The organism is Pseudoalteromonas sp. T1lg75 (assembly GCF_002964705.1).
Lineage (GTDB): Bacteria > Pseudomonadota > Gammaproteobacteria > Enterobacterales > Alteromonadaceae > Pseudoalteromonas.
Window position 1 is genome coordinate 191 of the sequence record NZ_PQCD01000053.1, and the last position, 57671, is coordinate 57861.

Here is a 57671-nt window from a genome sequence, read left to right on the forward strand (position 1 = left end):
GATTTACAAATATATTGATATTTTCTAGATAAACTCTTTTCAGTCTGCAGTCGGATACTTTTAGGGATAACAAGGCGAATTTACGCGTCAATAGCTGGCCTATTGCAAGTGAATTCAACGCAGTTAGCTTTGAAAGTAGCCACTGGAGATAGATTTATTAGCCAGAGTTCAGGTTATTTATGTTTTGTGGCTTTCTATGATAGTCAATTAGATTACCTTTTTTATCTAATTCAAAGTCACAACAGCGGTCAAATAACACTTTTAAATCAGCACGACTCTTTTGCATTCTGGATTTAAAGGTGGAGTAACTTACCCCAAGCTGTTCAGCTTGTTGTTTTTGCGAGTAGCCTTCTAAGTCAATTTTTCTTATTAAATCAGCTTCATCCTCGGGCATGGCCTGCAGAAATGGCTCTATGCATTTAATTAAATCAGCACGAATATTTGCGTCTTGTTTTTCAATCACTTCTATTAAATCAGTGTGCTGGTGTTTATTGTGTTTTCGATAAAAATCTATAATGGCGTGATTGGCAATTTGGAAAAGCCAAGGCTTGATACTGGCCCGATCTTTTAGCTGGTGGATCTGCAAATGTGTTTTTAACAAGATGTCTTGTAATAATTCTTCGGCATCAGCTGGGTTAGACACTTTCGAAAGTAAAAAAGCGTGCAGGCTATGTTTGTACTCGGCCCAAATTTGCTCAATAGACATAACGCAGAAGCTGTTGGTTTAAAACACTTGTATCTTAAACCACAACTTGGGTAACTGAAAGTTTAACGTATAGGCATAGCCGCTAAGCGAAGAGCTTCAACCCTTAATTCAGAGTTAGGGGGTTGGGCCCTAGTGGATGTTCCCACACCCTCTTCTGTCCTCACAGCTTAACTCAGGTGTATTTGTTTGATTTCCCGCTTTAAAGCACCGCTGTCAGCGGCCTGACTCCAAAAGCTTCTCACAAACCCCCTTAACACAGCGTTCAGTAACTGACGCTAGTTAACCTCTTCATTATGTTCACTAAAATACCGGCCGCGCTGTAGCCGCCATTGGCCGTCCAGGCTCTGGCACATGGCATAGCGAAAATAGGGCTGGATGCCGGGCCAGTGATAGCGCAGGTCGCTGAACCACACGCAGCTTTGCTCTGCCGATGTCTTTTTTGCTAACACCACCGGGTACTCGGCAAAGTCTCTAAAGGCCTTGAAGTCTGGGTGTTGCCACGCCTGGTGAATAACTGGGTCGGAGTGCGCCGGCAGTGTGTAGCTGCGCCATTGTAAAGTGCCCGCCTCGGTATAGGCCTCGGCAAAGCCCTTTACCCCAGCGGCGTGTGACAGGCTATCCGCCAGCGGGTCTGTTGTGAACTTACTATATGCCTGATAAATGTGTTCCTCGTCTTCGCTCAGCACCTGCCAATAAAGGGGTGAAAAAGGCTGTGGCAGCAAGCGACTACCTGCCGCGGGAGCAGGTAGTTGCTGCTGTATTTGCGCCATTAAAGTGAGTTTTATGCCGAGCACAGTCGCAAGATAGAGCAAGGGCGGGCTCAAGGCCGCCAGGCGAAAGCGCTTTTTACGCCACATTTTTTTTCGGCAAATATAAAAAAGCAACCCGGCCAGTATCACGCTCAGGGTGAAGTAGGGATCGATGATAAACAAGAGGTCCCAGCTGATCTTGTCGTCGGACAAAGGCGCAAACCAGCGGGTGCCGAACACGGTTAAGGTATCTGCAACTAGGTGCGAGAGAATAGCCAGCCAACAGATGGTAAAGACCAGTGCGGCGTTTGCCAGACGCAGCAATTTACACAAGAGGTAACTTATCAGCGCAGCCCATACGGGGGAGAGCAGCAAGGAATGGGTTTCAGCCCTATGCCAATAGGCCAGAAAGTCTAACGGGTTGAGCCAAAAGAGCAGGTAGTCAATGTCCGGAAAAAGGGCCACCGCAGCGCCGATCGCGGCCCTGAGTTTCCAGTCAGTCTTTGTGCAGGTGTCTGCGCCGGCATCTTCCGATAACGGCTTAGCTGCGGGCAACTGGGCGACAAGAGCGCCAATTAATACATGGGTGAGGGGATCCAAGGCTAGGTTGCTCGGCCCGGGTGGGAGAAAAAGCGATGGCCGGTATGGAGTCCCTTTAGCAAGCCTGCCAACAGGGATCTGGTTTTAGCATTATCGGCACTGTTATCGCTTAAAAAGAAATAAAAGCTGCTCAGGTAGGCGCTGGTGAGCGCAATCTCATCGGCCACCTTGGCCAACCCTTGTTGTCGGCGTGCCGCGGCTTCTCTGAACCACTGCACGGTGCGGCTGACGCGGGTCACACCATGAGCCTGCAGGTGAAAGTGCCCAGGCTCTAGTTTATAGCGCATAATATCGCGCACCACGGCTTTGTAAGGAGCCAGATAATGAAACCAGCTCATGATGCAATTGAGGGTGCGCTCTTGCTCTGAGCCCCGTCTACCGGCCTCGGTATCGGCGTATTCGAGCATGGCTTGGTCGGCGCGGTCGAATAAGGCTTCGGCGAGATCGTCCTTGGAACGAAAGTGCCTGTGTATATCGCCTAAGCCACAGTTGAGGGAGGCGGCTAACTCATGCAGCGAGAAGCTATCCCAGCTCGATTGCAATGCTAATACAATGGCACGATCAAGGATGGTCTGGGGTGAAAGCGTATAGGCAGCCATTGAAAGAACGCCTTGGGTAAAAGCCGGTTGATGTTGTTTTTAGTATAGGTAGCAGCGGGCGCAGCAGCAACTGGGTCCCTAGCGTGCCTTATCCTGCAGCGCTCTCAGTTACAGGGAGAAGCAGACAAACTGAACAGGTTTTTAGGCGCCGTGGCCAGGCTTTTCTTTTGCTGTAGTAGAGCAGAACCTGTGTATTCAAAAGAGGGAGAAGGTGACTGGTTCGGCAGGGGGGCCCGCCCGGTTGTGCCAAGCGAGGGGCTGGGCTCTTCTTATCTGAAACAGCAAAGTAGATTGCTGCGACAATATTGCGCTATGTGTATCTAAAACCTATGCTTTTTATATCTGCCTGGCTCGAAATTTGATAAGCAAATGGAAAACCTGACGATTGCAATGGCCGGTTTAACCGCCATTATTCTTTTTATTTTTGGGCTTCAGAATTTTTCTCGGGAAATTGAAAGCATCTCTGGCGAGCGCTTTCGTAAGTCGCTTAGCCGAGCGACGCGCATACCCATACTCGGCGTCTTTATTGGCGCCATCGTTACCGCTTTAATTCAGTCCAGCTCTGCCACCTCGGTGATCACCATTAGTTTAGTTAACGCCGGCGTTTTAACCTTTAAGAACAGTGTGGGCATTATTTTCGGCTCCAACGTGGGCACCACAATAACGGCGCAGTTGGTGGCCTTTAAGCTTACCGTATTTGCACCCGTGTTTATCATGATCGGATTCTTTTTATCCCTTACCCGCAATCGTTTTTCTATCTTTGGCAAGACCATTTTCTATTTTGGTTTTGTGTTTTTCAGCCTCAATCTGATCTCTTCTTCTTTGGCGCCATTGCAAAATAATCCGGCATTAATCGAAATTTTAACGCATCCGCAAAACCCTCTGATTGCGATTTTGGTCGGCTGTATTTTTACGGCCTTGGTGCAATCCAGCTCGGTCACAACGGGTCTGGCTATTATCTTCACGCAACAGGGTGTTTTGGGTCTTGAGAATGCGGTGCCCATCATCATGGGGGCAAATATTGGCACCACGGCAACGGCCATGATCGCTGTGTTTGGAATGGATATCGCCGCTAAAAAAGCAGCCTTGAGTCACTTTTTGTTTAATGTGGGTGGGGTGTTGTTGTTTTTGCCCGCCATTTTACTGTTTGGCCACAGGTTAAGTGACGTGACCATGGACCCAGCCATTGCCTTGGCTAACATTCACTTCATATTCAACGTGGTTGCCAGCCTCATATTTATTATTTTTCTGACGCCTTTTACCCGCTTTGTCGACTTTTTGCTGGGTGAAGGGAAAATGGATTTTGAGCGCCTTGAGCTGCCAACCTATCAAGAAGATGAAGAGTTTCAGCTTATCGTGGACAGGCTTGAAGCGGGTAACCAACAGTTGCTCAACTTTTTAAAGGAGAACTACAACCTCGTCACCCTAAGCTTAGAAACAAACTACATGAGTATTCAGGACACGGCGCAAAAACGCATTGAATACGTCAACTTCATTGAAAAAGAGTACATGACTTACTTCACCTCGTTGTTAAGCAAGATGAAGGATGAAGAGCAGTCGAGAGAGCTGATAATACAAATTAATCGCTATGATTATCTGTTCCAGATCCATGACTCAATTACCGATCTGTTTGAGAGTAAGCGCATCATGAGCAAACAATTTATCGAGTTAAAAAGTGATATTTTGATTCTGGTGAGAGAGCTATCGAGCGATACATTGAATCTTTTTACCCAAACCAGTGAGCATTTAGAAGAGCCAAAAAATGAGGAAATTGAGAAGTCGGCCAAGTTGTTGCAGCTGCATTTAAATCAGGCCCACCGCAAGCTGTTATTGTTACTTGCCGATACCAATAGAAAAGATGCAGGGGCGCTCACCAACTTTGTTACTTACTCGCAACGCCTCAAAGATAAATTAATAAATTTCCACAAGGTGTCTTCACACATAACCGCCGAATTATGACGCGCTGGCAAGGGAAGATAACGGGAGTTCTTGGTCGCCTCGCCACTGCCATTATAGTCTTTGCCCCGATACTCCTTTTACCGCCTTTGGATGAACCAAAACGCCGGTGGTGTAGTATCTTTGCTTATGATCATAACCAGCTGAGCGCTTGCAGTAGCGCATCAAACAGGAGCACGCATGTTAAATATGGATTTTGCCGAGAAGTTAGCGATTAAAACGGCAGAGCAACCCTGGCTGGCAAGCCCAGCCAAAGGGGTGTGGCGCAAGCCATTGGAGCGCGAAGGCAAAGAGTCGGGGCACACCACAAGCATAGTTAAATACGAGGCGGGCTCGCGTTTTAATCCGCATCCTCATCCTCTGGGCGAGGAGATCTTTGTGCTTGAGGGGGTGTTTTCAGACGAGCACGGCGATTACCCGGCAGGCACCTACATTCGTAATCCGCCTAAGAGTGTGCATGCGCCCTTTAGTAAAGAAGGCTGCGTGCTCTTTGTGAAGCTCAATCAGTTTGATGAAAAGGATACGCAAACGGTGCGCATCAACACCCGGGCAACACAGTGGCAACCGGGGCAGGGCGGCCTTGAAGTGATGCCACTGCACACCTTTGAGCATGAACATACGGCCCTGGTCAAATGGCCCAAGGGCGAGCGCTTTGTGCCTCATAAGCACTTTGGCGGCGAAGAGGTTTTAGTGCTTAGCGGCGAGTTTTGCGATGAGTTTGGTCGTTATCCGCAGGGCACCTGGCTGCGCAGCCCGCATATGAGTGAGCACACGCCGTACGTAAACGAAGAAACGGTGATCTTGGTGAAGGTAGGGCATGTGCCTTTTCGCTATTAGCCTTGGCGCAATACCTGCGGCCCGGCTAGGTGGTTCAATTAAGGAACCGGCGCTGGTTTTGCACCCGTTTTTATTATCATGCTCCTTTTAACACCGGGATATATCTGGTTAGATAGGGCTGCAAACGCATTGCAATAAAGACAATAAGTAACAACGCAATGTGATAAATTTCGAATGAAACGTCGGCAGATTTGCAGGTGCTGCAGGCCTGGTGTATCAGTTGTCTGCCTATCGGCGTGATCTTATAAATAAAAAATAATCGAGGTAACAATGAAATCATTAATTCACTTTCTTGCGGCAATCACGCTTGCGTTTAGCTCTGCGGTCTTTGCCCATGTCGATTTGAAAACCAGCGTGCCCGCTGATAAGGCCACGCTAGCGCAAACACCCGAGCTTTTATCACTCACTTTTACCAAAGAAGTGCGCTTGGTGAAGGTATCACTAAAAAATGCGCAGGGTGAGGCCATTAAATTTGGCTTTAAGCCCACTAAGGAAGCGAGTCTTGAGCATTCCTGGGCACTTCCTGAACTTGCGCCCTCAAACTATCAGGTTGATATGATTTTTCTTGGCCAAGACGGCCATAAAATGAAAAGCAGCGTTAGCTTTGTTGTGAACTAAGCAAGGCTAATACCCAGTGATGGACGTGTTTATCTGGAATACCATCATTGTGCTATCGAAAATGGCCTTTTATGCAGGCTTTGCCGGTGTTGCCGGTTATGCCTTCTTGGGTCAGGTGTTTGCCCATGAAAAGGACCCCGCACGGCTAGGCGTATTGAGCGGCATTTGCCTGCCATTATCCCTGGTTATGCTTGCCTTTGCCGGCAATGCTGTTTGGTTTTTTGCCAATACCGGTGCCATGGCAGAAGACGGCATTGGCGGCGCGTTCGATGGCTTTATCCTGGAAATTATGTGGGATTCATCCATAGGTGAAGCGACCCAGGTGAGAGTCCTGGGCTGCCTGGCTGCCTTAGGGGCGGTGATGCTATTGGCGTGCTCTGCCAAAGCCACACTAGTTAAATGGGCGCGCCATGGCCTGTTTGCTGCCAGCTTATTAATGCTTGCCTACTCCTTTACCTTGGTCGGGCATGTTTCTGAGTTAACGGCGCTAGAAAAAGCGCTTTTAATGGTGCATGTCGTGGTGATGGCCTGGTGGTTTGGGGCCCTGTATCCGCTTAATCATGCCGTTGAGGTGCTCAATGATGATGGGCTAATAGCCCTGATGAACCGCTTTTCACGGCAGGCTAGTGTATTGGTTGGTGTTTTACTCTTGGCTGGCACCTATTTGGCGTTTCAATTGCTCAGCAGCCCTCAGGCACTGTTTGCGTCGAGTTACGGACAAACCTTACTGATTAAGCTAGTGTTAGTGCTGTGTATATTGGCGCTGGCCGCCAGGCACAAGTTTATACTCGTTCCTCGGCTTAACAACCCGGATGGGCGGGCGGTGTTAGCTAACTCCATCACTCTAGAGATGGTCATCGCAGGGGCCATTTTGGCCGTAACCGCTTGCTTGACCAGTGTGGTAGGCCCTACTAACTAAAACAATAAAAAGAGAAGCATAATGAAATTACTATCCGCATTTTTATTCCTGCTGGCAACGACCAGCGTTGCCGTGCAAGCCCAGGGTGGCGATGAAAAAGACGCGAAACTGTTCAAAGGGTTGGACACGACCGCGGCCAAGGCGGTGCTAACCTTTAAACAGGCCCTTAAAAGCGGTGATAAGGCGCTCGCCAAGGCACAGCTTGCCGATGATATTATTATTTTCGAGGGCGGGCGCGTAGAGCGCAGTGCCGACGAATATGCGCATCATCATATGTTATCCGATATGAAATACCTGAAAATGATGGAATCAAAAACACTGGAACATCAGGTTGAGGTTTTCGGTAACACGGCGGTTTCTGTTTCACGCAGCCATACCAAAGGCACCTATAAGGATAAGCAATACGATTATGAGGGCATGGAAACCATAGTGCTGGAGCAACAAGACGGACAGTGGAAAATCAAGCATATTCACTGGTCTAACTAAGCCCTGGCGCCACTGTAGCCCTGGTTCTGGCTGCCAGGCCAGACGCACTCGCAAGTGATTGCATTCAAGTGATTACCTTGATGCATAACGCTCACAAAAAAAGCGCCCTAAGGCGCTTTTTTATTGCTCTTGCTCGCCATTGGCGCAGGCAAGCGCTAAATGGCCGTGAGACTGTGCTCCAGCATGGCCTTAATCTGGGCCACAATTTTTGCTTCCACTTCAGGTTCAAACTGGGCAATACGCGGGGTGTGAAGATGCCCGGTGGGAATGTCGGAATCGAGCTCGTTGCGCAGGCGAATACTGCGATAGGAGATCTCGTTCGATAAATAGCCGCCACCGCCGCCGTTAACCGCAATGGCGTTTTTAAGCTCTTCCAAGGTCTTGGGCTCAAAGGTTTTCTCCAACGTGGTGACCTTGTGGTTGTCGATGATTTTATATGGACCCTTGGCCTGTTGCATTTGCGTTACCGGCAGGCTGAACTGCACAAACTCATCGCCGGGTAAGGGGCGGCCATTGAGGCTGGAAATTTTCGGCGCGGTTTGCGTGCCGCCATAAACGATATTGGCGTTATCCGGAGCGGTAACACTGCGGCGCTTACCGGGAAAGCGCTCAAGGTCGAAGTCTTTGCGGCCCATGCTCACGGTGACCACCATATCAACGCTATTCAGGGCGTAGTAGGGGGCGAGAATTTCTTCAATTAATCCCTGGTCAAAGTCTTCATAACGCACCGGGATCATCACGGTGTTGATTTCCGCCTGTACGCCCTTAAAACTGATCACCTGGCCATCGAGTAACAGCGCGGCTACGCCGGAGGGGTTGCTTTGGTTAATGTTCCTGTCGAGCAAGAAGGGATCAAAGCCGGTGAGAAGGATTTTTTTGGCCGTGCCTTTAGTGTATTCCAGGTCGTTACGGCCGCGGCTGCCGTGCTCTAACAGACTTAGCAAGGCGGCTTGCTCGGCCTCACTGAGCGCAAATGCGGGTTTAACCGAGCGCATCACCTTGCTAGATTGCAGGCGAGCCCAATAGAGTTCGCGATCATCATAACTATTTGTGCTGGTCAGGCGTTGTTTGGCGCTTTGCCATAGTTCGCTGGCATGGGCGTGAACCCGAACTTTGGCTTCGGCATAGCTTTTGGCCGTTTGCCACTGCTGCTCAAATTGACTGATATCAGTGCTAAAGGCGCTTAATACCTGGGGCATGGCGCTGGTGGCTTTTTCAATGCGCAGTTCTTCAACGGTGAGGTTGGCCGCAAACGCTGGGAAGGTGGATAAAATAACGCCAGAGGCTAGTAGTGCTTTGATCATAGTGGTCCTGTACAGTGTCAATGCCTAGTTGGATGCTTGCGTTACTATCCTATGTCTCATTGCCCTGCGCAAATAAATCGGTCGGGTGTTTTGGCGTGGTGGTGATTGAGCATTGCTGCGGTATTACCTACAATAGCGGCCACATTCATAATTTAAGAAAAATCACCATGACAGATACAAGTGCAAAGCCCGCTATCCCAGATATGCTTTCTATCAACCCGCGTAGCAAGTTCTACAACGAAGAAATTCTAAAGCATGAGATTGGCGTGCGTTTTAACGGCAAAGAGCGTTTCGACGTAGAAGAATACTGCATCAGCGAAGGTTGGATTAAGGTAGCCTCACCGAAAGCGCTAGACCGTCGCGGCCAACCACTACTGCTTAAAAGCAAAGGCACGGTAGAAGTTTTCTATCGTTAAGCCGTAGGGTTATCCCAGAATTTTAAAAGCAGGCTGCAATTGGCCTGCTTTTTTGGTTTAGTGAGTACTTGGTCGAATAAATCAATTCTGTTTCTTTACTAATCACATTTACCTTTAACATTCGGTCAACTTACTCTGTCCTTAAATTCAGACCCATGCCAAAATAGGCCTGTTGTAGTTATGTAATTAAAGGGATTTATGAGTAACTTACTCCTTTCTATCACGCCTGCTCTTTTGATGGCCAGCGGCATCTTTCTTGTTATAGGAATGTTGTATTTTACGTTGCGCCGCCATCAACGAAGAAAAAAGTTACCGCTAGACGGTGGCAAGTTAATTCGAATGCCCGCACAACGAATAAATGAAGAATTAATAGATGTAGGCGCGGACATTTTAAGTCTTGCTGGCATCTTAACAGCGACTATTTTACTACCTTTTGTAATTGTAGGAATTCAACAGATAGAGCTTTCTTCTCCCCTGTTTATAGGCGCAATGTTTGGTTCGGTTATTGGTGTATTTTATGGCTTAGCCAAAGTTCGGCGCGCAGTTAAAAAACAAATAAAACTTAGACTTGGTCGTGATGCAGAGTTAGCATCAGCCAGTGAGTTAATGAAGCTGCAAGCAAATGGGTATCAGGTATTTCATGATGTTCAAGCCGACGGTTTTAATATTGATCACCTTGCAGTTGGACCTCAGGGGATTTTTGCCGTTGAAACAAAAGGGCGGCACAAGCGGGTTGCCGATGAAGAGAATGGTAAAAAAGCCTATGTCATGTTTTATAAAGATGGCTTATTACAGTTTCCCTCTTGGCAGGAGCGAGAACCACTAGAACAAGCCCAACGCCAAGCTAAATGGGTCAATGATTGGCTAATTAAAGCCACTGGGGTGGCTCATTTACAGACGACCCCTGTCCTTGCTTTTCCTGGCTGGTGGGTTGAAGCTAAAACTAAACCACCATTCCCGATTGTGAATCATAAACAACTTCATAAAACGATATTGAGTATGCGTATTTGCCCCTTGAGTGACGCAGAAATCTCGCAAATAAGCTATCAAATAGTGCAGCGTTGCACCCAAGGTGATTAAAATTATGCATGTTGATCCAGCCTTACTTGAGCGAGTCGAGGATAAGCTTAATAACCAAAATGCCGTGAAGGCAGGGCTCGCGGGGGCGCTCTGGAGTATGCCTTTACTGGTGATTTGGTATGCCGTGTATTACTTCGCGCCCGCTTTTTCACCCATGATGCTGTTTATTAGCGGGGCTCTTATTGGTGTTATGGTGCGCTATCATGGCCAAGGCTATGGACGCCGTTTTGCTGTAATTGGCTTTCTTACCCACCTGATCCTGGTGGTGGTGGCCATCAATATCGGCATTGTGATCACCAGCACCATCTGGGGCGTCATTCTGCTTGGCTTGTATCTCTCGGGCGCCTGGGCGGCGGCGTTTTTTGCGCGTAAAGGTATTCCCTTAACCCAAAACAAGGCCTTTTATGTCTTAACCGAGCAACAGGCCCATTCCAGCGACACCCTGCTGAAAAACCGCTGGTATGTGGCTGTGCCGCTGTTGCTGCTGGTGGCTTCGCTGACCAATGTGGCGACGGCATTTGGAATTCACATCTTCCACGGCATTTATCAGCAGGTGGCAGCCGCCGAGGGCTATCAGCAAGAGCTGGAGCGTCATCGCGCTAAGGCCATCGATGTGACACCTAACAGTCTGGATAAGCTCACCACCCAAGAAGCCTTGTTCTACGCCTATAGCTACTATACTGGCCGCCATGTTAATGCCCGAGGCCAGTATAAAGGTGAGTACCCACTTTCAACCTTTAAGGCAAAAACCATACTCAATTACCTGGTTAAGTATCGCCAGGAGCCCAGGGCCGCCTTTATTTTAGCGCGGGTAGATGAGGGGGCGCGGCGGGCCGATATGCTGCAAACGGCCATCTCACAAGGCGACCAATATGCAAAATTTTACTCCGTGGTTGCCTATGGCTGCACCAGCGAAGAAAAACGGGCCAAGCAACTTTTGGCGGGCATGCAAAGGTTGGTGAAAGAGGAGCCCATCGCCTCAGACATCAACACCCTGATGCATTATGGCTTTGGCTATATGTGCGACGAACTCGGTGATGCAGACTTTGAACTGCGCTTTCTTCGCGATTATTCGCCTAAGTCATAGCTTGCTTTATTTATCGGCTTGTCCAGAACTGCTACTCTACACCTATAAGAGTTTAAGTGAGTAATGACCATGATCAATGACAACGACATTATTGAAACCCTCGAAGAGCTTGAAGCGTTTTTGCGTTTAGTTGAAAACGGCGGTTTGGGGCTAGATAAGGCCACAGGGATTGCTTTGGCCACCAATAATGCCGATGGCCGCCCCTTTGTGGCCGTGCTGGATGACAATCACCAGCTTCTGTATGGCCGTTGGGTGAGCGCCTATGTGTATGAAAATGGCAAAGAAATGATCCAAAACGCACCGCAAAGAAGACACTAAGTTTGTTCTGCTCGGCGACCGACAATATGTGTTAGGCCGCGGGCGCACAAGCAAGTTATGCAATATAAGCCTGTGTGATTAAAACTTCACACCGGCTTTTTATTGGCGGTGAGTTTGCTAACGCTGTCGGCAGTTGCTTCATCTATAAAGCATTTACTTTACACAAAAAGTAGCTTAGTCTTTTTAGGCTATTTTAATTGAGAGTGTTATGTTTAGACTGGTTTCACAGGTATTGGTTATTGCAGCCGTGCTGATTGCTCTGCTTGGGCAGGCATTCGCGTATTCTGCGATGACGTGTGAAACGACTATGGACGCTCATCAATCTCATGTAGCCATGAATATGGCCACCGAGCACACTCAGATGCAGCATCATCAAGGCATGGATCACGGCGATACAGCCATGAGCTCAGCTATGATGGATGACTGTTGTGAGGTGCAGTGTGTTTGCCCGGCAAGCGCCTGTGCATCGGTGACCCTTGTCAATTCCTCTACCGCCATGGCCGACGTGATTGCCGTCAGTGAAGCTGTTATTAGCGCCACCCCCACGCAGCCACGCGCGATTCAAACGTCTCTTTTTCGCCCCCCCATTTTTGCCTAACACAGGATTAATGCGTCAAAAATCTGCTCTAAGATGATGAGCACTTTTGTGATAATACACGCTTAGGCGTGGTGAAAAGCCAGCGTTTGCTGGGGGCTAAAATGATTAAAAAGTTTTTAAAAGTAGCAGTGTTCGTACTGCTTTTACCGAGTGTTGTTCATGCCAATGAGCACAGCAACAAGCATGATGTTGTAGAGCTGTTGGTGTACAAAACACCGACCTGTGGTTGCTGTAAAAAATGGATCTCCCATATCGAGAGTGAGGGATTCATTACCTATGCAAAAGACTATCTGGATATCAGTCCGGTCAAAGCCAAACTTGGCATCGCTGCCAATTATCGCTCCTGCCACAGTGCCATTTCACGCGATGGTTTTGCCTTTGAGGGCCATGTTCCCGCGAAGTTTATCCGGCAATTTCTAAAAGAAGATCACACCGATGCCATTGGCCTGTCGGTTCCTGCTATGCCCCTGGGGTCGCCGGGGATGGAAGTGGGAGACAGGTTTACGCCCTATCAGGTGCTTATCCTCTACAAAGATGGCAGCAGCAAAGTCTATGCCGAGGTTAAAACCTATGAGGAGCAGTTCTAATGACTAGCCACCCTTTTAGCGCTTCCTCCTGGCTGTTAGCTATCGCCGTCGCCACCGGTTCGCAGGTGGCGACAGCACAGCAAGCGATCACCCTTGAACAAGCGGTCATGATGGCGCAACAAAATGATCCTTGGTTGCATGGCAATCGCCTTAAACAGCAAGCCATTGAAAACAAGAGTGTTGCTTCAGGCGCCTTACCCGACCCTCAGGTTTCCCTCGGTCTTATGAACCTGCCGGTAGATACCTGGGAGTTTGAGCAAGAGGGGATGACGCAAGTGAAAGTCGGCGTGACGCAAATGTTCCCTCGCGGAGACAGTTTGCAATTAAAACAAAGCCAACTTGCGCTTGAGTCGAGCCAGTACCCGCTGTTGCGCGCAAACCGTAAAGCGCAGCTTCAAAGCAAGGTATCAGAGCTGTGGTTAGACGCTTACCTGGCGCAGCGCACAATAGAGCTTATCAAGGGCGACAGAGCGCTGTTTGAGCAAATTGCCGAGGTGGCAATGATTAGCTACTCCAATGTAATTGGTAAGACGCGCCAGCAGGATGTTATTCGCGCCGAACTGGAAATAGTGCAACTCGAAGACAGGTTGACGGTAGAAAAGCAAAAACTCGATACCCTGTTGGCGCAGCTCAACGAATGGCTGCATATCTATGATAAAGATGAGTTTGCAATCACATTCGATGACAACCCAAGCACCTTCGCTTTTGAGGTATCAAACCAGTTGCCTACACTGCAGCTGTTAAATGCCGAACTGTTAAAGGCATCCGATTATTCTCGCCAGCGCCTGGCCGGCGAGTTGGCTTATCATCCCGCCCTCATGGCCATCGATGTGAAACAGCAGGTGTCAGAAAAAGGCGTGCAGCTGGCCGAGCAGAGCTATAAGCCCCAATGGGGCGTCAACGCCAGCTACGGCTACCGGGGTGATATGCCTTCCGGTGACAGCCGTGCCGATTTTTTCTCTGTGGGTGTTACCTTTGACCTGCCGATTTTCACCGAGAATAACCAAGATAAACAAGTAGCCGCCTCGGTTGCCGAGTCTGAGTCGGTAAAAACAGAGAAGTTACTGCTGCTCAAGCAAATGATCAGCGCAGTGGAAAAAGAGCTCAAGCAGTTAAAGCGCTTGTCTGACAGAAAGGCGCTCTACGGCGAGCTGTTACTTAAACAAACACAAGAACAGGCAGAAGCATCGCTTAATGCGTACACCAATGATGATGGTGATTTTGCCGAAGTCGTTCGGGCCCGGATCGCCGTTTTAAATGCGCGTATTTCGGCACTTAACATTGACGTCAACCTGCTTAAAACCGTTGCCCGAATCAATTACTTTATGGCTCGCTACCAACCACAACAGCAAACCAATAGCCAGTCCATACCTACATACCGAATTGGAGAAGAATAATGTCGTCTAACAACAAAACGATTATCGCCGTAATTATTGGTGCCTTGATCGGAGTCGGGGGCATGAGTTTGTTTCACAGCCAAGAGTCTGACACCGGCCAAAAAGCAGCCGATTCAGGCGAAAAAAAGCCGCTTTATTGGGTGGCGCCCATGGACTCCAATTATCGTCGTGATCAGCCGGGTAAGTCACCCATGGGCATGGATCTTGTTCCGGTGTACGAGGAACAAGGGTCGGGCGGTGATATTGGCCCAGGCGCGGTAAAAATTTCTCCAAATGTAATCCATAACCTGGGTGTGCGCACGGCACCGGTGCAAGTAAAAACAATGCAAACCAATATCTCCACCGTGGGCTACGTGCAATATGATGAAGACGAACTGATCCATATTCACCCCCGTGTTGATGGCTGGATAGAAAAGCTCTACGTCAAAGCGGCCGGTAACCCGGTGGATAAAGGGCAGGCGTTATACACCCTTTACTCGCCACAGCTGGTCAATGCCCAAGAAGAGTTTCTGATCGCCTTAAAGCACAGCACCGGTTCTTTGGCGGCGGCAGCAAGAGAGCGCTTAAAGGCGTTGCACATGTCTTCTGAGTTTATTAATGAGTTGGAGCGTACCGGCAAGGTGCAACAAACCGTTACTTTTTATTCGCCGCAGCAAGGGGTTGTGGATGGCTTGCAAGTGCGTGAAGGATTTTATGTGCAGCCCGGTACCACGCTGATGAGTATTGCCAAGCTGGATCAGGTGTGGGTTGAGGCGGAAGTGTTCGAGCGCGATGCCGATGTCATTAAAAAAGGCCTGCCGGTGTCGATGACACTGGATTATCTTCCCAGTAAAGAATGGGGCGGTGTGGTTGATTATGTTTATCCGACCCTCAATAGTCAAACGCGTACCCTGCGGGTGCGATTGAAATTTGATAATCCAGGCTATTTGCTTAAGCCGAATATGTTCGCGCAAGTGTCGATTCAAGCAGAGCAAACCGACAACACCATGGTGGTGCCAAAAGAATCGGTGATCAGAACCGGACAGCAAGATCGCGTCGTGCTGGACTTTGGTGACGGCCAGTTTAAATCGATAGCGGTAACCCTGGGTCGAGTGGGCGAGAACGAGGTGGAGATACTAACGGGTCTTGAAGAAGGCGATGTGGTGGTGACCTCGGCCCAATTCTTAATTGACTCGGAATCAAGTAAAAGCTCCGATTTCAAACGCATGTCCCATGAGGAGGAGCCTGCGTCGGTATGGATGGAAGGTGAGGTCAACAGCGTAATGGCGGGTCATAGAATGGTTAATATCAACCACGGACCAGCAAAAGAATGGGATTGGCCAGAGATGACCATGGACTTTACCGTGGCAGACTCGGTGGATATTGACGCTTTAAAAGCAGGTCAGACGTTGCACTTTGAAGTAACCAAAACCGATGACGGCGGTTATGAGCTAACGGGTATTCATATTATGACCGAGCCCGAGGTGTCCAGTGCTACCGTGTCGGGTGTGATCAATGTCGTTGATGCGCAAAACCGCACCTTGAACATCAGTCGCGGACCGATTGAAAAGTGGGGCCGCCCGGCCGCTACCATGGACTTTATGCTTGCCGAGGATGTTGATATCTCTGCTTTTAATGAAGGCGATGAAGTGATGTTCACCTTTGAAATCAGAGACGACTTTGTCATCACCGAAATCTCTCTCGCTGATAATGCGCAACAGCAAGATGCTGTTGATCACTCAGCGCATTAAGTAGAGGGAAGTAGCTATGATTGAATCAATAATTCGCTGGTCGGTAGGCAATCGCTTTTTTGTCCTTCTGATCACCTTGATCATTGCCTTTGGCGGCTTGTACTCGCTGAAGAACACCCCGGTTGATGCCATTCCGGATCTCTCCGATGTGCAGGTGATCATTAAAACCAGCTATCCGGGGCAGGCGCCTCAGGTGGTACAGGATCAGGTGACCTTTCCGTTGACCACGGCCATGTTGTCGGTGCCCGGTGCACAAACGGTGCGCGGTTTTTCTTTTTTCGGTGACTCCTATGTTTACATCATCTTTGATGATGACACCGATTTGTATTGGGCACGCTCGCGGGTGCTGGAGTACCTAAGCCAGGTGGCCTCTAGCCTGCCGGAGACGGCCAAGCCGCAACTGGGCCCGGATGCCACCGGTGTGGGCTGGGTGTATATCTATGCCTTGGCCGATAAAACCGGCCAGCATGACCTTAGTCAATTGCGCAGTATTCAGGACTGGTTCTTGAAGTATGAGCTGCAAACCGTGCCCGGTGTATCGGAAGTAGCCGCAGTGGGCGGTATGGTGAAGCAGTACCAGGTGCAGGTCGACCCGGATAAGCTGCGTGCCTACAACGTACCGCTGACACAAATTCAGGTTGCCTTGCAGCGCGGCAACAAAGAGACGGGAGCATCCGTGGTCGAGCTGGCCGAAGCCGAGTATATGGTGACCGCCACCGGCTATATTAAGTCCGTCAGTGACATTGAAAAAATCCCTCTTGGCATAAACGAACAAGGCACCCCCTTGCGCATCGGTGATGTAGCGAATGTCAGCTTGGGGCCGCAAATGCGCCGTGGTATCGCGGAATTAAACGGCGAAGGCGAAGTGGTTGGTGGCGTAGTGGTAATGCGCTTTGGTGAAAATGCCCAGCAAACCATAGATGGGGTCAAAGACAAGCTCGAATCCTTGAAGTCGTCGCTGCCGGAAGGGGTTGAGATTGTCACTGTGTATGACCGTTCCAAACTGATCGAAAGCGCGGTGGATAACCTTTGGAGCAAGCTCGCGGAAGAACTGGCCATTGTGGCGTTAGTCTGTATGGCCTTCCTGTTCCATTTACGCTCCTCCATTGTCGCCGTGGTTACCTTGCCGCTGGGGATTTTGGTGTCCTTTATCATCATGTATATGCAGGGGATTAATGCCAATATTATGTCCCTGGGGGGTATCGCCATTGCCATTGGTGCCATGACCGATGGTGCTATCGTGATGATAGAAAACATGCACAAACACATGGAAAAAACGCCCCTGACCAACGAAAACCGCTGGGAAATCGTGGCCAAGGCCGCCTCCGAAGTGGGGCCGGCGCTGTTCTTTAGCTTGCTGATCATCACGGTGTCTTTCTTGCCGGTGTTTATTCTTGAAGCACAAGAAGGGCGTATGTTTGCGCCGCTGGCGTACACCAAAACCTATGCCATGGCGGCGTCTGCAGGTTTGGCCATTACCCTGGTGCCGGTGCTGATGGGTTACTTTATCCGCGGCAAAGTAGTCTCGGAAAAGAAAAACCCGCTCAACCGTTTGTTGATTGCCATCTATAAGCCTGTGTTGGCACAGGTGATGAAGTTCCCGAAACTCACCTTGGTGCTGGCCATTGCCTTGACCCTGGTAGGATTCTACCCGGTAGACAAAATTGGCAGTGAGTTCATCCCGCCGTTGGATGAAGGGGATTTAATGTACATGCCAACCACCTATCCGGGTATTTCCATTGGTAAAGCCCGTGAGTTGTTGCAGCAAACCGACAGGCTGATCCGCACCGTGCCGGAGGTGGAGACTGTGTTCGGTAAAGTAGGGCGAGCGGAAACGGCGACGGATCCGGCGCCGCTGACCATGATAGAAACCTTCATTCAGCTTAAACCGCGCGATCAGTGGCGCGAAGGCGTGACCACCGAAAGCCTGAAAGCGGAATTTGATAAATTGGTGAAATTCCCCGGCCTAACAAACGCCTGGGTCATGCCGATTAAAACCCGTATCGATATGCTGGCAACCGGCATTAAAACCCCGGTGGGTATTAAGGTCGCGGGACCGAGATTGGATGTCATTCAAGACATAGGTCAGCAAATCGAGCAGCTTTTGCCCCAGGTGCAAGGAACCGCCTCTGTTTACTCCGAGCGCGTCGCCGGCGGCCGTTATATTAAGGTGGATATTTCGCGGGAAAAAGCGAGCCGCTTCGGGTTAAACATTGAAGACGTGCAGCAGGTGGTCTCTACCGCCATCGGCGGCATGAATGTGACGCAAACCATCGAAGGCCAAGAGCGTTATCCGGTCAACCTGCGTTATCCGCAGGATTACCGCGACTCGCCCGAGCAGCTTGCTCGTCTACCCGTGGTAACTCCAAATGGACAACGCATTGCCCTTGGCGATGTTGCCGATATTCGTATTGAGATTGGTCCGCCGGGTATCAAGAGTGAGAATGCCCGTATTAACGGCTGGACCTTTATCGATATCGCAGATGTGGATGTGGGCACCTATGTTGAAAATGCCAAGGCGCATTTGGCAGCCAACCTGGATTTACCGGCGGGTTACTCGATCAACTGGGCCGGACAATATGAGTACATGGAGCGAGCGAAAGATAAGCTGGCCTATGTCTTGCCACTCACCCTGGCCATTATTGTCGTGCTGCTTTACTTAAACTTCAGATCCCTTGTTGAAGTCGGCATCATTATTATCACCCTGCCCATGGCGATGATCGGTGGCTTATGGTTGATGTACCTTGAGGGCTTCAACTTCTCCGTGGCCGTGGGTGTAGGCTTTATCGCCCTGGCCGGGGTCGCGGTCGAAATTGGCGTGATTATGCTGGTGTATTTAAACCAGTCCTATAAGGAGGCGAAGGAACGCTGTAAAGAACAGCGCATTGCCTTCGACAGAGCACAGCTGACAGCAGCCATTATGGAAGGGGCGGGTATGCGTATTCGCCCGGTAATGATGACGGTTGCCACCATTATCATCGGCCTAATGCCCATCTTATATGGTTCGGGAACCGGCTCCGAGGTGATGAGCCGTATTGCCGCGCCCATGGTGGGCGGTATGCTCAGTGCGGTGTTACTGACTCTGCTGGTCTTACCGGCGGTCTACTTTATCTGGCGCGCTCGCGCCCTTGAGGCAGACAAAACACCGCCCTTTAGCCTGCTAAAAAGCAGCCGAAAATACCACAAGTGGCTGATGCTGTTTTTAGGCTCTCAGTTTGTGATCTGGTCGGTTACCGGGGCCTACATGGTGTTTTTCGATATCGATTATATTCATGGAGACACCCTGGTTCACAACCATCAGACCAAGGTGCCGGTGCAGCAGGTCAACTATCCCATGAGCTCGTTAAGGGCTCAGTACACGGGCTTGGAGAAGCTCTCGTTGGGGATGCACCTGGATAAACCGGTTTATCGCTTTGTGCAGGACGATGTTCACTATCTGGTGGATGCCAACACCGGCGTATTGCTGTCGCCTTTGGGCAAAGACGAAGCCGTGAGGGTAGCCAAGTTCGAGTACACCGGCAGCGGTGACGTTGAAAGTGTTGAATACATAGACGACAACCCACCCTTTGAGTTGAGTCGACGGGTGCATAATGCATTGCCTGCATGGCGTGTGAATTTCGACAACCTGGGCAGCCCGGCGCTGTACATTTCCGCCCGAAGCGGTGAGGTACTGGCCAAGCGACATGAGTGGTGGCGCTTGTTCGACTGGATGTTTAGATTCCACGTGATGGACTACGAAGACAGTGAAATAGACAATCAATTGCTGTTTTGGGTGACCCTGTTTAGCATCTTGGCCGCCTTGGCCGGCATGGTGCTGGTGTACTTTAGGGTGTTTAAAAAGAACGAAGAAGAGCATGCCTTAACGCAAGACCTCCAACAAAAAAATCAACTACAACGAGGTGGTGTCTGATGCAGTGGATAAGATCAATACACAAATGGACCTCCCTGGTCGTGGGGGTTCAGTTTATGCTGTGGTTAGGCAGCGGCTTTTATTTTAACTTGATGGATCACCATAAGGTCGGCGGTCATACCTATCGCGCCCACGCGCATGACCAGGTGCAGATAGATACCGCAGCCTTGGTCGAACCAAGAAGGGTGCTGGAAAAAGCCGAGCCCAGTGTATCGCTCAAGCAGATTGCACTGCTCGGTCAGCCCTATTATTTGCTTACTCATAAGCGCGGCCTGTACGCCAATTTTGAAAACGAGTACAGCCTGTTTGATGCCTATCGGGGCAATGAGGTGAGTCTAGATGCGGCCTTTGCCACGCGCCTTGCCAAGCAATCCTACAACGGCCCGGGCAGTGTCGGTGAAGTAACCTTGTTACAGCCACCCATTGAAGACTTTCCTAAGCAAAAAAATGCCGCGTGGCGGGTGAACTTTAACGATGATATTCAAACCAGTGTGTATATCGAGGCGGGGTCGGGACGCGTGGTAGGGCACAGCGATGCCCACAAGCGCTTCGCCGATATCTTCTTTATGTTGCACTTTATGGATTACGGCAATGAGGGCAGCTTTAACAATATTCAGATCATTCTGTTTGCGTTTGTTACCTTGTGGCTGTCGCTTTCCGGGCTGATCTGGACCCTAGATATGATTAAGCGCGGGCAGTATAAGGTCGCCCTGTTGTCGAAGCGCTCGTCGGTGAAAATATTTGATCATGAACAGCAGTTGCTTGATCAGCTTGAGCTTTCCACCGCCACTAACTTACTGGATGGACTCGCGGGCCATGACATTTCCCTGCCATCCACCTGTGGCGGCGGGGGCACCTGTGGGCGCTGTAAGGTGTTGATTAACCCTGCTCCTAAGGCCACATCCGCCGACCATCAGCACTTCTCGCAAGCTGAGCTGGCGCAAGGATTTAGGTTAGCCTGTCAGCACTTCTCCGATGACGTTAAAGACATGACCCTGTTCGATGTCACCGATGCCAAAAAGGTTGAGCTGACCCTGGTGGGCAGTGAGTTTGTAAGCCCGGATATCAAGGAGTTAAGATTTAAGGTACAGGGGCCGCCACTGGCTTATAAAGCCGGTGCCTTTATGCGTTTCTTTATTCCCGAAGGGCAAGTACCGGTCAAGCCGAACGATATTCCCAGCGATTACAAAGCCTATTGGGACGATGAAGACCATACCCATTACCCCAGAGCGGCTTGCTCACGTAACTACTCACTCACCTCGGTGAGCCAGTTAGATGAAGAGCTGGTGTTCGCGATTAAATATCATCGCGCCCCGCAACAGGGCGTGCCGGCGGGCTCGGGTTCCAGCTATTTATGTACCATGGCGCCAGGTGACACGGTTGATGCGCTTGGTCCATTCGAAGAGTTCTATGTTGAACAAGACTTGAGCGCGCCAATTATTGTTATTGGTGCCGGCTCTGGTATGGCGCCGTTGAGAGGGATTATCAAGGAGCTGCTTTTGGCTCGCAATTCTAAGCAGCACGTTCACTTCTACTTTGGTGCGCGCCATGAAGAAGACCTGCTCTACCAGGAAGAGTTTTTTGCCCTGAGCCAACGCTTTGATAATTTCAGCTTTACCCCTGTGCTATCGCAAGCCGGCCCGGATTGGTTAGGCGCCACCGGCTATGCGCAGCAGGTGTTGTTCAATAATATGAATAAAGAAGCCCTGTTAGCCGCGCACTATTACATGTGCGGGCCAAAAGCCATGATGGATGAGACCATAGCCACCCTAGTTAATATGGGAGTCGATAAAAACGTTATCCACTTCGATAGCTTTAGTTAGGGTTAAGTGAGTCAATCAGCGATAAAAATGAGCCGAGTAGGTAACTACTCGGCTTTTTTGTGACTTTATTTTGGGGATTCCAGGTCGACACGGCTTATGCCATAGCCATAGCGCCGCTCAGAGTAGTAGTGACCCTTATTATGCGAGCAAGGGCAGGAGTGACGGGTTTATCAAATGTGTGGGTAAAGGCGGGGATGCGTTCAGGCCCCAAAAAGCATTATCTTGAGCGCATAACATGGCGCTCAAACAGCCAGTCAAGGCTGGACAGAGACCAGCTTTCCTGTGAGTTTAAATGCATTTCCCGAATGGTAAAGATTAGCGAAACTGACGGTGTTACTGCCCGAGGTGGTTATCCGGGTGAGTTTGAGGCAGGGGTCGCCATCGTTCATTCCTAATTGGTGTTTTAGAATTTTGGGTGGGGTAATGGCTTCAATTGCGATCTCGGCGCTGGTCACCGGTAACTGGGTACTAAGGTACTCATTACAGGTGATTTGGGTAAAGTCCTGGTTGAAAAAGTCAGGCACCAGCTCGGCGTTGACATAACGCTCTTCGAGTTGAAAGGGTTTGCCATCTTCTTGATGTAAAATCACCACTCTTACTACATCGACGTATGTGTCCAGCTTTAACAGCTCTAATAACTTGTCCGTGGGCTTCATCAGCACCTTACTAAGGACAAGGCTTGAATGCTGATGACCGCGCTCTTTAATTTCATCGGCAATGTTTCGAATTTCCAAAAAGGAACTCTGCACTTTCTTTGGCGCGACAAAGGTACCAACACTCGGCCGGCGATAAAGCAGTCCGTCGGCGACCAGCTGTTCTAACGATTTTCTTACCGTCATGCGACTGCTGTCGAGCAATTCGGCAAGATCGTTTTCAGATGGCAGCTTTTCGTTCTCAGCCCAAGTTCCGCTATTTATCTTTGAGATTATAAAATTGCTGATTTCTTTGTATTTTGGAACTTGCATCGCTTACAACGTTATCCATGTGTATAAGGTGTATTTATTAAGTCAGATGTAGGCTTCACCATAGTTAAAGCCTACATCACTTTATTGTTATAAGCCCTTAGAACTTATAATTTAAACGGACAAAGCCTCTGCGACCGATTAAGTCGTAGGTCATAACGTCCGTATTGGCGTCATTCCAAGACGTTAAATAGGGCGCCTTCTTGTCGAATATATTATCGATCCCTGCCGACAGCTGCAAATCGTCGTTAATCTCATAAGAGCCCTGAATGTCTGTATAAGTGACCGAGCCAACGGATTTACCCAGTGGATCGAAATCACCGCCATTCACATCGTCCGCAGAACCTATATATCGTACCGAAAGCCCCGCTGACCACAAATCCGCCATAACCATAAAGTTAAAGTTACTGCGCCACTTGGTGTAGCTACCTTGATCTTCGGTGATGAAACCTACTTTATCGATTGTAGGCTGACCGGCGAAAGGCGTGCTTTCATGTTTTAGCAGACGAGTGACATCTAAACTGGTTTTGGCACTTAACCCTGCAAGGTCAAATTTATAATCCATGTTCAAGTCGACACCCGCGACATTTTCTGTCGCCGCATTTACCGGACGCTGATTAATTTCAGTGACCTGTCGGGTCAGCGGATGACGGGTAAATGTACCACAAAACTCTGAATTACCTACAGGATCTTCATAACATAGCTTTAACATGTCCGAGCCGTTTACCGAAGTAATGGCACCCTCGACTTCAATATCGAAGTAGTCGACCGTCATCGAAAAGTTGTCAAGAAACTGTGGTTGCCAAACGATACCCGCGGTGAGCGTGTCGGCTTCTTCTGGACCAATATCCGGGTTACCACCCACATTGGTGAGCACAGTGGTGCCGTCTTGGACGAAGTCGGCAGGCACATTATCGGCCAAACAGTTTTGCGCTATGGCGCCGGTCGCATTCTCACAGGGGTCGATGGTTCGCAGGTTTTCACCGTTGGTGCCACCGAACTGCTCGGTAATGGCCGGTGCGCGGAAGGCGGTAGACTTAACCGTGCGCAGCATTAGGCTGTCATCTATTTTCCAGGTAATACCCAGTTTATAGGTGGTCTCAGGGTCAAGGGTGTCATAATCCGAATAGCGCATGGCGAATTCGGCATCGACTTTTTGAGCAAAATCTAGGTCCGCTAAGAGCGGTGCCGAAAGCTCGAAATAGGCTTCGGTAACGCTGAAGTCACCGGCGATTTTATCCTCTAGGCCGTTGGCCAGTACCGTTGAGTCCGGATCTCGCCAACCGCTTTCCCAGCGCTTTTCGACACCCACGGCCACCGCCAGGGCGCCATAAGGAAGCGCAAAAGCCTCACCGGAAACGTTGGCGGTCCAGGTGCGCATCTCGTTACCACCCGTGCCTTCGCGGCGATACTTAACATAGTCGATGACTTCGGGTGTGAGCTCATTCACACCGAACCAATCTCCGCAGGGGATGCCATTGCTGTTGTCGTAGGTACAAATACTGTCATCCAGGGTTTGCTGTGCCTTAGATGGGTCGATATCAAATGTCCAGCCATCCTTACCCGTGTTGCGGCCATAGTTGTAGGCCACATCCCAATACCAACCATTGTCCCATTCGCCTTCCAGGCCCAGGACGATTCGTACCGTGTCTGTTTCTTGGAAAAAGAAAGGGGCGCCTAGTTCGGTGTTGCGGCGGCGCTGGAATTCAACGTCTTGACCGGTAGGGTTATAGCGGAAGTCGGCATCAACGCTAATACCACCAAAGCCATTGCGCGGCGTTACAATTTGGCGAGCCTTGCGCTTGGTATACATGGCTTCATAGAATAAGCGGGTGTCATCATTAATACGGTAATTGGCAAAATTGGCGATGCTGATGCGTTCTAGTGGACTGACCGCGTTTAAATAGGGAAGCCAGTCAAACCCATGCTCTGCACTGTTGTATGGACCAAAGTCGTCGCCGTAGGTTGCCGTGTCTGGATTTTGGTTGAATTGTACCGCCGTGCCATCGGGTAATAGCGCTCGGCCGCCCTCTGTGGTGCCGCTGCCGAAGCACACCAGTTCACTGTCTTCGGTACCAAACACAGGGCAATCAATACGATCGGATTGGCGCACGGCTTCACTGTTGCTGTATGTTGCATTGACAAAGAAGTTGCCCTTATCGAAATCGCCACCCAGGCTCAGGCTGACGTCTTGGCTTTCACCGTCACCGTCATCGGCCATACCGGCTTTAACGTCTAACTCTGCACCATCAAAATCATTTTTAGTGATGATATTGACTACACCAGCCACTGCATCTGCACCATATACCGCAGAGGCGCCGTCCTTAAGTACTTCAATGCGTTTAATGATTGAAGTCGGGATCATATTTAAATCAACCGAGCTGTTAGCACCCGTACCACCGGAGACAATGCGTCGTCCATTTAACAGCACAAGCGTTCTTTTGATCCCCATACCACGCAAGTTAACTTGAGCCGTGCCATAACCGCCGCTGGTCCAATAGGCATTTGTTTGGTTACCCGCAACACCGGCAGAAAAAGACATCTCTTGTAATAGGTTTTCTACATTGGAAATGCCGGTGGCAAGAATTTGATCCGAGGTGATCACGCTCACCGGGCTGGCCGCTTCCATATCGGTTCGCTTGATACGGCTACCGGTAATTTGGATCTTCTCAATATCCGCTTCGTTCTGTTGATCTACTTGCTCATCTTGTGCGTGGACTGTGTGGGATGCAAGAAAAGCCAGGCACAACACTTTTGCTATAGGTGATAGTTTCATAGTAACTCCGATCTAGTTGGTTCTATTAAATTTATTGTTCTCAGATCCTGTATGTATGGCCGTGTAGAGCAATACTAATTTAATCCCTGCTGTATATACCGCTCTTTTTTTATACATCAGGGTTGCGGTATATACAACAGTGTATTTACCAGTTTTTAACAATTAGTCTCAAAAAATTTTCAAGATGGGCTGTTATCGCCGTTATCAGGCTATTTTCAGGGGGGGAGTTGATGAAGCAGTTACAAGCTGTGGTGCTTACTGAGGTCCTTTCCTTTTAAGCCAAGGACGCGTGTTGATATAAAAAAGCCCGCAGATGCGGGCTTTAATTTACGTTCTAACACTAATTGTTATTTTTGGGCGCATAGACCGTGGTTTGCGCCGTACTGGTGTTACCCGTGAGATCGCTGCAGGCCAGATCGATTGTGTAGGTGCGACCGTCGCCGGAGCCTTCTCGCTCGGCGCGCAACTGTACGTTCAAGGTGGTGCCGGTTTGATTGGCGTCCCAGTACCAATCGGGTTCGGTACTGCCATCACCCTTGCCATCGCTGCTCTCATTGCTGCTGATATGGGTGACGCGGCATATGGGGACGCTGTTGTCGCAGACATCGTTGACCGTCAGGGTGATCACCACGTCGATCATTTCATGGTTTGGCGGCCAGAGGATATGCGGTGAGGCCAGGATATCGTTGAATTGTGGTGCCAGCGTATCTTCGACCTTAACCCTACTGGTGCAGCTCGAGGTCAGCTCCTGGGCATCGGTGGCGGTGTAGATGAGCTCTGTGATCCCCATGGGGAAAGACTGGGTTGCTGGCCTGCTTAGCGCCACCGTGGTTGAACAGAGATCTGATCCGGTTGCCGCGCCTGGGGTCAGGGTTGCAGAGCGGTTGCCGCTGCACTCGGCCACTATGTTTTGCGGGCAATTAATCTGCGGGGGCACGGTATCGACTATTTCCACCAGCTGTGGTGCGCTGCCTTGATTGGCACTGCCATCGGTGGCGGTCCAGGTGATGGTATTGGCGCCAATGGGAATAATACCTGGGGCATCATTACTAATAACCGGAGCTAGGTCGCAGATATCTGTGGCGCTGGCCAGCCCGAGTTCTGGGGAGGCACCTTGGGGCGAGGTACACTCCACGGCGAGCACATCGGCAGGGGCGGTAATTTCCGGTACCTGAGTATCCTGTATGGTTACGTTAAAGAAACAGCTTTCGGAGTTTCTGCCGCTGTCCATCACGGCGCAGGTTACCTGATTGTCTCCCACGCTAAAGAGCGAGCCTGAGCCTGGAATACACCCTTGGAAGGTGGCGACGCCACAACTGCCATCGCTCACGCTGGGGTCGGCAAATTGTGCCTCGGTATCAGGCCCGGTGCACTCTTTAACCACCTGCGCCGGGCAACTAATATCCGCCGGTACGCTGTTATCTCCCTGGCATAAATTGCTGCGAGGGCAGGTAAGCTCCGCCGCGGGACTTTCGGGTAAAGGGTTGCCGTTTTTCAAGGCGGCGATGCGCAGGGCACGCTCCCACACGCGAATATACTGCTCCGCCGATTCAAACAAGGCATCGTTATAGGGTTTGGCAAGGCCGATATTTTCCATGTCTTTCACCAGGTCGGGCAGCAGACCCACATGGGCCAGTCCATCGACATTGAAGTCAAAGGCTTTAAATCCGCTTGTTTGCCTATCAAATGTACCATAGCCGTCGAGGGTAAAGGGGTAGATAAGTTTATTGTTTTCGCGCAGTTGGGCGCTGCGTTCAGCATCGGCGCTGGAAACCAAAGTAGGAATATCACTGCCGCAGGCATTACCGCCAAAACGAGGGCCAACATGGCCAGCGACGCCGTTAAAGTCACTGCCCAGAGCCACAGGGCCGCCCATCACATCCACCGCATACTGATAGGCTTGGGCAAAGGTTCTGGAAGAATGACGGCAGTTATCCTTGATGGCTACGCCAAAAAGTGGCTCTGAGTAGGGCAAGGTGACCTTATAGCCCTTGATTGCCGTGTCTTGCACATCGTCCTTGGTCATGGCCGCTATCATACCGCCACCATCACGAATGGCTTCGAGTTGCTCTTTGGTGCGCATGCGCTCATGACGGCCCTGGTTGCCACCGAACGTACGCTGGTGCAAATCAAAAAACTGCACATGGCTGGCCACCAGGGGATAGTAAGCTAAGGGATTATTTTCATCACCCGCATACAGGCGTGTCAGGGCCAGAGTGTTGTCCAGTGACTTACGGGACATATGGTCGATATCTATGATCATGCCCTTATCCATCAGCGCCGAAAATAACTCACTACCTAATCCGCGCTTATCCGGACCAGGGTTGGTGTCGCTGAGGTTCAGGCCATAGCGGTTGCATGCGGGATAAAGGGGATAGATGGGGCGCACGGGCAGCTCGGAGTCAAAGCCGATGGCGCCGATTAATCGTTTTAACAGGTCATCGAAAGGCCCGCCGGACAGCCGGCTGCCATATTCACCATATCCCTCGCCACAATCTTCGATATGCCACCAGCGCTGCTCCGAATAGGCATTACCGACGGCGATAATGTCGTTCCAGGTGGCGGCGCCGCCAAAGGCGTTATCGAAATTGTGAATAGGGAAGAAGTGACGCACGCCCTTGTCGAAGTAATGATTCACCGCTTTTGTCACCGTGTCTATGGGCTCACCAAGCTCGTTGCGCATCAGCTCGCCATTGCTGTCACGCATATTGGGGCAGCTGGCTTCGGGACGATTGCTATTTTGCTCTTTACAGTTAAAGAGGTTATCCACCTCTATGCCCAGCACCACGGCGAGCTTGCCTTCACTTATAACCTGGCGCGCTTCTAAGGGGCTGGTGACGATACGGAACCAGCCTTCTTTGGCGCCCGCTTCGCCGGCACAAAAGCCGGAGGCCAGGTCGGCAGCACAGTTTTCATCGATAAAGCGTTGGAAATCATAGGCGGCTTCTATTTGTGCGTCTATGGGACCCATGGAGTTGGCGCAGTCGCTGCCTTCGGTGGACTTGCACAGCGCCTCGTTGGTGACCGCCAACATGGTGGTCAAGCGCATGCCGCCACGAAACGCACGTTCCACCCAGGGGTAGTACATTTGCTGGTGGGTGGTGGTGGTCCAGGTTGGCCAGTTATTGAAATACGGAGGTGCACCCGTACCGACCGAGCCGTCCTTGGTGCCGGCGCCAACGGTGTCGCCGTTAATCAAGCCCTCGAGTATGGTGTGAGTGCCGTGGATGTCGAGATCTTCCTGTTGCGACATTGCTGAATTAATGCTGTTACTTGCATCTAGGGTAAATTGACCGAAGTCATCAACCGGGGCCGACTCACCGGCAAAGGTCCTGCCACCATGGGCTAAATGGGCAAACAGGTGGTTATGCAGGTCGGCGTAGCCGCGCAGGGCACAGGTTCGCGGCTCCTCGCTGGCGCTCCAGCCCGCTTGGGGTTCTTCGATAGCAACACTGCCGACACGTGCACAAGTACCACTGGATTGCGAGGGAATGCCACCAAGCCAGTCGGCGGGGTCAACCGTACCGCAACTGCAATCACCGGTACAGCCAGGAATTTCTACTAGATCCGATTGACATGCCCCGCTGGTATTTGGCTCGCCTACACAGCAGGCTCTTTGTCCCTCACCGCCGCATTCGGTCACCGGCGCACAGGTATGTTGAGCAACTTGCCCCGTGGCTATGCTGCCACCACAATAACAATTACCGGCGCAGCCAGCGACGGGAACTAACCCTGAGTTGCAGGCGCGTAGCTCACCCGAGGTGGTGGTTTCCGTCAGGCCATTGCAGCAGGCTCTTTGTCCTTCGCCGCCACAGGAAGTGGTGGCTTTACAGGTGCCTGATGCCTGAATGCCAAATGGATTTAGCCCGCCGCAGGTACAGTCTCCGGAGCAACCCGCGACTTCAACATTGCCGTAATCACAGGCCTGGCCAAGCCAGACCTCAAAGGTACCGGCACAGCAGGCGCGCTCGCCATCGCCGCCACAGCTGCTCACGGCGTAGGAATTGGGAGTATACAAACAGGCCAGTAGTAAGGTAACACTTGCCATTACGTTGAGCTTAAGTAAGAGGTTACTAATCTTTTTAGTTACGCTTTTTATGGCACTGGTTAGCAAAAGGCGAGAGCAGGTGCAGGCACACCTGAGCAGCAGTGAAATCAACATAAAATCTCCTTGAGGATGATTCTTTTGTCGGCGGATTTCACTTCAGTTTGTCAGGCAGACTTGGTTTGAGTTTGTCGGGCAGACTTCATTCAGCCAGCAATGTTTCAACGTGGCTATAGCTATAGTTGTTTATTGCTATTTAGTAAAGAAACGCTCTGCAAGGCGGCCGGTCAGCTAGATTTGCGGCTTATTTGATAGGTAAAACAGCCTGTTAGCACCGTTTTCAAAAAGGAAACGGTTGGTCAATATGCCAGCGAAGGCGTCTTTCTAAACCTAAATGACACCGCTTTTATAACCTTATGACAAGGGCTTAGAGCAAACTATACGGCACCTGGATATTTTGCTTACAAGTTATAACAGCAGCCCTAATTTCTTGGCCGTTTGCTAATTACTGCACATATACGCGTTCAGGTTAGCTCTGTAATTTGAACTAAGTGATTTAAGTTTGACCTTGGTCCTACTCCCAGGTCTACACTTTCATCAATAATAGCGGTTAAACGAAATTTAGCCTTGGAACTTGGTTTTAACGCGTAATTTGGTGTGCGAACAAGGAGAACAAAGTGAGTGAGTCGAACGCAAATCAACAGCTTCTTATTGAAGGAGCCGGCTGTGCCAGCTGTGTTGGCAAAATAGAGGCGGCACTAAAAAAAACGCCGGGAGTGGTGAGCGCGCAAATGAATTTTGCCGACAGAACCGCCTCGGTCACCGGCACCGCATCAACCCAGGCCTTAATTGCCGCCGTGGAATCGGTGGGTTATAACGCCAGGGCTGTAGACGAGCAAAGCGATGAAGATTTGGTCGGTGAAAAAGAACTCGCCGATAAGGCCTATTATAAAAAGCTGGTCAGGGATACTGTGATTGCCTTGTCGGTAGGTGTCCCTTTGATGCTGTTTGGTTTGCTTGGCGGCGATATGACGGTAACCACCGCGATGCAACGTGCAGCCTGGTTAGGCGTTGGCTTGCTCACTCTGGCGGTGATGTATGTCTCCGGCAAGCATTTTTACACCGGAGCCTGGAAAAGCTTTAAAAACCATAATGCCAATATGGATACCCTGATTGCCCTGGGCACGGGCACGGCCTGGCTTTACTCCATGGTGGTAGTGGCCATCCCCGAGGCCATCCCTGCCATGGCACGGCATGTGTATTTTGAAGCCACCGCCATGATCATTGGCCTGATCAACCTCGGCCTGGCGTTGGAATTAAAAGCCAGAGGCAAAACATCCGAGGCCATTAAGCGTCTGATTGGCTTACAGGCCAAGACCGCGACGGTGATCCGCGATAATAAAGAAGTGCAAATTAATATTGCCCAGGTCTTGCTGGACGATCTGGTCAAGGTCAAACCCGGCGAGAAAATTCCCGTTGATGGTGTGGTCAGCGAGGGCCATACCTTTATCGATGAGTCCATGCTGACCGGCGAGCCCATGCCGGTTGAAAAGTCTAAAAACGACGAAGTAGCGGCTGGCACCATCAATACCTCGGGCTCGATACAGTTTCGGGCCACCCGGGTGGGGAAAGACACGGCGTTGGCGCGCATTATTAATATGGTTAAGCGAGCGCAAAATTCCAAGCCGCCCATAGGCCGCCTGGCCGATGTAATCGCTACCTATTTTGTGCCCGTGGTGATGATCATTGCCGTACTGACGGCTTTGGCCTGGCTTAACTTTGGCCCCGAGCCCGCACTGGCACTGGCCATGGTCTGCGCCACTACCGTGCTGATCATTGCCTGTCCTTGTGCCTTAGGCCTGGCAACGCCCATGTCGGTGATGGTGGGTGTGGGCAAGGCCGCCGAAGCGGGGGTGTTAATACGTAATGGTGAAGCCTTGCAAACCGCTTCTAAAATCACCGCCATGGTGCTGGATAAAACCGGCACCATTACCGAGGGAGCGCCTCAGGTCACCGACGTGGTGGTTGCCGACACTCATGAGCAGAAAGAAGTGTTGCAACTGGCGGCGAGCCTGGAAAGCGGCTCGGAACACCCGCTCGCACAAGCCATAGTGAGCAAGGCACAAGAGCAGGACGTTGAGTTGTTGCCGGTGGACTCCTTCAAGGCTTTGACAGGTTTAGGAGTAGAAGGGCGCTGCGATAATAAAGCCTTGCTCTTTGGCAATGCCAAGCTGATGCAACAACAGGGCATAACGCTTGGCGATTTTAGCGAGCGCGCCCATGGCTTGGCGCAACAGGCCAAAACCCCCATGTTTTTTGCTATCGATGGTGAACTGGCCGCCATTATTGCCGTGGCCGATCCGATCAAAAAGGACTCCATTGCCGCCATTGAACGCCTGCAAGACAATGGCATTCGTGTCATTATGCTGACCGGTGATAATCAGGAAACCGCCGCCGCGGTGGCACATAAAGCTGGGATCACAGAGTTTTTTGCCGAGGTGCTGCCCGAAGATAAGGCCAACAAGGTTAAAGAGTTGCAAGAAGCCGATGAGGTGGTCGGGATGACAGGCGATGGCATTAACGATGCTCCGGCCTTGGCCTTGGCCGATGTCGGCTTTGCTATCGGCACGGGCACGGATGTTGCCATCGAAAGCGCCGATATCACGCTAATGCGCGGCTCCCTGCATGGTCTGGCCGATGCCATTGCCGTGAGCAAGGCAACCCTAACAAACATCAAGCAAAACCTCTTTGGTGCCTTTATTTATAATGTCGCCGGTATTCCTATTGCCGCCGGCGTGCTCTATCCATTTTTTGGCATGCTTTTGAGCCCGGTGATCGCCGGTGCGGCCATGGCGTTTTCCTCCCTGACGGTCGTCAGTAACGCCAACCGTTTGCGTTTATTTAAACCCAAAGATGCGTGATTGTGCGCTTTAAGGAGAAACTCATATGATCATCATCAATATCTTAGGGCTGGCACTGATCGCCTGGATAGTCTGGTGGTTTTGGCTTTATAAGCCGGCGCAAACCGTTATGCAAACTCAGCCGCTGACCATAGAGGTTAAAGACGAGTCTATACTCCTTCGGCGATTCAGGTGGCGGCGCATCAAACGGTGACCCTTAACTTTTTACGCAAGGATCAATCGCCCTGCTCGGAGATGCTGTTGATCCCCGACTTGGGCGTCAGCGAGCAACTTGAGCTGGACAAGGTAACGCCGGTGACACTGACCGATTTGGCACCGGGAGAGTATCCATTTCACTGCCAAATGCAGATGTATCGCGGCACCTTAACCGTGGTGTAAGCTTGATTCAGTTAGTCGGTAATGACTAACTTATATTTTTGCGTAGCCATCGCAGCGTCTCTGATACGGACTGCTAAAAAGTATTGTTCACCATCAAACAATTGCGGGCCAGTAAATACATGGCCCAGCTCACTGGGGGTCTCGGTGCTATCCAATAACACCTGGTTGGCGTTATAGAGCTCAATGTAGAGGTCGGGGCCATTGTAAAACGGCTGGGTACAGGTATTCGGCGTTGAACACAAATAGATACTGACGGTGATTTCACCGTCCATAATAAAGGCGAATATATCGGTTTGATCGCTTGCGGCGTCAAGCTCACCGGTGATCAGTACGCCGTTACTGGGCCTGAGAATAAAGGGTGTGGCCTGCTCAAATTCATCATTGGGCTCTCTTTCCTGCAGTGACTGGGTCGTCCAGTTTTTACTGATAAAGTCATCGTCAATAATGCCGTTATCCGGATCGACTTCGGGCACGTTACCGTCTTCCTCGCAAAACACTTCTCTCGTGCATTGGCCGGTATACCAGGCTATGGTCAGGGCGATACCAAAAGGGTCATTAAAGGCGGAAGCGGGGCAGTAATATAAACTGGTTTGGGTGCATATTTTGACTGGGGGAGCACTGTCGCCGTCACTGCCACCACAGGCGACAAATAAGCTGCTAACTCCAAGAACGATAAGGCGAATAACAAAGGCTGAGCGAGTCATAGTGCGTTGTTTCTTGACTGTTCAATCACTAAAGTATAGTTCGTTTTAACGCACCGATTGAACTCAATCGGCTTTGCCTTTTGGCTAGGTGGATGGGTCATGGCGGGCACGGGAGAAGCAGCCTTGCGGCTGCTTGAGGAGATAGTTAAGAGGCTAGCAATAAGTCCCTTGGTGCTGTCCTAAGGGGCGCACTTTTTGCCACGGCAGGGTTTGTCGCCACCGCCCCCATCACCGCCACCGCTACTTACAGTGACCTGTGACCAGTTGCTCCAGCTCGATGGCCCAGCATTATTGGTCGCCCGTACTCGGTAGCGGAAGATGCCCGCATCACTGCTGTCTACATAGTTACTGGTGTTTTGCGCAAGCTGAGCAATTACAGTTGTACCCCGCCAGGAGCCATTTTTATGTTGCTTCTCGCGCTGTATCTCAAAAGCGTTTTCGTCATCGCTGTTGTCCGTCCAGCTCAGCAGCGCCGTACCATCCTGGCCGTCGCTTGCACTGAAGCTGCTTGGCGCTGCTGGTGGCATGGGTTGCGCCGCCGTGGTGGCACACTCAAGTGCCGACGCCAAGGTTTGATTATTGGCCAAGTCTTTGGCCGTGACACTGAAGCAGTATTGGGTTTCACCTTGCAGTCCGGTTGCCATGAACTCGGTGCCGGTTTGCCAGGTTCCGGAGGTGCAATCCGTGCCGCCTTGCTGACAGCTAAACAGATAGCTCACCTGGGCGCCGCTGTCATCCGTGGCGGTCGTGGCCTGCATGCTGATCTCGCTATGGCTGATGGCGCTGGGAACTTGGGCAAAGCTCATGGGGTTAGGGTCCGGAGGCGTGGTGTCCGGTGCTGCCGCAGGCAGGCTGCCATTTAAGTAATAATGGCCCTGGCTGGCATAATCGCTCACATAGGGCCCCGACGTGCCATACACCTCCAGGGTGTATAGACCGGCGGCAAGGTCAAGTTGCAGTGTGGCGCTGGTTTCTGCATCGCCAGCAGAGTCCGCAATAAGCGAGCCGCCAGCGTCATATAAACGCAGCCCAATATCAAGGTTGGCGCCGCGACGGGTGCTGCGTGTAAAGGCATCCCACGCCGGGGTGGCACTGATCTGGGCGCTGCCTGTACCGGCATTAAACTGGAACCAGTCACTGTCGCCCACCTGCACCGTGCCCTTATTGTCGCCAACACCGTTGCTTGGATCCAACTCGCGATTGGTCGCGCTGAACTGGCCAAACTCATCGACTATGAGAGCCGTTGGCGATTGGGCATTGCCTTCGTTGTCGCTTGAAGCCCCCAGTTTATTGGTGATGATGGCAATATCGTCTTGCAGTTGGTTGGCGTCGGGGTACTCGCCTTTGCTCCACTGGGTGATATTCTTGCTATAGGAGTTACCCATGATCGGAGCCCAGCTGCCGAGTTCGGCATTCTCACCCAGACCACCATAGTAGGAGGTGGTGGATGTACCATCGTGGCTTAAGCCCAAGTTATGACCCAATTCGTGGGAGCCAGCTTCGGCCATATAGGTTTGACCGCCGCCACCGAGGCGGTTGTAGTACACGAAGGCCGGTTGATAATAGGTGTAATTACTTCTTCCCCAGACACTTAAATAGGCCACGCCGCCGGCGCCTTGAGAGGGCAGCGCCTTGTTTGTGGTGTCGCTGTCTTTGGTAAATAGTACCCAGCCCACATTGGCGCCAAAGCTCGCTGGAGCCTGGGTGGTAACGTCGATGTCAAAGGCAGAAAAGTCGTCGGCCATGCGCGCCCAGATTTGGTGGATGCGGCTGCGCTCCGAGTCGTTAAAGGTGCTGGGATCGCCATCCAAATCATAGGGCAGGGTGTCATAACTGGTACCACCGCCCCAGGCGCGGCCACTGACCAGACCACCGTCAAAATCTAAATAAACGGTATTGGCGGCGCCGAGTTTGCTATGCAGGTTAAATACATCAATGGCAGGCAGAGTCGCCGCGGCGCTCGGCGCTTCGCCGGTGCCAGCTCCCTGTACCAGACCCATTTCCACGTAAAAGAGTTCACCATTGTTATCCGCCTCCATAAAGGCCGTATCCAGCGCCGGCACTCCAAGGGCGGTGAGCTGAGCCAGTACCTTTTGTTGTACATGGGGAGGGAGCTTGGCAAGGCTGTGTTTTAAACGGTTGTCGGGGAGGTTTTCCAGGGCCTGATATGGCAGCGTGTTCTGCGTGTCATTAGCTGTGTTGGCGTAGGCTTGAGTCCCTAAGGCGAGGCTAATGGCCGCGACCATTGAGTTTATTTTATGCGCTGTGGCTGATTTCATTGTGCATCCCAAATGGTTGGCTCGGCCTTGGGACAGAAACTCTGGTAGCCGCATTGCGACCGCACTGGCAATCCCGCTTTCTTTGGGCTGTACCCCAAGACCGGTGACTTTGCGCCCCATCCTCGCGAATGGTTTGCCCTTCATGTCTTTGTTAAATGACCATTTGAGCCTAGCAAGGGATAAATGAAAATCAAATATTAATTATTTAAAATAGGAACAGCGGGCGATGCCAATACCCCGGTTAGGGGAATAGGATAGGAATCAAGCTGCCAATAAGCGTTGTAACGCCGCGAATTAGTATTGTCAGCCATGGCTGATATTCATCCCGTCAGCATCAGGGGGCAATCTATCGCCCACTGCTTGTACCGTTAGCATGTACATTGTATGTTGGCTATTGGTACCAGTCGCATTTTTCTATGCCCTAGGCCTCGAGTTAGATAAGGCTCAGTAGGGTAAAGGAAAGCTAGACCAAGGTCGTGTTGCCTTAAATTAGGTACGTACAATAAGTTAGGTTAAGTACACACGAGGTGTACACACTAGCTAAAGTCAGTCGAGCCAAACAAGCAGGGAAGGCCGTTTAGGGAGGGCTTTAAAATGAGCAAAGCATGTATTGCCGTAGCCGATGATCATCCTTTAATTGTGTTTGCCATTGAACATAAAATTAAGGGGGCTTGGCCCGATATTCAGGTTGAAAGCGCCCATTGTTATCACCAACTTTTTCGCATTCTCGAGCAAAAAGAACAGCAAATTGATTTAGCCATCGTTGATTTGTCCATGCCGGGCAGTGAAGGGATCCAGGGGGTGGAATACATCTGCAAAAACTACGAAAATGTGCCCGTGATAGTGATCAGCGGCAATGATGACTTCAAAAGTTGCACCGCTTGTTTAGACGTCGGTGCGCTGGAATTTGTCTCTAAAACCGAGTTTGACTCGGTGATTGTCGATTTGATCTCCAAGTACCTTTTTAACGACTCAGCGCAACCGAATAAGGTCTTGTCTCAAGTCGAAGAGCCCCAGACATTACCCCTACTCACCCCCAGCCAACGAAAGGTATTAAAGCAAATGGCCGATGGCTTAAGTAATAAGGCGATCGCCCGAGAGCTGAATATTTCGGAGAAAACCGTCCGTGTCCATGCCAGTGCCATCTTTAAACAGCTGGATGTGGAAAACCGTACTCAGGCGGCGGTGAAATACAAGCGCCTGGCTCACGCCATTGAGCTTTAAACGGCCTTTTAAACCGCGTCCGCCGCGCAATCTCTTTTATTCCTCAATTTGCAATAAAGCTGTGGTTCATCCTAAAAATCACGACTTTATTCGCATTTTTAAGGCCGTTTAGGCTAAATGACCTAGTCCATTTTAGCCAGGTAAATTAGGTAATCTGCTTAATATGTTAAATGTTGTTAACCGCTTACACTGGAACTTCATAACAGACGAGGATGTGGTGCCATCTGGGTTGTTAAATGGCTCTCAATACTGTTCGAGCACGTTTATAAGTGTTTCAGGGAAGCCCCTTGAGTAAACGTGCAATAGAAAACATGCAATGAAGTTAATAATAATGACAGAGGGAGGACGTAATGGTCCAAAACAAACTCAAATTGCTTAGCATGGCGCTGTTGGCCGGTACCTTAACGAGCGGTTGTACCTTTATTGGCGAGCATAAGGTCACGGGTGGCGGCACCATGGCATCGGCGGGTGGTGATAAGAATGCCGTGTTTACTTTTAATGCCGAAAACTGCGGCGAGGACGAGGTTAAGGGTCGCGTGAACTATGTGGATCATAGCGCCATTGATTTCGAAGATGTTGGCGGCGTAAGTATTAAAGCTGAAGTGGACAACTTCGGTTATTGCGCGCTTACCGATGAAGGATTAGAAACTGGCGTGCAGGAATGTAACTGCATGGATCAGTTTGAAGCGCAATTTACCTACTCATCAAAAAACCCCCAGGCGCCCGGCGAGGGCACCGGCTTTGTCTGCTTCTTTGATACCGGCGAGGGCAAGGGTAACTTCCACGGCGCCATTACGGCCTTCAATCTTATCGACGGACCCTATGACGGCTACACCAATGTTGGCACCGTTAACGGTAATATTCAGCAGCACAGCTGCCTACAAACTAGCGAAGCAGAATAATAAGGAGCATACGGATGTTTAATAAAACTCTACTCACTGTATTGGTAGCCACTGCTTTTTCTGCGCAAGCCGAGTTAGTTGAGGGTACAGATATGCTGGCGGGCAAAACGGCCCGCGTCATTTTCGAATATCATCAGGGTAATAAGGCCGAACTGGTTGCCGCGATTGAAGCGGTCGGTGGTGACGTCAAACGCCAATTGGATGCCGATAACTCGGTGGCGGCGGTGATCGATGCCGATATGTTTGAGCAATTGCAAAATAATGGCGCGATTAAATCCATCGAACTCGATGCCGTGCGCCAGGTTATTCCCAACGCAGTGACGCCAAGTGGTTTTCAAGATTATGCCCCCTACGGCCTACCCATGGTGCAGGCCGAACAGCTCGATTATGCCGGTGGTATCAAGGTCTGTATCGTCGATACCGGTTATGATCTCGGTCACCAGGAATTGCCAAGCACCACGGTGACCGGCGACGATGAAGGTGCTGGCCCCTGGTACCAAGATGGTCACGGTCACGGCACCCATGTTGCTGGTACCATAGCCGCAATCGACGGCAATGGTGGGCTGACCGGGGTGCTCGGCTCTGGCATGGCCGAATTACATATAGCACGGGTGTTTGATGACGAGGGCGGCTTTGTCTATGCTTCGGATCTTGCCGGTGCGGTGGCAGATTGTGCCAGCGCCGGTGCTAAGGTGGTGAGCATGAGCTTGGGTGGCGCCTTTTCAACCAAGGTGGAAGCGCGTGCCTTTGCACGCTTAGAGCGTGCTGGCGTGATGGCTATAGCCGCTGCTGGTAACGATGGCAACGCCACTCATAGCTATCCCGCGTCCTACGATGCGGTGGTGTCTGTGGCTGCGGTGGATGAGACAATGCAACATGCGGCGTTTTCACAAAGAACCGCGCAGGTTGAGCTGGCGGCTCCCGGTGTCGATGTCATTTCCACCTACCCAGGCGGCCTGTATGCATCGATGTCTGGTACCTCTATGGCCACGCCCCATGTTTCAGGTGTGGCGGCGCTGGTGTGGAGTCACTTCCCACACTGCAATAATTACGAGATAAGAAATGCCCTTAGCGCCTCGGCGATGGACCTAGGCGAGGCCGGCTATGACTATAAATACGGTCATGGTTTGGTGCAGGCCAAAGCCGCGTATGATCACCTGATGGCCAATGGTTGTAACGGCAAGGGTGTGAAGTAACAAGCAAGTTCCCCTCCTAAAAGCATAGCCCCGCAAAGGGGCTATTATCCTCGATGGGGGCCAGGCCACCCGTTAAAAACCTTGTTCACCTCTTTATTGCGCGCTTTGCTTCTTTTGTGAGTGTAATGACCAACAAGAATCAAAATGAAAACCCTATGATCAGCTCTGAAAAGGAAGAGGGTGTGGAAGTGTGGTATCGCTATTGATTAACTCAAAGCTGCAGGTCTGCTTGTTAAGGCAAAGGGATAAACTCTTCCTCATCGCCGGGCACCTTGGGAAACAGACCACTACGCCATTTTTCTCTCGCCTGCTCAATATGGGCCTGGCTGCTTGAGACAAAGTTCCAATCGATGATCCGGGGCCCGAGGTGAGCGCCGCCAATTAAGACGACGCGGGAGTACTCATGGGCGCTGACACTGAGCGCTTGCGCGCAGTCGAACACAGCCATGCTTTGAGCGGGCACTGAGGTGCCGCCGCAGTGAATATGGCCACGCACTACATACAAGCCCAATTCCTCGCAGCTGGGGAGTTGCAGCGTTTGTCCGGGCGCTAGTTCAGCTTCGAGGTAGAGGGTATCGGAAAAGGTTTTTACCGGCGAGCCCTGGCCATAGGCGCTGCCCATCATCACCCGTACCGGTACGCCTTGAACCCTGGTAATAGGCAAAGAGGAGGCGGGGTAATGATAAAAAGCCGGGTCCATGTGTTCGCACTCCTGTGGCAGCACCAGCCAGAGTTGAAGGCCTTCTACACTGTGCGTGTCGGCGCGCTCCTGCTCACTTTGCCTTTCCGAATGCACCACGCCCTTACCGGCCACCATGAGATTGATATCGCCCGGACGAATGGGCTGTACACTGCCTAGGGAATCGCGATGTAGCAGTTCGCCGTCAAACATATAGGTGACGGTGGCGATACCAATATGAGGGTGAGGACGCACATTGACGCCCGCTCCTGGGGCGAAGGTCGCGGGACCGAGGTGGTCGAAATATATCCAGGGTCCTATGGTCGTTACTTCTGTCGTGGGCAGGGAGCGCAGCACCGAAAAACCACCCATGTCTTTATAGCGAGGTGTTAACAGCGCTCGGATCGGCGAACGTGCGGCGATCGGTTTACTCTGCTGCGCTTCTGCATTACTGACTCGACTCATGCCTTGCTCCTTGAAATTGACCTCGGTAAATCAACTAAATCGCTAAGCTGCTTTTCAAGTTTAGCCTCCCTTGGGCAAATAGATAAAAAAAGTCCGGACAAAGGGGGCTTGGCTGAGATAGTGGGGAGTAAGGGGTGTGCTTTTTATTTATTTTATCCCCAATATGGGACTTCTTATTATTTAAATATAAAAATGAATGTACCAGTAATTTAAACTTTTACAAAAGCTTCATTTATTTTTAACAAATTGCGTTCAATATCGCCGCCCTGTACCACTATCAAAAATAGTTTTATCAGGGAACAAAAATGAAAATAAATAAAACCATGCTGGCGGCAGCCATTTCTTCGGCACTGCTGATGGGTTGTGACTCGGACACAAAAACAGTTGAAGTTGAGCGTGTCGTTGAAGTTGAAAAAATCGTCGAAGTACCGGTTGAACAGGAAGAAGTTACCTCGGTTAAAAACGTCATTTTAATGATTGGCGACGGCATGGGCCCACAACAGATAGGCCTGCTTGAGGAATATGCGCGTCGGGCGCCAAACAGCGTATTGGCGAGCACGACTACGGGCATGCAGAAGTTTGCCGACGGCGGTCGTGTTGGTTTGTCGCTTAATGCCCCGGGCGGTAAAAACGGTTCTTTGGTAACCGACTCGGCGTGCTCGGCGACTCAGTTGGCAACCGGCATGTCGGCGGCTTCTGAAGTGATTGGTTTGGATGACCAGGGTAATGTGGTCGAGACCATTTTGGAAAAAGCCAAAGCGGCGGGTAAGGCTACGGGTCTGGTGACCGATACCCGTATTACCCACGCAACGCCGGCGGCTTTTGCGGCGCATCAACCGCATCGCTCGTTTGAGAATGAAATTGCCGAAGATCTGTTGATGAACCAGGTCGATGTTTTATTAGGTGGTGGTGCTCGTCACTGGTTACCGCAAGATACCGCCGATCGCAAAGATGCTTTGGCCCAAGAGCTAGGCGGTAACACCAGCGTGATTAAAAAGTCCAAGCGTAGCGATGATCGTAACCTGATCGCAGAAGCACGCGACGCGGGCTATACCTTGGCCTTCGATAAGGATCAGCTGAGCGCGGCAGAGGGCGCTAAGCTACTGGGTCTATTCGACGACTCGGCGATGAACGACGGCATCGAATACACGGCTTGTAAAAACGATGAAAGCCAGTGTAACCATGAACCTTCACTACGTGAGATGACGCTAAAAGCCTTGGATATCCTGTCTCAAGATGAGGATGGTTTCTTCTTGATGATCGAAGGCGGCCAAATCGACTGGGCGGCGCACGTTAATGACACCGGCTGGTTACTACACGAGCTATTGAAGTTTGATGAAGCGGTTGATGCCGTGTACGAGTGGGTAAGCGAGCGCAATGATACCCTGGTGGTGATCACCGCGGACCACGAAACCGGTGGTTTTGGTTTTAGCTACTCGGCTCATAATATTCCTGAAGCGACCACCTTGCCGGGCGACGGCATGAAAGGGGAAGACTATAAGCCAAACTATAACTTTGGTTCGCTGTCTACCCTGGACAAGATCTACGCCCAAAAAGCGTCTTTCTATGCGATTTACGACAAGGTGAATGCTGATTGGGATTTTGGCGCTTCAACGCCCGAGCAATGGCAAACTGCGGTAAACGCGACCCTGCACCCGGATTTCCATATCGATTATGCTGATGCCCAAGCGATTGCCGCGGTTAAGCCTAACGAAAATTATTATGCGGATCACAAGTACCTAAGTGCGACTCAGGTACCGGCTATCAACGACTTCAGCGACTTCTATGTGTATGCCTATGAAGACCAAGGAGCTTTGATCGCTCGTGCGATTAGCTCGGAGCAAAGCGTGACCTGGGGTAACGGTACCCACACCGCGACGCCAGTTGCCGTGTATGCGTTTGGCCCGGATGGCGTGACCAAGCCATTCTCAAGCATGCTGCATCATACCGAAATCGGTCAGTTAATGGCCAAGGCCTTACTGGACAACAACTAAGAGAATAGGTGCCAGGGCGTTGTGCTTTGGCACCTTAACTACATATTTCTTAAAGGGCTTAGCGGTTTAGCTTACGGGCGCGGAAATTGCGGCCCTTCATTTTACCCTCACTGATGGTTTTCAGCGCCGCATTGGCGATTTTACGCTGCACGGCGACATATGAGCTGATGGCAGTGACCTTGATTTTCCCAATTTGATCCCCGGTAATGGCCTGATTAGAGGTCAGGGCGCCAAGAATATCCCCCGGGCGCAGCTTGGACTTTTTGCCGCCATCGATTTGTATAGTGACCATGGGCGCACGCTTAATCGCATTGCTAAAGACGTTGTCATTGGGCAGATCGGTGGGCTCCAAGGTTTGCTCCAGATAATCTTCTAAGGCATTGACCTTGTGCGACTCTTTATAGCTCATTAAGGAGCAGGCGATGCCTTTTTTACCGGCGCGGCCGGTACGGCCGATGCGGTGTACATGGACTTCGGGGTCGTGGGCAATATGGTAATTGATCACCATATCCACATGGTCCACATCGATACCTCGGGCAGCGACATCCGTGGCCACAAGGATACTCAGGCTGTGATTGGCAAAGCGTACCAGGGTGCGGTCGCGGTCTTTTTGTTCAAGGTCACCGTGTAAGGCGGCGGCGTCAAAGCCCATATTCTGAAGTTGATCGCACACCTGCTGACACTCGGCCTTGGTGTTGCAAAAAATCACCGCCGACTCGGGCTGGAAATGCAACAGCAGTTTTTGCACCGCTTCCAGGCGCATGTCGTTGTTGTCCACCTCATAGAAATACTGTTCTATGCTGCTGTCGTCATGGGTCGACTCTACCGTGACCTTTTGTGGGTTGTGCATTACATGCTTGGCCAGCTGCTCAATCTTAGGCGGATAGGTGGCGCTAAAGAGCAGGTTTTGTCGCTCTGCCGGGCAGTGATCGATAATGTATTGCAGCGGCTCTTCAAAGCCCATTTCCAACATGCGATCCGCTTCATCAAGCACAAAGGTGTTGACCTCATCCAGGGATAAGCGGCCCTTACGCAGATGCTCTTCAATGCGTCCCGGGGTGCCGACAATAATATGAGCGCCGTGCTCAAGGGAGCCTATTTGCGGCCCCATGGGCGCACCGCCGCACAGAGCCAACACCTTGATATTGTGAATGGCACGAGCCAGTTTGCGAATTTCCACCGCCACCTGATCGGCCAGCTCTCGGGTCGGGCACACCACCAAGGCCTGGACACGGAAGCGTTTTACATTGAGGTTATGTAACAGCCCCAAAGAGAAGGCGGCCGTCTTGCCTGAGCCGGTTTTACCCTGACCAATCACATCCTTGCCCGCCAAAATGAGCGGCAAGGTTTGCGCTTGGATTTCTGTCATATGGTAATAACCCAAAGACTCTAGGTTATCGAGCAAAGAGCGAGAAAGCGGGGTGCTGGAAAAGGCAGGTAAGGTCACGGTGGCAATCATCTTTTAAAAGGAAAAGGGGATTATAACATGCTCAACCTCGTGCAGGCAGAATAAAGAAGCAGTTCACAACCTACCTAAACGTTTCATGCTGAGGGTTCAATTAAATCTTGACTTTAAAAAATCCAATTACTACATTTGTGGTAGTTGATAACTACAAGTGTAGTAGTGAGGAATCAAATGAAACTCAGTGATTTTGAAATGGATGTGATGCAGCTTTTTTGGCAACACGAGCCATGTACAGCGAGCCAAATCCATCAGTTGCTTAGCGAAGCAAAAAAGAATAACAAGCAAGTGGCCTATAACACAGTGAAAACAATTGTCGATCGGCTTGAAAAGAAAGGCGCGGTGGAGCGTTGTGGTCAGCAAGGCAGGGCGATTGTTTATCAGTCTATTGTGACGCAAAGCGCTCTGTCAGAAGAAGCCGTCCCCACCTTTATGCAGCGCTTTTTTAAGGGAAGCTCCCGTAATCTCATTGCTCACTTTATTAAAGAAGAGCGTCTTAATGATGAGGATATTGCCTATTTACAAAACCTGTTAAATAGCAAAAAGAAAGACATGTAAAAAAGGAGGGTGATATGACGGACTATTTCCTAACCAGCTTATTTATTTCACTGTGCGCACTGGTCGCATTAAAGGGGCTACAAAGTGCTCCGGCACGACTGAGCTTCTATGTATCGGTGTTGGCACTGTCCAGCTGGCTTGTGCCCTGGCAGCATATGCCCGAAGTTTCTAAATATCAGCAAGACCCAGAGCTGACTTTTAACGTTGCACATTTTTGGCAGACGGCTCACTCGCAAGGCGAACAACAAGATGCTTTAGTTACTCAAGTTCAGGCACCAGTGTCGTTAGTTGATGGCTATGCATTTGATGTCTCTCATCTGGTATTTCTGGCGTTGTTAATTGGTGTCGCCTTGTTTATCTGGCGCATAGGGCAGTACTTCTTGTTTATCAAGCGACTTTATCGCCACTCCACACCCTGTAACCGGTATGAGCACAGTAGTGGGGGTTACCCTGTTCGGGTTGCAAAGTTGGGGGCTCCGGCCTTCGCCAGTGGGGTGACACGGCCCACTATCTGGCTGGATCGGGCACTGCTTGATGCCAAAGAAGTTCATTCGATTATTCAACATGAGGCAACCCATTTACGCCAGGGGGATGTGTATTGGAGCTGGGCTATTTGCTTGTTGGAAAGCCTATTTTGGTGGAATCCCCTGTGCTTATTTTTAGCTAAAAAATCAAAGCAACAGCTGGAACTCAGCTGCGATGAAAAGTGCGCAGCGAGCTTTCGGGAACAATATCAACTGGATCTTGCTAGTGTACTTTTATCGCAGCACCAAGCGAAAAACGGACATAGGCAATTTATGACCCCGTTGTTAAGTATCGCTCAACAACAGAGCTTTAACGTGCAACGGATTAAAATGTTAGACAAGGAGAAAACTATGAACAAAAAGCATGTCATTGCACTAGTTATGTCACTCGCCTTTATTGCCGTTGCGGCGGCGCAAATTGTGGATAAAGATAAGCCGCAGCAGGTACAAGCACAGCAAACAGCCATTAGTTATGAAGAGCAAATGGCTGCGTTGCTCGATGGCGCAGCCGAAGCTAAAAGCAAAGATGTAGAAAAGCTCAATAAAGTGTTTGCTAACATCCTACATTGGCACGCCAATAGAGCCGTACTCAACGAACAGGACGAAAGCAAAATTAAGTTACTGAGCTTTACCCTGCTGAGTCATGTTGGTCACAAACTTGCTCGTTATGAAGATGTCATGCTTGCCTTCGCAGACTGGTATCCCGATGGGGACTCGGCGCCATATTTTTTGAAAAATGTAACGGCCTTGACGCACTTGCAGCTGCAGCAGCCTAATTTAGCAATCAATGAGTTAAACAAACTAAAGGCGCAGCTAAAAGACCAGACTAAACCTGGAACCCTGATGAATCTGGCCCGTTCGTACATAGAGGTGGAGGACTTTGACAATGCGCTAGCCATCCTTGAGCAGTTACCAGAAGACAACAATTACACAGCCGTTTTGAAGTACTATGTTTACTTCCATCAAGGTGATAGTGAAAACATGGAGCGGATTAAAGCGCAGCTACCTACAGAAGTGGCCAGTTTACCGCCTAGCCTCCCCGATTTTGGTATTCCCATGTCGCCATTATTAGCCAAGTTATAAAGTACTTAAAAAGCCCCAAAATTGGGGCTTTTTTTATCATTGCTTTGTTGGTTAACAAGATAAAACGTTGCGCTACTGTTTTGCTTATCAATCCGACTATAATGACTGGCAGTGCAGGTATTCGTACCAATGACGAAAATAAGTCCAGTAAGGCGGTTAGTTACATTGGAGGTAATAGTGAGTGAGCAGCAGGCCGCGTTCGACTCTTTACGAGCGCAAATGACAGGATATGCTCCCATCAGTGAGCAGACCTGGCAGCAATTTAAGCCCCTGTGCACCTTGGTTCACGCGGATAAGCACCAGCTGATTTATCCATGTGGGGTGGTGCCACGGTCCTTCTCTTATCTTTATCAAGGTTTGGTACGCTGTTTTGTCACCGATGAAAAAGGGACCGAATACAATAAGATGTTCTTTGACGAGGGCAAGTTTCCCGGCTCTATGACGGCGCTGTTAACCCAGCAAGCATCAAGTTTGGCCTTTGAGGCGCTGGAGCAAAGCACGTTGATCGCTATCGATTTTAAGGGCTATCGCCGGCTCATGCAGAGCAATCCAGAACTTATGCTCTATCAAATACACTATCTCGAAAAGAATTGGTTGTTGGCAAAAGATCAGCGAGAAATCGAGATAGTGCAAGACGACGCCACCACTCGATATCTGCATTTTAGCAAGCAATTTCCTGCCTTAGCCGAGCGCTTACCGCAATACCATATCGCTTCGCATTTAGGGATAACGCCCACCCAGTTAAGTCGGGTAAGAAAAAATTTATCCCTTATCAACCTATGTAAATGAACCTCGCATAGCGCCTCGATACACTGCCTCTTATCCGCTGGAGCGAACCCGTTCCAGCTATGGTTTGATTGACACAGAGGTAAGTATGGAATTTTTATCCGCACTAGAGTGGCGTTACGCCGTAAAACAATTCTCCCAGCAAATGGTACCGGAAGACCAATTGCAAACCCTGTTACAGGCCGCCACCTTAAGCCCGTCGGCGTATGGATTACAGCCTTATAGGTTAATTCTGGTACGTTCAACATACTTGCGCGAGCAACTGGTGCCTCATTCCTACGGCCAGGATAAGGTGGCTAATAGTTCGCATTTACTTGTTTTTGCGGCGCAGACAAATATTGGTGATGAGACGGTGAACCGCTATATAGCCCGCCACAGCGAAGTCACGGGCACCCCCATTGCCGATTTACAACGTTACGGTGATCATATGAAGTCTGCGCTGGCCAGTAAAACACCGGCACAGCGGCAGGAATGGGCGCATCAGCAAGCTTATATTGCGCTTGGCAACTTGCTTACCTGTGCGGCACAGATGCGCATAGATACCTGCCCGATGAGCGGGATTGACGCGCAGCAGTATGACCGCATTCTTGGGTTAACAAAGCGCGGTTTAACCACGACCATGATCTGCCCCATAGGCTATCGACATCAAGAAGACAGTCAAGGTCAGGCTGCGAAGGTGCGCTTCGACTATGCCGAGATGGTAGACAGCATATGATGGCCTTAATGCTTTGTATGCTGGCCATTGCCGCCGGCGCCGCCATTGCCATACAAGCGGCCATGAATGCGCAATTGGGGGTGTTGCTCAACAGCGCAATGTTCGCCACTGGGGTGGCGTTTTTGACCAGCTTTACTCTTGTCACCGCGGTGCTGGTATTCACCAGTAAAAGCTACCCGAGTGTTGGTGTCATCACCAATGTGCCCTGGTATTTGTGGCTCGCCGGCGTGTTCAGTGCGTTTGGCGTCAGTTGTTTTTATTATCTGATCCCAAAAATGGGCCTAGGAAGCATGATGTCGTTTGCCTTGTCGGGGCAAATTGTGGTGGCCATGCTTGCCAGTCACCTGGGTTGGTTTAACTTGCCCGTTAAGGCTCTGGATGGCAGCAGGTTATTGGGAACGGCGTTATTGATTGGTGGTGTTATCTTAGTGAATTGGGAGTCGAGAAGTGGATATTAATCAAGCCAATATAGCGAACTTAACAAGCCTTTGGGAGCGCTATGGTGCGGCGCCCTTGGCTGATGAGAGCACATGGCCATTTAAGGTCAATCATGTGTGGCCTCATCGCTGCTGGCACCCAGAGCCCGGTTCGCTGACCAGCATGGCGCCGCTAGCTGAGGCTCGAGCTGGGGTGATGTTTCCACTTTGGCCGGATTTGCACGGGGTGTCATTGCAGTTCCCCAAGGAGCGTGAGTTAGCGCTTAAACACGCCGGTTGGGATTGCGTCTTAGTACAAACGGCCATGTATTTGCCCTTGTCCGTAAGTGATTATCCACCCACGTCGGACAATGCGGTCACGAGCGCAGAGTTGGTGGTAAGAAACATTACTAGGGTCGAGGAGGTTTCTTCCTGGATAGAGGTGGTGAATGAGGCTTTTGGTTATCGTGTGGATGCCCGGGCCATTGGGCCTTTACTCGAATGTGAGCAAGCACAATTATATGTTGGTTTATGGGCGGGAGAGGTTGTTGCCAGCGCGCTTTTGTATTACACCGGGGAGGTGGTCGGCCTTCATCAGGTCGCGTTAAAACAAACACATCAAGGACAAGGGCTTGCCAAAAGCATGATGCAGGATTTGCTCAGGCTTGCGGTGGCCTCGGGGGCGCAGTATATGGTCTTGCAGGCATCGGCGGCCGGTAGACCTTTGTATGAAAACCTTGGCTTTATAACCCAGTTTGAGATCCGCAGTTATAGCAACCGCGCTTCACAATTAAAATCTGTTACTGCTTGTCATTAAAGCCCTTACCGGTCAATAGTGCTATAACAAAAATGCCGGTCTATATAGACCGGCATGGGTGTTGCAATGTATCGGTAGTTTAACTAAGGCTTAGAAAACTACGGTTACAGTTGCAGAGCAGTTAGTCGTGCCTGCTTCACAGATTGAGTAGTTGTATACACCGCCGCCTTTTTGGTTGATAGCGTCAGTGTAAGCACCGTCATTGTTGGTGGTGGTGATAGCCGCGCCGTTGCGATAGATATCAACATTGCTGCTGTTTGCACCGCTCCAGCTTAGGTCTACGCGTTGACGACCTTTTACCTTGTAACCAAACGCATTTAGGTCGATAGAGCCGCCCGTAGCACCGCTGCTTACATTCACGGTTTGTGAGCTGGTGTCGGTTTGACCGGCGCTGTCGGTTACCGTTAGCGTCACAGTGTATGAACCGTCTGCCGCATAGCTGTGGCTAGGGTTTTGCGCCGAGCTGCTAGCGCCGTCGCCGAAGTTCCAGCTGTAACCGGTTACGCCGTTGTCATCCGAGCTGCCGTCGGTGAAGCTACAAGCCAGGGCATCACATGAGAAGCTGAAATCCGCTACCGGTGCATTGTCAGATGAACCGCCGCCACAGCTAGTACCCGCTAGGTAATCGATGGCCGCTTGTGCTTTAACCAGACCGTAACCGGTTTTCACGTCACGACCGGCAGCACCTAAATCTTCAGCAGTAACTGCCAGGGCGTTACGCACTTCCGCTGCCGAACAGGCGGTATGATATGACCACACCAGGGCTGCAACCGCACTCACGTGAGGGGTCGCCATTGATGTACCATTGTAGTAATCCCAGTCCTGGCCATCTACTTTAGATAGGCTCGCCGTTTGACCCGCTTTTGCAGCTAGCTCAAGGCCGGTTGCACGGTCAATTGAGGCCGTTGGAATGCCTTGAATTTTGCCATTGAAGTCAACCATAAATGGCGCTTGTAGGCCCGGGCGAGCAGCATTACTGTAAACGATAATACCTTCGGCACCGGCGTCGGCACAGGCATTGGCGCCACGGTATTCAGGGTATGAATTTTCCGTTGAGGTCGAGCTGTCACCTTGGTTTTCACCACGTTCAACAAGACAGATTTTACCCGTCATGTCGCCACACGAGTATGAAGTACCCGTTGTAGTACATACGCCTAGCGCGCCGCTGGCTGAGCCATTGTTGCCCGCAGGGTCAAATGACAGGCTGCTGTTGTAGAACAGGTGTGGTACCACGCCATTAGCGAAGTAGTCGGTACCGCCAACACTTAGTTGTGCTAGCTGACCGTCGCCTAGACCTACGCTTGACAGTACGGCTTCACCTGGACCGGCAAGTTCAACCTGGTTGGTGCGCTGTGAGAAGTTAGCGTGCATATTGCCAGAATCAACGGCCGCTACCGATACCACGTCATCATATGAAGCCGGGTAAGAGTGAGCGGTATTACCGTCGTTACCTGCCGCGGCGATGCTTAGTACACCTTGGCTGTAGTAGTTGGCAAAAGCATTGCCTTCGGTGCGGCTGCTGCCACCACCACCTAGACTCATGCTGATAACGTTGGCGCCCGCTGCCACACAGTCATCAACTGCTGATACCAAGCTTGAAGAGTAGCCCCAGCCAGACTCGTTAAATACTTTAATGATATGCAGGTTTACATTGCCGTTTGGCATTACACCCACAACACCCGAACCGTTAGTGATACCGGCTACGGTACCGGCAACGTGAGTACCGTGTGAACCGCCTGGCGTTGACCATTGGCCGGTACCTGAGTCGTTGGTGCCTGATACCAGGTTCGCATCTAGATCCGAGTGACGGATGTCATAGCCTGAGTCGATAATACATACGGTGCGGTTGCCGGCTAGCTCATCGGAAACGATATCCGCTTGCACGCGGCTGATACCCCATGGCTCAACCTCTGTGGTGTTTAGGTTGGTGGCAAGTAGGTGACGTTTAACGTCGGCTTCTACAAATTCAACATTTGGGTTGTTACGCAGGCCCTTAAGAGCCGCCGCTGGTACTTCCATGGCGAAGGCATCGTGCTTGGCCAGATCAACTTTAATCTCACCGCCTAGCTTTTTCGCCAGCGATTTTACTTCGGCAGACTTACCGCGAGTAAATTTTACGATTACGCGCTCTTTGCTCGCTCCGTTCGTTTTTACTTGTTCAGCTTTATCCTTGCTGCCTAAATTCGGTTGTAAAGAGTTTGCTAGTGCTGCTTCTGAGCCAAGGCCTAGAGCCAATAGGGTGGCCGTAGCAACGAGAGAGAATTTAGACTTCATAGTGAATACCTTAATTTAATTATTGTGTTGTCATTGTGCCTTGGTGACACAAGGGTATTTGACGTTGACGCGGTTGCCGCCAGTTGTAATTCGGTTACCGCGTTAGGCCCGATTATGAAAACACAGTTGTTAAATAAATGCTACGGCTTTTTGTAATTGTTTTGGGTAAATTGTGGTTGGTCATGAAAAAACCATTTAAATTCAAATTCTTGAGGTTGTTGTTTTTGTGGCTAAGGTTTTGGTTTATTTTAACAAATGTGCATTATTTTTGCGTTTTTAGATTATTTTTGCATTTTGCGGGATGGTGATTGAGAGCGGGGCGGGTTAAAACCCGGCATTGAAAATGGTCTCAGAATGGCTCGTTTGGGCTACCGGGTTTTGCCTTCGATAGGCTGTGGCGGTGGCAGGGTATCGCCGGGTAAGGAGTCTAGGTGGCGCTTGAAAAAGGCTCGGATCTGCTCGGGAGTGTCCATCTCTCCAGCACGGTAGCGCAGGGGAAGCTCATCAAGTAACGGAATATGCAGGTTTTCATCGAATTCGTAGAGGGCGTGCAAGCGACTCACAACCAAAGCCAGGGCACCGATGCAATCATCACAGAGCAAGGCGACATCCGCCTCGTTGATCACGCTACGCAGATAATGCTGCAGTTCCCGTTCATCCATAATTGAGCCTTTAAGTCGTTACCTTAATGCCTTAACGATTTCCGCCTGATATTGCGTTTTGTCGAAGGTGAATACATCAAATTCACGGTAATCCCAATGCTGTGTGCTTTGGGCGTCGCGATAGGGGTTATGCCAATGCTTCCAGCACACATAGTCGTCGGTGCAATACACTTGGGTAAGTAAGTACCAACATTCCCACTGTCCGCAATCACAGGCCAGTGGCATCAGGGTTGCCTTGTTTTCCAACATGCGCTTGCTGATATCGTCAAGGCTCAGTGCCGCTCTATAGGCGCCGCCTATATGGGGATCAAAGCGCTGTTCGAATTGCGTTACCAGCTCCAGCAAGGGTGTGCCGTCTATCAGCACCTCAAATACCTCCCCCAGGCTTGAGTAGTCGCCACAAGCGCGTAGTCTCAGGGTATTGATCATTATCTGGCGTCCATCACCTTATCAATATTATCCGATACTAGCTTGAAAACGCCGCGAAATATACCTGGTTGCCGGGCACTGATAAGGTACTTGCTTGCTGTCTGTCGACTAAGCTTAAACTGAGTGTAATTACCACAGCGAGTCTAATTTATGACGGTTTCAGCCATTCCTCCCGGTTACCATGCGATCACCCCTTATTTGATCATTGACGGCGCGGTTCGCGCTATCAGCTATTATCAACAGGCCTTTGGCGCCGAATTGGTCATGCAAATGCCCATGCCCGATGGCGGCATTGCCCATGCAGAGCTGAAAATCGGCGACTCCCACATTATGTTAGCGGACATGTGCCCGCAGGCGCATTTTCAAAGTCCGCAGGCCCTAGGAGGCACACCCGTGAGCCTGATGCTGTATGTGGAGGATGTGGATGCGGTATTCGCGAAGGCCCTGGCTACAGGAGCTAAGGAAGTGAGACCTGTTCACGACCAATTTTATGGCGCTCGTGCCGGCACCTTGGAAGACCCTTTTGGTCATGTGTGGACCATAGGCACCCATAAGGAAGACTTAAGCGAGCAGGAGCTAATGCAGCGAATGGCCGATTTTATGAGCAAGCAAGAAGATGCTTAGGTTGCGGTTGTTTCGAAGAAGCTAAAAGGGCCGATATTCTTTAGGTAAAGTTTAATAACGCGTTGTAAATATTAATCAAAAAGCACGTAATAATGAGCAATTGGTTAAACGCCATGTTGTAGCTGGGTTAATAAGTTACATGCCGCCATGGCTATGCTATATTCGCCAAAACACGCTTTATATTCAGCGTGTTAGATGCTATTTCGATTCTCGTTCGAAAAAATAACTCGGCTAACTTTCTATTTCGGTCAAATTCTCTGGTGCGTAACCTTATTCATCCCAGTCATGTAAAAGAATGGTCAAAAAGCGCTCGGCATTTAGTAATTGCTCTGGTGTTTATGGTGTTGTCGCTGCTGAGTGAGCAGCTCGGTCTGGTGAGCATTATTGAGCACTATATACTGGTGCATTCATTCTTGGAGCTGGTCTCCATAATATTCTCTGTGTTGATCTTTGCGGTAGGCTGGAGCGCTCGCAGGTATATTAAAAACCCGACCTTTTTATTCGTATGCGCTGTGATGTTCTGGGTAGGGGTGCTCGACTTTGAACATGTGTTTTCCTTTGCCGGCATGCCGGGTTTTATTACCCCGGCTAGCACCGATAAGTCGCTTCATTTTTGGTTCGCAGGTCGTATCTTCACCGCCGTCGCCATCATTGCCCTGGCGGCAGAGCCATGGTGGCGAATGCGTGCGAGCAGTATTTATCCTTCGCTAATAGTGGCCGGGGTCTGTGCTCTGGGTATCAGCTATGTCTTGCTGTTTTTTCCTCATTGGCTACCAACGAATTATATCCCCGGACAGGGTCTGACCGATTTTAAACGTAATTTTGAATACCTGCTGATGGCGCTCTATGCCTTTGCCGCCGTGCTCTTTTTATTGCGCCTGGCCAAGGCGCGGCAGAATCACAATGTGAGCCACTTATTTGTGGTCGCGGTGCTGATGGTCTTCAGCGAATATTGCTTTACCCTTTACAGCAACATCAGTGACTCGCTCAACCTGGCTGGCCACTTTTATAAAATTGCCGCCTATATATTGCTTTACCAAGTCTTGTTTGTGGCCACCATTACCCGACCCTTTTTCGAGCTTGAACATTCGCAGCGGCGCTTGGGGGCAACCTTAAGTGCCTTGCCGGAGTTGGTGTTCGAAATAGACGAGCAGGGTACGATCGTGAGCAGCCACAGCAAAGAGAATGAGCCTTTTTTACTGCACGGTGAAAGCATAGGTCGCAGTATCTACGGGCTTTTCGCCGGCAAAGATCAGACGCGTCTTTATAACGCCGTGGCCGAGGCAAAGCGCCAGGGCATGGCCGAAGTAGCGGACATGGTTGTTAGTCGACGACAACAACTTCGTCATTATCAGTGTGTGGTGGTGAAACTGGCAGAGCAGGGCAGTGTGAATTACTTGGTGGTGGTTCGTGATGTGAGCGAGCGTGCCGCACAAGCTGATGCCCTGGCTCATGAAGCAAGGCTTAAAGAAGGATTATTGGGTTTATCCGATATCGCTTTCAAAGGTTGTGAGTCGGCGTTGCTGAACCATGGCGCGCAGTATGCGCATTACTTGGTGCCGTGTCGGAGTCTCGGCTTGTATGCCGTCGACGACCTTGGCCAGTTTCACTTGCTGGCCAGCGAAGGCGAGGGTAATCGAGCACTCACCGGCGAGCAGCTATGGCAGTTGTCACCACAACTGCAAACTCAAAAGCACTTTATCCGTACACTTGAGGAGGCCCAAGCTCATCCTCAGTGTGGCTTATCGGCACTGGGCGCAATGATGGCAGTACCGGTTTACGAGCAAGAAACTGTGCGCATGGTCATGTTATTAAGTAACGAAGAGCGCAGCTTTAGTGCCCGTGATGTAGAGGCCATTACTATTTGGTTGCTGGCTATTTGGCACTGGCTGAACCGTTTGCGTCAGGACGAGCAGATGAGCACATTGTCATTGGCGGTAGAGCAGAACCCGCACCCGATTCTGATCACCGATACCGAAGTGAAGATCGAATATGTGAACCGTGCCTATGTTGAGCTCAGCGGTTATACGCGCGAAGAGCTGCTCGGTAAAAACCCGGCGATTTTAAGCTCGGGAAAAACCGCTCCTCAGGTCTATCACTCCATGTGGCATAACCTCAAAGCTCACCAGCCCTGGGTCGGAGAGTTGATCAACCGTAACAGGCAAGGGGAAGAGCTGATCGAGCGCACCACCATCTACCCGATACGGGATAAAGACGGCACGGTGAGCAAGTATATTTCCTTTCAGCATGATATTACCGCGCAGATAGAAAACGAAACTAAGATCCATCATCTGTCTTACTATGATCAGCTCACCGGGCTGGCCAATGTGAAAATGCTGCTGCATGTATTCGCATCCCTGCGCTCGAAAAACAAGCTGACTGAGGGCGCGCTGCTGTCCATTGGTCTGGATAATTTTAAGGTGCTTAATGAGGCCCTGGGCTATGACAAGGGTAATGTGATCCTCAAAAGCCTGGCTCAGCGCTTGCTCAATGTCGGCGATGAAGAAGAGTTGATTTGCCGTTTGCCCGGTGATCGCTTTGCTTTTTTCATGCCTTACGCCAATGCCAACAGTGCGTCCTGTAAGGCCCAGCGTATCCTCGAAACGCTGCGTACGCCGATAAATATTGACGGTAAAAACATAGTGCTTACCGCCTCTATCGGTGTGGCCCTGTATCCCCACGATGGTGATAACAGTCAACGGCTGTTGCAATTGGCCGAGGCGGCGCTGTTTGAAGTAAAAAAACGCGGCCGAAATAACTTCTTATTCTATGCGCTGGAGATGAACCAGCATGCGTCGCGGCAACTGCAAGTGATCAATGCCCTCAATATGGCGTTGCTCGAAGGCGAGTTTTCCTTGGTATTTCAGCCCCAGGTGCGCATCGATAATCGTCAGGTGGTGGGTGCCGAGGTGCTGCTACGTTGGCACTCACGTGAGCTTGGCATGGTCTCGCCCGCAGAGTTTATTCCTGTGGCCGAAAGTGCAGGGTTAATTAAGGCCCTCGATGCCTGGGTGTTTAGCCATGCGCTGGCGCAAATCAAACAATGGCTGGCAATGGGGCACGGCAACCTGGTTTTTGCCGTTAACTTGTCTGCCGCAAGCTTTGAAGACCAGGATTTGCTAACCAAGCTGATGCGCGAAGTCGAGCAGCATGGCGTGCCCGCTAACTGCATTGAATTGGAACTTACCGAAGCCATTGCCCTGATGGATCCGGACTCTGTGCTTAAGCGTATTAAATCGCTTCGCGCCGCGGGCTTTAGGGTGTCCATCGATGATTTCGGTACCGGCTATTCGTCGATGAGCTATTTAAAGCGATTCGATGTCGATAAACTGAAAATAGATAAATCCTTTATCGATGACTTGACCAGCGGTGAGCCGGAAGATGTGGCCATAGTCAACGCCATGGTGCAACTGGCTAAGGCGCTGAATATTGGTTCCATTGCCGAGGGCGTAGAAACCGAGCAGCAGTGGCAGAGCTTGGCGCGCTTGGGGTGTGATCAGGTGCAGGGATACTGGTGTGCTAAGCCATTAACGGCTGAGGAATTTGTTGCTTTTATCGCGCGCTGGAAATAAACAGCGGGGCGAGTTAACGCCCCGATTTTGTCTCTGTTTACCTAACGTGTTTGCAGCTGCTCGCTTATCTCGGTGAAGATGCTGGCATCGTCAATGGTGGAGGGGATCTGCAACTCCTCGCCATCAACCAACTGACGCAGGTTTTTACGCAGTATTTTTCCCGAACGCGTTTTCGGTAAGCGCGGTACACAGACAATATCCCGCAGACAGGCAATGGCGCCTATGGTGGAGCGCACCGAGGCACGAAGCTGCTGCTCGACCTCATCATGACCGCCGATAAAGTCGTCTTTAAGCACCACCATGGCCATGGGGATTTGCCCCTTAAGGCTGTCATGGATGGCAAACACCGCGCACTCGGCCACCGCCGGGTGAGCAGCAACTATTTCCTCCATTTCACCGGTGGAGAGGCGGTGGCCGGCAACGTTTATCACATCATCGGTGCGGCCCATAATAAACAGGTAGCCTTCCTCATCGAAGTAACCACCATCGCCGGACAGGTAATAGCCCGGATACTGGCTTAAGTAGCCGCTTTTAAAGCGCTCGTTATTTTGCCAGATACTCGGCAAGCATCCGGGAGGCATGGGGAGTTTGATGGCCACCGCGCCATGCTCATTGGTTTCACATTGTTCGCCATGAACATCGAGTATCTGCACATCAAAGCCCGGGGTTGGCACTGTAGCACTGCCGGCCTTGGTGGGCAGGGTTTCAATGCCGATGGGGTTGCAGGCGATGGCCCAACCGGTTTCCGTTTGCCACCAATGGTCGAGCACCGGCAGTTGGGTGTGCTCTTTTAACCACTCATAGGTGGGCGGATCTAAGCGCTCACCGGCCAAAAACAGGCGTTTCAGGCTAGAGGTATTGTATTGTTTAAAGCCCTGGGCGCTGGGGTCTTCTTTTTTGATGGCACGAAAGGCGGTTGGGGCGCTGAACAGGGCCGTCACCTTATAGTCTTCAACCACGCGCCAGAAAGCGCTGGCATCTGGGGTACGCACCGGTTTGCCCTCATATAGTACGGTGGCACAGCGATAAATCAGCGGCGCATAGACTATGTAGGAGTGGCCCACCACCCAGCCGATATCCGAGGCCGCCCAAAATACATCGCCTGGGCGCATACCGTATACGGTTTCCATACTGTAATGCATGGCCACCGCATGGCCGCCGTTTTCACGTACCACCCCCTTGGGGGTGCCCGTGGTGCCCGAGGTGTAAAGAATATACAGGGGATCGGCGCCGGCAACCGGCACCGCCGCCACGGCTTGGGCGTGGCTCATGGCGCTGGCCCAGTCGATATCACGGCGCTCGCTTAGCGGCGCATAGCATTGTGGGCGTTGGTAGATAATACAATGCTCGACCTGATGCCGGGCCTGACTAATCGCCTCGTCAAGTAGAGGTTTATATTCGATCACCTTGTCAACTTCCACCCCGCAGGAGGCACTGAGGATCAGTTTTGGCGTGGCATCATCGATACGCACCGCCAGCTCGTGGGCGGCAAAACCGCCAAAGA

At 50.8% G+C, this 57671-nt stretch carries 43 protein-coding genes, 1 pseudogene and 1 riboswitch (1 of these 45 cut by a window edge); of the genes and pseudogenes, 29 read left to right on the plus strand and 15 right to left on the minus strand.

Annotated elements, in window-relative coordinates; translation table 11 throughout:
* Positions 1-157: 157 nt before the first annotated feature.
* The 3 genes from sigZ to C2M36_RS12675 all read right to left on the minus strand — a co-directional run bounded on the left by sigZ (position 158) and on the right by C2M36_RS12675 (position 2654).
* Positions 158-706, minus strand: coding sequence for an RNA polymerase sigma factor SigZ (gene sigZ / locus C2M36_RS12665; protein WP_105255205.1), 549 nt, complete (start codon positions 704-706; stop codon positions 158-160).
* 275 nt (positions 707-981) lie between these two features.
* The gene (locus C2M36_RS12670; protein WP_158678941.1) at positions 982-2055 is read right to left on the minus strand and encodes a metal-dependent hydrolase; all 1074 of its coding nucleotides are present in this window, start codon (positions 2053-2055) and stop codon (positions 982-984) included.
* Between the two features lie 2 nt (positions 2056-2057).
* Positions 2058-2654 (minus strand): TetR/AcrR family transcriptional regulator, encoded by a 597-nt coding sequence (locus tag C2M36_RS12675; RefSeq protein WP_105190212.1) that lies wholly within the window; start codon positions 2652-2654, stop codon positions 2058-2060.
* 369 nt (positions 2655-3023) lie between these two features.
* On the opposite strand from C2M36_RS12675, the gene C2M36_RS12680 reads away from it, so the two are divergent.
* The 5 genes from C2M36_RS12680 to C2M36_RS12700 all read left to right on the plus strand — a co-directional run bounded on the left by C2M36_RS12680 (position 3024) and on the right by C2M36_RS12700 (position 7470).
* Positions 3024-4613 carry a Na/Pi cotransporter family protein gene (locus tag C2M36_RS12680; protein ID WP_105255207.1) on the plus strand — a complete coding sequence of 530 codons (1590 nt, stop codon included), beginning with the start codon at positions 3024-3026 and terminating at the stop codon, positions 4611-4613.
* Positions 4614-4790: 177 nt separating this feature from the next.
* Entirely contained in the window at positions 4791-5447 is a 657-nt protein-coding gene (locus C2M36_RS12685) for a cupin domain-containing protein (RefSeq protein WP_105255208.1), read from the plus strand.
* A 270-nt stretch (positions 5448-5717) separates the two neighbouring features.
* Positions 5718-6065, plus strand: a complete 348-nt coding sequence (locus C2M36_RS12690; RefSeq protein ID WP_105255209.1) for a copper resistance CopC family protein — start codon at positions 5718-5720, stop codon at positions 6063-6065.
* Positions 6066-6084: 19 nt separating this feature from the next.
* Entirely contained in the window at positions 6085-6984 is a 900-nt protein-coding gene (locus tag C2M36_RS12695) for a copper resistance D family protein (RefSeq protein ID WP_105255210.1), read from the plus strand.
* 21 nt (positions 6985-7005) lie between these two features.
* A complete protein-coding gene (locus C2M36_RS12700) occupies positions 7006-7470 on the plus strand; it encodes a YybH family protein (protein WP_105255211.1) in 465 nt (154 codons plus the stop codon).
* A 155-nt stretch (positions 7471-7625) separates the two neighbouring features.
* Here the strand turns inward: C2M36_RS12700 and C2M36_RS12705 are convergent, their stop codons facing one another.
* Entirely contained in the window at positions 7626-8774 is a 1149-nt protein-coding gene (locus tag C2M36_RS12705) for a hypothetical protein (protein WP_105255212.1), read from the minus strand.
* Between the two features lie 167 nt (positions 8775-8941).
* On the opposite strand from C2M36_RS12705, the gene C2M36_RS12710 reads away from it, so the two are divergent.
* From C2M36_RS12710 to C2M36_RS12755, 10 genes are all read left to right on the plus strand, one after another.
* Entirely contained in the window at positions 8942-9190 is a 249-nt protein-coding gene (locus C2M36_RS12710) for a DUF3297 family protein (protein ID WP_105190275.1), read from the plus strand.
* Positions 9191-9388: 198 nt separating this feature from the next.
* Positions 9389-10270: a nuclease-related domain-containing protein gene (locus C2M36_RS12715; RefSeq protein WP_105255213.1), complete on the plus strand. Its 882-nt coding sequence runs from the start codon at positions 9389-9391 to the stop codon at positions 10268-10270.
* Between the two features lie 4 nt (positions 10271-10274).
* A complete protein-coding gene (locus C2M36_RS12720) occupies positions 10275-11357 on the plus strand; it encodes a hypothetical protein (protein WP_105255214.1) in 1083 nt (360 codons plus the stop codon).
* 69 nt (positions 11358-11426) lie between these two features.
* Positions 11427-11675: a hypothetical protein gene (locus C2M36_RS12725; RefSeq protein WP_105190274.1), complete on the plus strand. Its 249-nt coding sequence runs from the start codon at positions 11427-11429 to the stop codon at positions 11673-11675.
* A 208-nt stretch (positions 11676-11883) separates the two neighbouring features.
* Positions 11884-12273, plus strand: a complete 390-nt coding sequence (locus C2M36_RS12730) for a hypothetical protein (protein ID WP_105190202.1) — start codon at positions 11884-11886, stop codon at positions 12271-12273.
* A gap of 101 nt (positions 12274-12374) precedes the next feature.
* Entirely contained in the window at positions 12375-12860 is a 486-nt protein-coding gene (locus C2M36_RS12735) for a DUF411 domain-containing protein (RefSeq protein WP_105255512.1), read from the plus strand.
* On the plus strand, positions 12860-14257 hold the full coding sequence (locus C2M36_RS12740; protein WP_105255215.1) for a TolC family protein: 1398 nt from the start codon (positions 12860-12862) through the stop codon (positions 14255-14257). Before C2M36_RS12735 ends, C2M36_RS12740 begins: the two co-directional genes overlap by 1 nt.
* Positions 14257-15987 (plus strand): efflux RND transporter periplasmic adaptor subunit, encoded by a 1731-nt coding sequence (locus C2M36_RS12745; RefSeq protein ID WP_105255216.1) that lies wholly within the window; start codon positions 14257-14259, stop codon positions 15985-15987. Before C2M36_RS12740 ends, C2M36_RS12745 begins: the two co-directional genes overlap by 1 nt.
* Before the next feature lie 16 nt (positions 15988-16003).
* On the plus strand, positions 16004-19897 hold the full coding sequence (locus C2M36_RS12750) for a CusA/CzcA family heavy metal efflux RND transporter (RefSeq protein WP_442792657.1): 3894 nt from the start codon (positions 16004-16006) through the stop codon (positions 19895-19897).
* Positions 19897-21720 (plus strand): 2Fe-2S iron-sulfur cluster-binding protein, encoded by a 1824-nt coding sequence (locus C2M36_RS12755; RefSeq protein WP_105255217.1) that lies wholly within the window; start codon positions 19897-19899, stop codon positions 21718-21720. The genes C2M36_RS12750 and C2M36_RS12755 overlap by 1 nt, the downstream gene beginning before the upstream one ends.
* A 254-nt stretch (positions 21721-21974) precedes the next feature.
* Here C2M36_RS12755 and C2M36_RS12760 read toward each other — a convergent pair whose 3' ends face one another.
* From C2M36_RS12760 to C2M36_RS12770, 3 genes are all read right to left on the minus strand, one after another.
* A complete protein-coding gene (locus C2M36_RS12760; protein WP_105255218.1) occupies positions 21975-22685 on the minus strand; it encodes a UTRA domain-containing protein in 711 nt (236 codons plus the stop codon).
* 97 nt (positions 22686-22782) lie between these two features.
* The gene (locus C2M36_RS12765; protein WP_105255219.1) at positions 22783-25458 is read right to left on the minus strand and encodes a TonB-dependent receptor; all 2676 of its coding nucleotides are present in this window, start codon (positions 25456-25458) and stop codon (positions 22783-22785) included.
* Positions 25459-25798: 340 nt separating this feature from the next.
* Positions 25799-29506, minus strand: coding sequence for an HYR domain-containing protein (locus C2M36_RS12770; protein ID WP_158678942.1), 3708 nt, complete (start codon positions 29504-29506; stop codon positions 25799-25801).
* A 674-nt stretch (positions 29507-30180) separates the two neighbouring features.
* On the opposite strand from C2M36_RS12770, the gene C2M36_RS12775 reads away from it, so the two are divergent.
* Together C2M36_RS12775 and C2M36_RS12780 are read left to right on the plus strand one after the other, a co-directional pair.
* On the plus strand, positions 30181-32424 hold the full coding sequence (locus C2M36_RS12775; protein ID WP_105255221.1) for a heavy metal translocating P-type ATPase: 2244 nt from the start codon (positions 30181-30183) through the stop codon (positions 32422-32424).
* Positions 32425-32449: 25 nt separating this feature from the next.
* A pseudogene (locus tag C2M36_RS12780) lies at positions 32450-32802 on the plus strand (cupredoxin domain-containing protein).
* Positions 32803-32813: 11 nt separating this feature from the next.
* Here the strand turns inward: C2M36_RS12780 and C2M36_RS12785 are convergent.
* Positions 32814-33506 (minus strand): hypothetical protein, encoded by a 693-nt coding sequence (locus tag C2M36_RS12785; protein ID WP_105255222.1) that lies wholly within the window; start codon positions 33504-33506, stop codon positions 32814-32816.
* A gap of 179 nt (positions 33507-33685) precedes the next feature.
* On the minus strand, positions 33686-35785 hold the full coding sequence (locus tag C2M36_RS12790) for a M12 family metallo-peptidase (RefSeq protein ID WP_158678943.1): 2100 nt from the start codon (positions 35783-35785) through the stop codon (positions 33686-33688).
* A gap of 63 nt (positions 35786-35848) precedes the next feature.
* Positions 35849-35933: riboswitch (cyclic di-GMP riboswitch) on the minus strand.
* Between the two features lie 446 nt (positions 35934-36379).
* On the opposite strand from C2M36_RS12790, the gene C2M36_RS12795 reads away from it, so the two are divergent.
* The 3 genes from C2M36_RS12795 (at position 36380) to C2M36_RS12805 (ending at position 39107) form a co-directional block, all read left to right on the plus strand.
* Positions 36380-37009: a response regulator transcription factor gene (locus C2M36_RS12795; protein ID WP_105255223.1), complete on the plus strand. Its 630-nt coding sequence runs from the start codon at positions 36380-36382 to the stop codon at positions 37007-37009.
* A 350-nt stretch (positions 37010-37359) separates the two neighbouring features.
* A complete protein-coding gene (locus C2M36_RS12800; protein WP_105255224.1) occupies positions 37360-37911 on the plus strand; it encodes a hypothetical protein in 552 nt (183 codons plus the stop codon).
* A 14-nt stretch (positions 37912-37925) separates the two neighbouring features.
* Positions 37926-39107 (plus strand): S8 family peptidase, encoded by a 1182-nt coding sequence (locus C2M36_RS12805; protein ID WP_105255225.1) that lies wholly within the window; start codon positions 37926-37928, stop codon positions 39105-39107.
* A gap of 232 nt (positions 39108-39339) precedes the next feature.
* Here the strand turns inward: C2M36_RS12805 and C2M36_RS12810 are convergent, their stop codons facing one another.
* The gene (locus C2M36_RS12810; protein ID WP_105255226.1) at positions 39340-40251 is read right to left on the minus strand and encodes a pirin family protein; all 912 of its coding nucleotides are present in this window, start codon (positions 40249-40251) and stop codon (positions 39340-39342) included.
* A gap of 305 nt (positions 40252-40556) precedes the next feature.
* Here C2M36_RS12810 and C2M36_RS12815 point away from each other — a divergent pair, with 305 nt between their 5' ends.
* Complete coding sequence (locus C2M36_RS12815; protein ID WP_234399174.1) at positions 40557-42245, plus strand: alkaline phosphatase; 1689 nt, start codon at positions 40557-40559, stop codon at positions 42243-42245.
* Positions 42246-42303: 58 nt separating this feature from the next.
* Here the strand turns inward: C2M36_RS12815 and dbpA are convergent, their stop codons facing one another.
* Positions 42304-43692: an ATP-dependent RNA helicase DbpA gene (gene dbpA / locus C2M36_RS12820; protein ID WP_105255515.1), complete on the minus strand. Its 1389-nt coding sequence runs from the start codon at positions 43690-43692 to the stop codon at positions 42304-42306.
* Positions 43693-43881: 189 nt separating this feature from the next.
* Here dbpA and C2M36_RS12825 point away from each other — a divergent pair, with 189 nt between their 5' ends.
* The 6 genes from C2M36_RS12825 (at position 43882) to C2M36_RS12850 (ending at position 48606) form a co-directional block, all read left to right on the plus strand.
* Positions 43882-44265, plus strand: coding sequence for a BlaI/MecI/CopY family transcriptional regulator (locus tag C2M36_RS12825; protein ID WP_105190189.1), 384 nt, complete (start codon positions 43882-43884; stop codon positions 44263-44265).
* A 14-nt stretch (positions 44266-44279) separates the two neighbouring features.
* Positions 44280-45872, plus strand: coding sequence for a M56 family metallopeptidase (locus tag C2M36_RS12830; RefSeq protein ID WP_105255227.1), 1593 nt, complete (start codon positions 44280-44282; stop codon positions 45870-45872).
* A 177-nt stretch (positions 45873-46049) separates the two neighbouring features.
* The gene (locus C2M36_RS12835; RefSeq protein ID WP_234399175.1) at positions 46050-46661 is read left to right on the plus strand and encodes a Crp/Fnr family transcriptional regulator; all 612 of its coding nucleotides are present in this window, start codon (positions 46050-46052) and stop codon (positions 46659-46661) included.
* Between the two features lie 85 nt (positions 46662-46746).
* A complete protein-coding gene (locus tag C2M36_RS12840; protein ID WP_105255228.1) occupies positions 46747-47373 on the plus strand; it encodes an NAD(P)H-dependent oxidoreductase in 627 nt (208 codons plus the stop codon).
* Positions 47370-47831, plus strand: a complete 462-nt coding sequence (locus tag C2M36_RS12845; protein WP_105255229.1) for a DMT family transporter — start codon at positions 47370-47372, stop codon at positions 47829-47831. The genes C2M36_RS12840 and C2M36_RS12845 overlap by 4 nt, the downstream gene beginning before the upstream one ends.
* Positions 47821-48606 carry a GNAT family N-acetyltransferase gene (locus tag C2M36_RS12850; RefSeq protein WP_105255230.1) on the plus strand — a complete coding sequence of 262 codons (786 nt, stop codon included), beginning with the start codon at positions 47821-47823 and terminating at the stop codon, positions 48604-48606. Before C2M36_RS12845 ends, C2M36_RS12850 begins: the two co-directional genes overlap by 11 nt.
* Positions 48607-48696: 90 nt before the next feature.
* Here C2M36_RS12850 and C2M36_RS12855 read toward each other — a convergent pair whose 3' ends face one another.
* The 3 genes from C2M36_RS12855 to C2M36_RS12865 form a co-directional block, all read right to left on the minus strand.
* Positions 48697-50880 (minus strand): S8 family serine peptidase, encoded by a 2184-nt coding sequence (locus C2M36_RS12855; protein ID WP_105255231.1) that lies wholly within the window; start codon positions 50878-50880, stop codon positions 48697-48699.
* A gap of 368 nt (positions 50881-51248) precedes the next feature.
* Positions 51249-51542 (minus strand): hypothetical protein, encoded by a 294-nt coding sequence (locus C2M36_RS12860; RefSeq protein WP_105255232.1) that lies wholly within the window; start codon positions 51540-51542, stop codon positions 51249-51251.
* A gap of 18 nt (positions 51543-51560) precedes the next feature.
* Positions 51561-51971, minus strand: a complete 411-nt coding sequence (locus C2M36_RS12865; protein ID WP_105255233.1) for a hypothetical protein — start codon at positions 51969-51971, stop codon at positions 51561-51563.
* 150 nt (positions 51972-52121) lie between these two features.
* Between C2M36_RS12865 and C2M36_RS12870 the strand changes: the two genes are divergently transcribed.
* Positions 52122-52595 carry a VOC family protein gene (locus tag C2M36_RS12870; RefSeq protein WP_105255234.1) on the plus strand — a complete coding sequence of 158 codons (474 nt, stop codon included), beginning with the start codon at positions 52122-52124 and terminating at the stop codon, positions 52593-52595.
* 260 nt (positions 52596-52855) lie between these two features.
* The gene (locus C2M36_RS12875; RefSeq protein ID WP_158678945.1) at positions 52856-56167 is read left to right on the plus strand and encodes a bifunctional diguanylate cyclase/phosphodiesterase; all 3312 of its coding nucleotides are present in this window, start codon (positions 52856-52858) and stop codon (positions 56165-56167) included.
* Positions 56168-56208: 41 nt separating this feature from the next.
* Here C2M36_RS12875 and C2M36_RS12880 read toward each other — a convergent pair whose 3' ends face one another.
* Positions 56209-57671 carry the 3' portion of a propionyl-CoA synthetase gene (locus C2M36_RS12880; RefSeq protein ID WP_105255236.1) on the minus strand. 421 nt of this gene lie beyond the right edge of the window, so only the last 1463 of its 1884 coding nucleotides appear in the window; its start codon lies off the right edge, out of view — the gene reads right to left on this strand; it ends in the stop codon at positions 56209-56211.

Excerpts from the sequence above, each read along its gene's own strand:
- C2M36_RS12815 (WP_234399174.1), top strand. The coding sequence starts at position 40,557 with ATGAAAATAAATAAAACCATGCTGGCGGCAGCCATTTCTTCGGCACTG.
- C2M36_RS12710 (WP_105190275.1), top strand. The coding sequence starts at position 8,942 with ATGACAGATACAAGTGCAAAGCCCGCTATCCCAGATATGCTTTCTATC.
- C2M36_RS12735 (WP_105255512.1), top strand. The coding sequence starts at position 12,375 with ATGATTAAAAAGTTTTTAAAAGTAGCAGTGTTCGTACTGCTTTTACCG.
- C2M36_RS12855 (WP_105255231.1), bottom strand. The coding sequence starts at position 50,880 with ATGAAGTCTAAATTCTCTCTCGTTGCTACGGCCACCCTATTGGCTCTA.
- C2M36_RS12800 (WP_105255224.1), top strand. The coding sequence starts at position 37,360 with ATGGTCCAAAACAAACTCAAATTGCTTAGCATGGCGCTGTTGGCCGGT.
- C2M36_RS12785 (WP_105255222.1), bottom strand. The coding sequence starts at position 33,506 with ATGACTCGCTCAGCCTTTGTTATTCGCCTTATCGTTCTTGGAGTTAGC.
- C2M36_RS12795 (WP_105255223.1), top strand. The coding sequence starts at position 36,380 with ATGAGCAAAGCATGTATTGCCGTAGCCGATGATCATCCTTTAATTGTG.
- C2M36_RS12690 (WP_105255209.1), top strand. The coding sequence starts at position 5,718 with ATGAAATCATTAATTCACTTTCTTGCGGCAATCACGCTTGCGTTTAGC.
- C2M36_RS12825 (WP_105190189.1), top strand. The coding sequence starts at position 43,882 with ATGAAACTCAGTGATTTTGAAATGGATGTGATGCAGCTTTTTTGGCAA.
- C2M36_RS12700 (WP_105255211.1), top strand. The coding sequence starts at position 7,006 with ATGAAATTACTATCCGCATTTTTATTCCTGCTGGCAACGACCAGCGTT.
- C2M36_RS12685 (WP_105255208.1), top strand. The coding sequence starts at position 4,791 with ATGTTAAATATGGATTTTGCCGAGAAGTTAGCGATTAAAACGGCAGAG.
- C2M36_RS12860 (WP_105255232.1), bottom strand. The coding sequence starts at position 51,542 with ATGGATGAACGGGAACTGCAGCATTATCTGCGTAGCGTGATCAACGAG.
- C2M36_RS12770 (WP_158678942.1), bottom strand. The coding sequence starts at position 29,506 with ATGGCAAGTGTTACCTTACTACTGGCCTGTTTGTATACTCCCAATTCC.
- C2M36_RS12740 (WP_105255215.1), top strand. The coding sequence starts at position 12,860 with ATGACTAGCCACCCTTTTAGCGCTTCCTCCTGGCTGTTAGCTATCGCC.
- C2M36_RS12865 (WP_105255233.1), bottom strand. The coding sequence starts at position 51,971 with ATGATCAATACCCTGAGACTACGCGCTTGTGGCGACTACTCAAGCCTG.
- sigZ (WP_105255205.1), bottom strand. The coding sequence starts at position 706 with ATGTCTATTGAGCAAATTTGGGCCGAGTACAAACATAGCCTGCACGCT.
- C2M36_RS12705 (WP_105255212.1), bottom strand. The coding sequence starts at position 8,774 with ATGATCAAAGCACTACTAGCCTCTGGCGTTATTTTATCCACCTTCCCA.
- C2M36_RS12755 (WP_105255217.1), top strand. The coding sequence starts at position 19,897 with ATGCAGTGGATAAGATCAATACACAAATGGACCTCCCTGGTCGTGGGG.
- C2M36_RS12830 (WP_105255227.1), top strand. The coding sequence starts at position 44,280 with ATGACGGACTATTTCCTAACCAGCTTATTTATTTCACTGTGCGCACTG.
- C2M36_RS12790 (WP_158678943.1), bottom strand. The coding sequence starts at position 35,785 with ATGAAATCAGCCACAGCGCATAAAATAAACTCAATGGTCGCGGCCATT.
- C2M36_RS12720 (WP_105255214.1), top strand. The coding sequence starts at position 10,275 with ATGCATGTTGATCCAGCCTTACTTGAGCGAGTCGAGGATAAGCTTAAT.
- C2M36_RS12680 (WP_105255207.1), top strand. The coding sequence starts at position 3,024 with ATGGAAAACCTGACGATTGCAATGGCCGGTTTAACCGCCATTATTCTT.
- C2M36_RS12715 (WP_105255213.1), top strand. The coding sequence starts at position 9,389 with ATGAGTAACTTACTCCTTTCTATCACGCCTGCTCTTTTGATGGCCAGC.
- C2M36_RS12810 (WP_105255226.1), bottom strand. The coding sequence starts at position 40,251 with ATGAGTCGAGTCAGTAATGCAGAAGCGCAGCAGAGTAAACCGATCGCC.
- C2M36_RS12845 (WP_105255229.1), top strand. The coding sequence starts at position 47,370 with ATGATGGCCTTAATGCTTTGTATGCTGGCCATTGCCGCCGGCGCCGCC.
- C2M36_RS12765 (WP_105255219.1), bottom strand. The coding sequence starts at position 25,458 with ATGAAACTATCACCTATAGCAAAAGTGTTGTGCCTGGCTTTTCTTGCA.
- C2M36_RS12725 (WP_105190274.1), top strand. The coding sequence starts at position 11,427 with ATGATCAATGACAACGACATTATTGAAACCCTCGAAGAGCTTGAAGCG.
- C2M36_RS12695 (WP_105255210.1), top strand. The coding sequence starts at position 6,085 with ATGGACGTGTTTATCTGGAATACCATCATTGTGCTATCGAAAATGGCC.
- C2M36_RS12840 (WP_105255228.1), top strand. The coding sequence starts at position 46,747 with ATGGAATTTTTATCCGCACTAGAGTGGCGTTACGCCGTAAAACAATTC.
- C2M36_RS12745 (WP_105255216.1), top strand. The coding sequence starts at position 14,257 with ATGTCGTCTAACAACAAAACGATTATCGCCGTAATTATTGGTGCCTTG.
- C2M36_RS12805 (WP_105255225.1), top strand. The coding sequence starts at position 37,926 with ATGTTTAATAAAACTCTACTCACTGTATTGGTAGCCACTGCTTTTTCT.
- C2M36_RS12870 (WP_105255234.1), top strand. The coding sequence starts at position 52,122 with ATGACGGTTTCAGCCATTCCTCCCGGTTACCATGCGATCACCCCTTAT.
- C2M36_RS12760 (WP_105255218.1), bottom strand. The coding sequence starts at position 22,685 with ATGCAAGTTCCAAAATACAAAGAAATCAGCAATTTTATAATCTCAAAG.
- C2M36_RS12730 (WP_105190202.1), top strand. The coding sequence starts at position 11,884 with ATGTTTAGACTGGTTTCACAGGTATTGGTTATTGCAGCCGTGCTGATT.
- C2M36_RS12675 (WP_105190212.1), bottom strand. The coding sequence starts at position 2,654 with ATGGCTGCCTATACGCTTTCACCCCAGACCATCCTTGATCGTGCCATT.
- C2M36_RS12750 (WP_442792657.1), top strand. The coding sequence starts at position 16,004 with ATGATTGAATCAATAATTCGCTGGTCGGTAGGCAATCGCTTTTTTGTC.